This is a genomic window from Streptomyces lydicamycinicus, from assembly GCF_000829715.2.
GTDB lineage: Bacteria > Actinomycetota > Actinomycetes > Streptomycetales > Streptomycetaceae > Streptomyces > Streptomyces lydicamycinicus.
In genome coordinates, this window is the sequence record NZ_BBNO01000003.1 from 285,004 (window position 1) to 342,051 (window position 57,048).

The 57,048-nt window shown below is 71.6% G+C and carries 48 protein-coding genes and 3 pseudogenes (2 of these 51 cut by a window edge); 31 read left to right on the forward strand and 20 right to left on the reverse strand.

All coding sequences use genetic code 11. From position 1 onward, the window contains the following. Positions 1-1,662: the 3' portion of an enoyl-CoA hydratase-related protein gene (locus tag TU31_RS10205; protein ID WP_042152456.1), read on the forward strand. The gene continues 33 nt to the left of window position 1, outside the view; the window shows 1,662 of its 1,695 coding nt (coding positions 34-1,695); its start codon lies beyond the left edge, outside the window; its stop codon occupies positions 1,660-1,662. Between the two features lie 156 nt (positions 1,663-1,818). Here TU31_RS10205 and TU31_RS10210 read toward each other — a convergent pair whose 3' ends face one another. After that, positions 1,819-2,352, reverse strand: a complete 534-nt coding sequence (locus TU31_RS10210; protein ID WP_245698483.1) for a winged helix-turn-helix domain-containing protein — start codon at positions 2,350-2,352, stop codon at positions 1,819-1,821. Positions 2,353-3,170: 818 nt separating this feature from the next. Here TU31_RS10210 and TU31_RS10215 point away from each other — a divergent pair. The 3 genes from TU31_RS10215 to TU31_RS10225 all read left to right on the forward strand — a co-directional run bounded on the left by TU31_RS10215 (position 3,171) and on the right by TU31_RS10225 (position 6,816). Next, positions 3,171-4,127, forward strand: coding sequence for a hypothetical protein (locus TU31_RS10215; RefSeq protein WP_181018580.1), 957 nt, complete (start codon positions 3,171-3,173; stop codon positions 4,125-4,127). A gap of 212 nt (positions 4,128-4,339) precedes the next feature. Further along, on the forward strand, positions 4,340-5,791 hold the full coding sequence (locus TU31_RS10220) for an amino acid permease (protein WP_042152459.1): 1,452 nt from the start codon (positions 4,340-4,342) through the stop codon (positions 5,789-5,791). A 140-nt stretch (positions 5,792-5,931) separates the two neighbouring features. Then, positions 5,932-6,816 carry a GNAT family N-acetyltransferase gene (locus TU31_RS10225; protein WP_042152462.1) on the forward strand — a complete coding sequence of 295 codons (885 nt, stop codon included), beginning with the start codon at positions 5,932-5,934 and terminating at the stop codon, positions 6,814-6,816. An 80-nt stretch (positions 6,817-6,896) separates the two neighbouring features. On the opposite strand, the gene TU31_RS10230 is transcribed toward TU31_RS10225, so the two are convergent. The 3 genes from TU31_RS10230 to TU31_RS10240 all read right to left on the reverse strand — a co-directional run bounded on the left by TU31_RS10230 (position 6,897) and on the right by TU31_RS10240 (position 10,612). Further along, positions 6,897-7,403 carry a DinB family protein gene (locus TU31_RS10230; RefSeq protein WP_042152465.1) on the reverse strand — a complete coding sequence of 169 codons (507 nt, stop codon included), beginning with the start codon at positions 7,401-7,403 and terminating at the stop codon, positions 6,897-6,899. 484 nt (positions 7,404-7,887) lie between these two features. Next, positions 7,888-8,079 (reverse strand): hypothetical protein, encoded by a 192-nt coding sequence (locus TU31_RS10235; RefSeq protein ID WP_078885747.1) that lies wholly within the window; start codon positions 8,077-8,079, stop codon positions 7,888-7,890. A 124-nt stretch (positions 8,080-8,203) separates the two neighbouring features. Beyond that, positions 8,204-10,612 carry a SpoIIE family protein phosphatase gene (locus TU31_RS10240; protein ID WP_042152467.1) on the reverse strand — a complete coding sequence of 803 codons (2,409 nt, stop codon included), beginning with the start codon at positions 10,610-10,612 and terminating at the stop codon, positions 8,204-8,206. A gap of 151 nt (positions 10,613-10,763) precedes the next feature. Here TU31_RS10240 and TU31_RS10245 point away from each other — a divergent pair, with 151 nt between their 5' ends. After that, the gene (locus TU31_RS10245) at positions 10,764-11,543 is read left to right on the forward strand and encodes a VOC family protein (protein ID WP_042152469.1); all 780 of its coding nucleotides are present in this window, start codon (positions 10,764-10,766) and stop codon (positions 11,541-11,543) included. 60 nt (positions 11,544-11,603) lie between these two features. Here the strand turns inward: TU31_RS10245 and TU31_RS10250 are convergent, their stop codons facing one another. Together TU31_RS10250 and TU31_RS10255 are read right to left on the reverse strand one after the other, a co-directional pair. Continuing rightward, positions 11,604-14,393, reverse strand: a complete 2,790-nt coding sequence (locus TU31_RS10250; RefSeq protein WP_042152471.1) for an ABC transporter substrate-binding protein — start codon at positions 14,391-14,393, stop codon at positions 11,604-11,606. A gap of 158 nt (positions 14,394-14,551) precedes the next feature. Continuing rightward, entirely contained in the window at positions 14,552-16,120 is a 1,569-nt protein-coding gene (locus TU31_RS10255) for a S1 family peptidase (protein ID WP_063770787.1), read from the reverse strand. 476 nt (positions 16,121-16,596) lie between these two features. On the opposite strand from TU31_RS10255, the gene tdh reads away from it, so the two are divergent. The 4 genes from tdh to TU31_RS10275 all read left to right on the forward strand — a co-directional run bounded on the left by tdh (position 16,597) and on the right by TU31_RS10275 (position 21,340). After that, complete coding sequence (tdh, locus tag TU31_RS10260; RefSeq protein WP_042152475.1) at positions 16,597-17,625, forward strand: L-threonine 3-dehydrogenase; 1,029 nt, start codon at positions 16,597-16,599, stop codon at positions 17,623-17,625. A gap of 67 nt (positions 17,626-17,692) precedes the next feature. Beyond that, positions 17,693-18,892 carry a glycine C-acetyltransferase gene (locus tag TU31_RS10265; protein WP_042152477.1) on the forward strand — a complete coding sequence of 400 codons (1,200 nt, stop codon included), beginning with the start codon at positions 17,693-17,695 and terminating at the stop codon, positions 18,890-18,892. A 35-nt stretch (positions 18,893-18,927) separates the two neighbouring features. Beyond that, entirely contained in the window at positions 18,928-19,836 is a 909-nt protein-coding gene (locus TU31_RS10270; RefSeq protein WP_042152478.1) for a LysR family transcriptional regulator, read from the forward strand. Positions 19,837-19,981: 145 nt separating this feature from the next. Further along, entirely contained in the window at positions 19,982-21,340 is a 1,359-nt protein-coding gene (locus tag TU31_RS10275; RefSeq protein ID WP_042152481.1) for a chloride channel protein, read from the forward strand. A gap of 23 nt (positions 21,341-21,363) precedes the next feature. Here TU31_RS10275 and TU31_RS10280 read toward each other — a convergent pair whose 3' ends face one another. Beyond that, positions 21,364-22,032, reverse strand: coding sequence for a formylglycine-generating enzyme family protein (locus TU31_RS10280; RefSeq protein WP_042152483.1), 669 nt, complete (start codon positions 22,030-22,032; stop codon positions 21,364-21,366). Positions 22,033-22,075: 43 nt separating this feature from the next. Then, on the reverse strand, positions 22,076-23,107 hold the full coding sequence (locus TU31_RS10285; RefSeq protein WP_107070662.1) for a PHP domain-containing protein: 1,032 nt from the start codon (positions 23,105-23,107) through the stop codon (positions 22,076-22,078). Between the two features lie 766 nt (positions 23,108-23,873). On the opposite strand from TU31_RS10285, the gene TU31_RS10290 reads away from it, so the two are divergent. The 5 genes from TU31_RS10290 to TU31_RS10310 all read left to right on the forward strand — a co-directional run bounded on the left by TU31_RS10290 (position 23,874) and on the right by TU31_RS10310 (position 30,807). After that, positions 23,874-24,101: a hypothetical protein gene (locus TU31_RS10290; protein WP_042152485.1), complete on the forward strand. Its 228-nt coding sequence runs from the start codon at positions 23,874-23,876 to the stop codon at positions 24,099-24,101. 178 nt (positions 24,102-24,279) lie between these two features. Beyond that, a complete protein-coding gene (locus tag TU31_RS10295) occupies positions 24,280-25,086 on the forward strand; it encodes an HlyD family efflux transporter periplasmic adaptor subunit (protein WP_042152488.1) in 807 nt (268 codons plus the stop codon). Further along, positions 25,083-27,368, forward strand: a complete 2,286-nt coding sequence (locus TU31_RS10300; protein WP_042152492.1) for an NHLP family bacteriocin export ABC transporter peptidase/permease/ATPase subunit — start codon at positions 25,083-25,085, stop codon at positions 27,366-27,368. The genes TU31_RS10295 and TU31_RS10300 overlap by 4 nt, the downstream gene beginning before the upstream one ends. Position 27,369: 1 nt before the next feature. Beyond that, on the forward strand, positions 27,370-30,249 hold the full coding sequence (locus tag TU31_RS10305) for an NHLP bacteriocin export ABC transporter permease/ATPase subunit (RefSeq protein WP_042152495.1): 2,880 nt from the start codon (positions 27,370-27,372) through the stop codon (positions 30,247-30,249). Positions 30,250-30,348: 99 nt separating this feature from the next. Then, the gene (locus tag TU31_RS10310) at positions 30,349-30,807 is read left to right on the forward strand and encodes a cyclic nucleotide-binding domain-containing protein (protein ID WP_042152498.1); all 459 of its coding nucleotides are present in this window, start codon (positions 30,349-30,351) and stop codon (positions 30,805-30,807) included. 41 nt (positions 30,808-30,848) lie between these two features. On the opposite strand, the pseudogene TU31_RS39365 reads toward TU31_RS10310, so the two are convergent. Further along, positions 30,849-30,938, reverse strand: a pseudogene (locus TU31_RS39365) (dihydrofolate reductase family protein); the annotation flags it as partial. 257 nt (positions 30,939-31,195) lie between these two features. Between TU31_RS39365 and TU31_RS10315 the strand changes: the two are divergent. The 3 genes from TU31_RS10315 (at position 31,196) to TU31_RS10325 (ending at position 34,290) form a co-directional block, all read left to right on the forward strand. Beyond that, positions 31,196-31,813, forward strand: a complete 618-nt coding sequence (locus TU31_RS10315; RefSeq protein WP_158894343.1) for a hypothetical protein — start codon at positions 31,196-31,198, stop codon at positions 31,811-31,813. Beyond that, a complete protein-coding gene (locus TU31_RS10320; protein ID WP_042152501.1) occupies positions 31,806-33,095 on the forward strand; it encodes an MAB_1171c family putative transporter in 1,290 nt (429 codons plus the stop codon). The genes TU31_RS10315 and TU31_RS10320 overlap by 8 nt, the downstream gene beginning before the upstream one ends. A gap of 229 nt (positions 33,096-33,324) precedes the next feature. Next, the gene (locus TU31_RS10325) at positions 33,325-34,290 is read left to right on the forward strand and encodes a phytoene/squalene synthase family protein (protein ID WP_042152505.1); all 966 of its coding nucleotides are present in this window, start codon (positions 33,325-33,327) and stop codon (positions 34,288-34,290) included. 42 nt (positions 34,291-34,332) lie between these two features. Here TU31_RS10325 and TU31_RS35850 read toward each other — a convergent pair whose 3' ends face one another. Both TU31_RS35850 and TU31_RS10335 read right to left on the reverse strand, forming a co-directional pair. Further along, positions 34,333-35,064 (reverse strand): helix-turn-helix domain-containing protein, encoded by a 732-nt coding sequence (locus TU31_RS35850; RefSeq protein WP_158894346.1) that lies wholly within the window; start codon positions 35,062-35,064, stop codon positions 34,333-34,335. A 378-nt stretch (positions 35,065-35,442) separates the two neighbouring features. Then, complete coding sequence (locus TU31_RS10335; protein ID WP_042152508.1) at positions 35,443-36,687, reverse strand: MFS transporter; 1,245 nt, start codon at positions 36,685-36,687, stop codon at positions 35,443-35,445. 138 nt (positions 36,688-36,825) lie between these two features. Between TU31_RS10335 and TU31_RS10340 the strand changes: the two genes are divergently transcribed. Further along, positions 36,826-37,755, forward strand: coding sequence for a LysR family transcriptional regulator (locus TU31_RS10340; RefSeq protein ID WP_042152513.1), 930 nt, complete (start codon positions 36,826-36,828; stop codon positions 37,753-37,755). A 52-nt stretch (positions 37,756-37,807) separates the two neighbouring features. On the opposite strand, the pseudogene TU31_RS40765 reads toward TU31_RS10340, so the two are convergent. Then, a pseudogene (locus TU31_RS40765) lies at positions 37,808-37,978 on the reverse strand (maleylpyruvate isomerase family mycothiol-dependent enzyme); the annotation flags it as partial. Positions 37,979-37,981: 3 nt separating this feature from the next. Here TU31_RS40765 and TU31_RS37935 point away from each other — a divergent pair. Then, positions 37,982-38,140 (forward strand): annotated as a pseudogene (locus TU31_RS37935) (ABC transporter ATP-binding protein); the annotation flags it as partial. Between the two features lie 16 nt (positions 38,141-38,156). Here the strand turns inward: TU31_RS37935 and TU31_RS10350 are convergent. Continuing rightward, a complete protein-coding gene (locus tag TU31_RS10350; RefSeq protein ID WP_245698484.1) occupies positions 38,157-39,110 on the reverse strand; it encodes an L-tyrosine/L-tryptophan isonitrile synthase family protein in 954 nt (317 codons plus the stop codon). After that, on the reverse strand, positions 39,104-40,375 hold the full coding sequence (locus TU31_RS10355; protein ID WP_245698485.1) for a cytochrome P450 family protein: 1,272 nt from the start codon (positions 40,373-40,375) through the stop codon (positions 39,104-39,106). Before TU31_RS10355 ends, TU31_RS10350 begins: the two co-directional genes overlap by 7 nt. 256 nt (positions 40,376-40,631) lie before the next feature. On the opposite strand from TU31_RS10355, the gene TU31_RS10360 reads away from it, so the two are divergent. The 3 genes from TU31_RS10360 to TU31_RS10370 are packed head-to-tail and all read left to right on the forward strand — an operon-like array spanning position 40,632 to position 43,782. Beyond that, positions 40,632-40,913 (forward strand): hypothetical protein, encoded by a 282-nt coding sequence (locus TU31_RS10360; RefSeq protein ID WP_042152524.1) that lies wholly within the window; start codon positions 40,632-40,634, stop codon positions 40,911-40,913. Further along, positions 40,910-43,312, forward strand: a complete 2,403-nt coding sequence (locus TU31_RS10365) for a heavy metal translocating P-type ATPase (protein ID WP_078885679.1) — start codon at positions 40,910-40,912, stop codon at positions 43,310-43,312. Before TU31_RS10360 ends, TU31_RS10365 begins: the two co-directional genes overlap by 4 nt. Then, on the forward strand, positions 43,309-43,782 hold the full coding sequence (locus tag TU31_RS10370) for a copper chaperone PCu(A)C (protein ID WP_042152526.1): 474 nt from the start codon (positions 43,309-43,311) through the stop codon (positions 43,780-43,782). The genes TU31_RS10365 and TU31_RS10370 overlap by 4 nt, the downstream gene beginning before the upstream one ends. Before the next feature lie 80 nt (positions 43,783-43,862). On the opposite strand, the gene TU31_RS10375 is transcribed toward TU31_RS10370, so the two are convergent. Next, entirely contained in the window at positions 43,863-44,456 is a 594-nt protein-coding gene (locus TU31_RS10375) for a sigma-70 family RNA polymerase sigma factor (RefSeq protein ID WP_042152528.1), read from the reverse strand. A 49-nt stretch (positions 44,457-44,505) separates the two neighbouring features. Between TU31_RS10375 and TU31_RS10380 the strand changes: the two genes are divergently transcribed. Next, the gene (locus TU31_RS10380; protein WP_042152531.1) at positions 44,506-44,796 is read left to right on the forward strand and encodes a zf-HC2 domain-containing protein; all 291 of its coding nucleotides are present in this window, start codon (positions 44,506-44,508) and stop codon (positions 44,794-44,796) included. A 213-nt stretch (positions 44,797-45,009) separates the two neighbouring features. On the opposite strand, the gene TU31_RS10385 is transcribed toward TU31_RS10380, so the two are convergent. From TU31_RS10385 to TU31_RS10400, 4 genes are all read right to left on the reverse strand, one after another. Next, entirely contained in the window at positions 45,010-45,777 is a 768-nt protein-coding gene (locus tag TU31_RS10385; RefSeq protein WP_042152533.1) for a hypothetical protein, read from the reverse strand. Between the two features lie 188 nt (positions 45,778-45,965). Further along, on the reverse strand, positions 45,966-46,262 hold the full coding sequence (locus TU31_RS10390; protein ID WP_042152534.1) for a hypothetical protein: 297 nt from the start codon (positions 46,260-46,262) through the stop codon (positions 45,966-45,968). A gap of 216 nt (positions 46,263-46,478) precedes the next feature. After that, positions 46,479-46,694, reverse strand: a complete 216-nt coding sequence (locus TU31_RS10395) for a ferredoxin (RefSeq protein ID WP_042152537.1) — start codon at positions 46,692-46,694, stop codon at positions 46,479-46,481. Positions 46,695-46,698: 4 nt separating this feature from the next. Next, the gene (locus tag TU31_RS10400; RefSeq protein WP_042152540.1) at positions 46,699-47,889 is read right to left on the reverse strand and encodes a cytochrome P450; all 1,191 of its coding nucleotides are present in this window, start codon (positions 47,887-47,889) and stop codon (positions 46,699-46,701) included. Between the two features lie 113 nt (positions 47,890-48,002). Here TU31_RS10400 and TU31_RS10405 point away from each other — a divergent pair, with 113 nt between their 5' ends. The 8 genes from TU31_RS10405 to TU31_RS10440 all read left to right on the forward strand — a co-directional run bounded on the left by TU31_RS10405 (position 48,003) and on the right by TU31_RS10440 (position 56,405). Then, positions 48,003-48,632 (forward strand): TetR/AcrR family transcriptional regulator, encoded by a 630-nt coding sequence (locus tag TU31_RS10405; RefSeq protein ID WP_042152543.1) that lies wholly within the window; start codon positions 48,003-48,005, stop codon positions 48,630-48,632. A 146-nt stretch (positions 48,633-48,778) separates the two neighbouring features. Next, the gene (locus TU31_RS10410) at positions 48,779-49,186 is read left to right on the forward strand and encodes a hypothetical protein (protein ID WP_158894349.1); all 408 of its coding nucleotides are present in this window, start codon (positions 48,779-48,781) and stop codon (positions 49,184-49,186) included. 401 nt (positions 49,187-49,587) lie between these two features. Further along, positions 49,588-50,538: a 2,3-diaminopropionate biosynthesis protein SbnA gene (sbnA, locus tag TU31_RS10415; protein ID WP_042152549.1), complete on the forward strand. Its 951-nt coding sequence runs from the start codon at positions 49,588-49,590 to the stop codon at positions 50,536-50,538. A 16-nt stretch (positions 50,539-50,554) separates the two neighbouring features. After that, positions 50,555-51,556 (forward strand): 2,3-diaminopropionate biosynthesis protein SbnB, encoded by a 1,002-nt coding sequence (gene sbnB / locus TU31_RS10420; RefSeq protein ID WP_042152551.1) that lies wholly within the window; start codon positions 50,555-50,557, stop codon positions 51,554-51,556. Next, positions 51,553-53,403, forward strand: a complete 1,851-nt coding sequence (locus TU31_RS10425; protein ID WP_245698486.1) for an FAD/NAD(P)-binding protein — start codon at positions 51,553-51,555, stop codon at positions 53,401-53,403. The genes sbnB and TU31_RS10425 overlap by 4 nt, the downstream gene beginning before the upstream one ends. Then, the gene (locus TU31_RS10430; protein ID WP_042152556.1) at positions 53,400-54,602 is read left to right on the forward strand and encodes a trans-sulfuration enzyme family protein; all 1,203 of its coding nucleotides are present in this window, start codon (positions 53,400-53,402) and stop codon (positions 54,600-54,602) included. The genes TU31_RS10425 and TU31_RS10430 overlap by 4 nt, the downstream gene beginning before the upstream one ends. Beyond that, entirely contained in the window at positions 54,599-55,897 is a 1,299-nt protein-coding gene (locus TU31_RS10435; RefSeq protein ID WP_042152559.1) for a benzoate/H(+) symporter BenE family transporter, read from the forward strand. Before TU31_RS10430 ends, TU31_RS10435 begins: the two co-directional genes overlap by 4 nt. 214 nt (positions 55,898-56,111) lie before the next feature. After that, on the forward strand, positions 56,112-56,405 hold the full coding sequence (locus tag TU31_RS10440) for a hypothetical protein (protein ID WP_042152561.1): 294 nt from the start codon (positions 56,112-56,114) through the stop codon (positions 56,403-56,405). Positions 56,406-56,420: 15 nt separating this feature from the next. On the opposite strand, the gene TU31_RS10445 is transcribed toward TU31_RS10440, so the two are convergent. After that, positions 56,421-57,048 carry the 3' portion of a TetR/AcrR family transcriptional regulator gene (locus tag TU31_RS10445; protein WP_042152563.1) on the reverse strand. It continues 32 nt past the right edge of the window, so the window shows 628 of its 660 coding nt (coding positions 33-660); its start codon lies off the right edge, out of view; the stop codon is at positions 56,421-56,423.

Below are 57,048 nucleotides of genomic sequence, written 5' to 3' on the forward strand. Positions count from 1 at the left end.
AGTCTGACGCAGCGCGTGTACGCCGAACTCGGTGACCACGGACACCAGGTGAGCGTGGAGCTGGTGACACGGGACACACCGCTTCCCGAGGTCGTACGGCGCCATGCGCCGGATCTGATCGTGGCACCGATGCTCAAGACGGCCATCCCCCGGGAGGTGTGGTCCGCCCATACCTGTCTGATCGTGCACCCCGGGCCGGTAGGCGACCGGGGCCCCTCCTCCCTGGACTGGGCGGTGCATCTGGGCGCGGACCGGTGGGGCGTCACGGTGCTCCAGGCCAACGACGAGATGGACGGCGGCGACATCTGGGCCGCGGCGCACTGCCCCGTCCCCGACGTGGGCAAGAGCGACCTCTACCGCAACGAGATCGCCGATGCCGCGGTCGAGGCCGTCCTGACGGCCGTCGCCCGTGTGGCGTCCGGCACCCACCGCCCGCAACCACAGGCCGAGCTGTCCGACGCCGCGAAATACGGCCGTCCCCGGCCCCCGTTCCGCCAGGACCTGCGCCGGATCGACTGGCGCTCCGACTCCACCGACACCGTCGTACGCAAGCTGCGCGCCGCCGACTCCCAGCCCGGCGTACGGGACGAACTGCTCGGCGACATCTGGCATTTGCACGGCGGCCACCCGGAGCACACCCTGACCGGCCCGCCGGGCGAGCTGCTCGCCACCCGAGGTGGCGCGATCTGCCGGGCGACGGCCGACGGCGCGGTATGGATTCCGGAACTGCGGCCGCCCCGCACGCCGGGGGAGCCCGGCACCCTCAAACTGCCCGCCACCCTGGCGCTGGGCGACCGCCTCCCGCCGCTCCCCGAGGTCCCCGCCCCGCTCGACCCCGGTGACGGCCCCCGGATCTGGAGCGACATCCGCTACCGCGAGGACGGTCCGGCCGGCTTCCTGGAGTTCTCCTTCCCCGGCGGTGCGATGAGCACCGACCACTGCCGGCGGCTGCTCGCCGCCTACCGCCACGCCTGCGCCCGGCCGACCTCCGTGCTGGTCCTCGGTGGCCGCCGGGACTTCTTCTCCAACGGCATCCATCTGCACGTCATCGAGGCCGCCGTCGACCCCGCCGAGGAGTCCTGGGCCAATATCAACGCCATGGACGATCTGGTGCACGCCGTCCTGACCACCACCGACCGGCTGGTGGTCGCCGCGCTCGGCGGCAATGCCGCGGCCGGCGGGGCGATGCTGGCCCTCGCCGCCGACGAGGTGTGGTGCCGCGCGGCCGTGGTACTCAACCCCCACTACCGGCTGATGGGGCTCTACGGCTCCGAATACTGGACCTATACCCTCCCCCGCCGGGCGGGTTCCGAGGTGGCCGGGCAGCTCACCGCACGCGCCCTGCCGATCACCGCCGCCACCGGGGCGCGGCTCGGCCTGGTGGACCGGATCCTCGACTGCCCCGCGCAGGACTTCGCCGCACAGACCGCGGTGCTCGCCGCCCGGCTGGCCTCGGCGCCGTCGACGCAGGCCCGTATCGCCGCGAAGAAGGCCGACCGGGAACGCGACGAGGCCCACCGGCCCCTCGCCGCCTATCGCGAGCTCGAACTGGCGCAGATGCACCGCATCTTCTTCGACCCGGACCAGCCGTACCACGCCCTGCGCCGGGCCTTCGTCCGCAAGGAACCCGCGGCGGCGACCCCCGCGCACCTGAAGGCTTGAGTGCCGTAGCCGGCGTCGTGCGCCCGCCAGGGATGACGGGACAGCCCCTGGGCACCGCACCTGCGCGGACCTGAGGACGCACGGCAGCGGGCCGGTGACCGATCGGCGTATGCCGGTCACCGGCCCGCTGCGTGAGTGTCGATCGCGGTTACCGGCCTACGCGACGGGCTGGTACTTGTATCCGATCCCGAAGACCGTGCTGATGGAGTCGCGCAGGCCGGGGCCCAGACGCCGGCGCAGCCGGGCGATGTGGACATCGACGGTGCGGTTGCTGGACTGGCAGCTGGGCCAGACGGCGGCCATCAGCTGCTCCCGGGTGAAGGCGCGCCGGGGATGCAGCACGAGATGGGCCAGCAGGTCGAATTCCAGGCGTGGCAGGTCGAGTTGGCGGCCCCTGACGAAGACGGTCCGGGCCGCGGTGTCGATCCGGACCGGCTCCGGACGCGGCCGGCCGGCCGGTGGTTCATCGGCCGGTTCCGCGCGCGGGGGCGCCAGGATGATGTGGACCTCGTCCGACGGCAGCCGGTGCACCGATACGGGTTCCAGGTCGTGCAGGGTCAGTTGCCACTTGCCGTCAGGGAGCCGGTCGACCGCCAGGGGTGGCCCTTCGCCGGGCCCGGCTGTGGGCGGCCGGCCGAAGTCGGCGTCCGGTCGCAGCGCAAGCGGGGTCGTCGAGGAGTTCATTAACATGATCTGGGCCCATTCCTCTTGCAAAGCAGGCGTGTACGGACAGACATGGCGGTGCTCGACGTGCACGGGCGCTGAGGCGCTGCCGCAGTGCTCGCGGCGCGGTCCGGTGTGCGGCGGGTGGCGACCCAGGCACTTGTGGTGCAGGTCCGCCCAGCGGGGTCGATCGCTCCGTTCGCGCCGCAAGAACGCTCGCGCCCATGCCCGTACGCAGCCATGACGTGGTGTGAAGTCACGGCCTCCGGTCCAGACGAACGCTACATGTGATCGCGCGCTTCCGGAAAGTAGCATCCGCTAATTCGGTTGCTCTTGAGCCGAATTTGTGATGCGCGGCCCCAACGCGGGTGGCGGGCCCGCGGGTTGGGGCCGGGGGTGCTCTTCCGTTCAACAAGTGCACGGTCCCCGGGGGGTGCGGACGGGTCCGGCCGGGGGCTCGCCTTCCGGTGCTTCGCGGTCTCCGCTCCCCGCTTCGGCTCGCACGAGGCCGTGGCCATGGAAGCAGGGGATACGGAGGGGTAATCGACAGCGATGTGCACTTGTGGAGGACCTGTAAACCTGTGAATATGCCAAATAAATGGCCGGTGGTGAACGTGCCGGCAAAGTGGAGGGCTTCCGAGGGTCGGCCGAGAAGTTGTTTCTTTTTCAATCTCATCGAGACTAAAAGGTGCGGAACCAGATATTCCAGACGGCTTGTTTTCGCAATGAGTTGAGGGTGAGTAGGGTGTGGCCGCTGTCACTTGACCGGTGGCAGGGGTCCAGCTGAATTCGGCGCAGCTGGAATGCCGTGTGGGGGAAGACGCCTTCGTGACCGGGAGGGGACCATGGCGGCCGGCTCATTCGAGGGGCAGTACGTGTGGAGTCCAGCGGCCGATGACCGGGCGCTGGCGCGCGCGTGTATGGACGTTCGGGCCGGTCGGTACTTGAGCGCGCACGAGGTCCTCCGGGAAGCCCGGGAGGATTTCGAGGTGCGGGCCCACCGGTCGCTGGTGCTGGCGTCCGTGGCGGCCGATTCGGACCTGGCCGAGCGCTGGCTGGCCGAAGAGCCGGGGCCGGACGCGGCGCTGCTCTGGGCCCGGGTGGCGATGCTCCGGGCCCTGCGCATGGCCGACGCCGGTGACCGGCGGCAGGGCGCCCTGGCACGGATAGCGCAGTCGGCGTGCGAGCGGGCCGCCAAGCTGCTCCCCGAGGACCCCACCCCGTGGGTGGCCCAGCTGGCACTGACGCGCCTCGACCGCCCCCAGGACCCGGCCCCGCAGGGGCTGCTGACCGCGCCGGCCGGCCCGTGGTACCTCCTCGCGCACATCCTCCGGCTCGACCCGTGGCACCGCGAGGCGCACCACCGCTTTCTGTCGTTCTTCTTCACCCGCTACGGCGGTTCGTCCAGCGCGAGCTGGGACGTGGCCGCGTTCCTGAGCCAACGGGCCCCGGCCACCTCACCGCTGCGGCTGCTGCCGCTGGTGGCGCTGGTCGAGGACTACAACCCGTCCGCGCTGCTCGCGGACCATGCATGGGAGCAACCCCAGTGGATCAGCGCCGCGTTGAGCATCTACCACCACTGGTTCCCGCGGGTGGCGGGTTACCGCTTCACCCCGGTGCTGGATCTGGCGTATCTGGCACATGCGCTGTTCATGGCGAAACATGAATTCGAGGCGCGGGAAGTCTTCACCGCCATGGGGCCCTATGCCTCGCGTATGCCCTGGAGTGCATTCGGCGACCCCGAGGAGCAATTGACGAAAGCCAGGCGCTCGTGCGGACTCCCCGTTCCGCACGGCGGCTGATTCGCTGGTGCGCATGGTGTGGCGTGGATTTCTGGCCGCAAGAGGCGCTCCGTTCTGCACCACCCGTTCGAACAATTCAGCCCGATCCATTCACCTCCCCGCTTCCCCCCAGAAAGGTTTCGGTTGTGTCCGAGCGTACGTCTCCACCTCGCTCGCAAAACCCCCACACGACAGATCCCGTCACCCTTGACGACGATGCCACGCTGCACGCCATGGGCTATCCGCGGAAACTCACCCGCAGATTCCGCGCGTTCGACAACTTCGCCATTTCCTTCACCATCATCAACATCATTTCCGGCATCTTCTCCTCCTTCGGGTTCGGGATGAACGCCGGCGGCCCGCGGATCCTGATCTTCGGCTGGATCGGCGTATCGATCATGGTGCTGTTCGTCGGTGCCGCGATGGGCGAGATCGCCTCCGCCTACCCGACCAGCGGCGCGCTCTACTTCTCGGCCGGCAAGCTGGCCAAGCGCCATCAGGGCGCCTGGTCCTGGTACACGGGCTGGCTGAACTTCGTCGGCCAGGTCGGCGGCACCGCCGCCACCAACTTCGCCGCCGCCACCTTCATCCAGGCGTTCATCACCATGCAGTGGCCGTCCTACGAGGCGACACCGCAGCAGACGGTCGGCATCACCGCGGCCATCCTTCTCCTCCAGGCGCTGGCCAACACGTATACGGTGCGCCTGGTCGCGGTGGTGAACCGGATTTCCGTGTGGTGGCTGCTGATCGGCATGGTGGTGATCGTCGGTGCGCTGACCCTGATTCCCGACCACCACCAGTCGCCCTCGTTCGCGCTGCACTTCGTCAACAACACCGGCTTCACACAAGCGATTTACGGCGGAATGCTGGGTCTGCTCGTCACCAGCTGGACCTTCACGGGATTCGACGGCAGTTTCCACATGTCCGAGGAAACGGTGAAGGCAACGGTCAACGCGCCCAAGGGCATCATGCGGGCGATCAGCTACTCCGCGATCACCGGACTGATCCTCATGCTCGCACTGGTGTATGCGATCCGTGACTACGGACATGCGGTGAGTGCCGAGGCGCCGCCGGTGCAGATTCTCATCGACGCGCTCGGCCAAAGCACCGCCAAGTTCCTGCTGTTGATCGTTATCGGCGCCATGCTGTTCTGCGGCCTCGCCAACATGACCAGCAATACCCGGCAGATCTTCGCCTTCTCCCGGGACGGCGCGATGCCCGGCTCCCGTTGGTGGCATTCGGTCTCCGCGCGCACCCGTACCCCCGTCAAGGCCGTCTGGCTCGCCGCGGCCTGCCCGCTGGTGCTGGTGCTGCCCGGCTGGTGGTCGCACACCGCCTTCACCGCGGTGGTGAGCGTCAATGTCGTCGGGCTGTTCCTCGCCTATGCCGTGCCCATCTTCCTGCGGCTGCGGCTCAACGACTTCCAGGCCGGGCCGTGGAACCTCGGGCGCTACGGTAAGCCCGTCGCGGCGATCGCGGTGACCTGGATCCTGATCAGCAATGTGCTGTTCATGCTGCCGCAGGCGTACCCCATCACCCCTGCCTCGTTCAACTATGCGCCGATCGCGCTGGCAGTGGTGCTGATCATCGCCACCGTGTGGTGGTTCGCCACCGCCCGGCAGCGCTTCCAGGGGCCGGTCAGCTACGGCCGCCCCGACGAGGTCGCCGCCATGGACCTGATCTGACGCCGGCCGCAGCGGCACACGGGTCCGGGCCCGCCGGAGGAGTTGCTCCGGCGGGCCCGCCCCGCCCACCACCCGGCACTGGCACCACACGCTTCCCGTTCACGGCCCCCTGACCCCACCAGAAGGGACGAACACCCGGCATGCCCACTCTCGGCAACACTCCGGATCCACAGCCCGTCACCGGCGAATTCACCGTCAGCACCGCCTCGTTGGACGACTGGCACGAGGTGGCCCAATGGGCCGCCGACGAAGAGTGGAACCCCGGACGCGGCGACACCGCCTGCTTCCACCCCCTCGACCCCGACGGCTTCTTCGTCGGACGCCGCGCCGGACGGACCGTCGCCGCGGTCTCCGTCGTCAACTACTCGGACGCCTACGCGTTCCTGGGCTACTACCTCGTCCACCCCGACCACCGCGGACAGGGCCTGGGCCTCGCCACCTGGCGGGCCGCCTTCCCGCACGCGGGTGCCCGGACCGTGGGTCTCGACGCGGTCCCCGCCCAGCAGGACACGTACCGCCGCGCCGGGTTCGCCCCCGCCCACGAGACCATTCGTTACGCCGGACGCCCCCTCGGCCCCGGCACTCCCACACCGGACGTCGTCCCCGTCACCCGGGCGCATCTCGACGCCGTCGCCGACTACGACCGGCGCTGCTTCCCCGCCGACCGCCGTGCCTTCGTCACCCGCTGGCTGACGGCCCCCGGCCACACCGCCCGTGCCTTTCTGCGCGACGGCGCGATCGCGGGCTACGGCGTGCTCCGCCCGGCCCACACGGGCCACCGCATCGGCCCGCTCTTCGCCGACACCACCGCGGCCGCCGAAGCGCTCTTCGACGCCCTCGCGGCGTCCGTCGACCCGGCCGACGAGATCTCTGTCGACGTCCCCGGCCCCCGGCACGCCGCGCACACCCTGGTCACCTCCCGCGGGCTGACCCCGCGGTCGCACACCGTGCGGATGTACACCGGCCCGGTGCCCCCGGCGGAGCAGGAACGCACCTTCGGCGTCACCAGTCTCGAACTCGGCTGAGGGACGGCGTCCGGCCAACCCGGCGACGGCCGTCACCGGCTCCCGCCCGGCAAGGACCGGGCGGGAGCGGTGTGGTCGGCTCAGGCGCCGACCGTGCCGTCGATGGCCTCGCGGAGGAAGTCCGCATGGCCGTTGTGGCGGGCGTACTCATGGATCAGGTGCAGCATCACCAGACGCAGGGAGACATGCTCGCCCCAGCGCGGCTGGTAGCCCGTCACGTCGAGCGAGGCGGCCTCCCGCTCGATGCGGCGGGCGTGCGCCACCTCCGTCCGCCAGGCGTCGAACGCCTCCGCGCCATCGGCCTTGCTCGCGTCGTACGCCGCCTGGAAGTCGCCCTCGGCCGACCAGACGAGCGGGATGTCCTCGCCGTTGATCACCCGGCGGAACCAGGTGCGTTCCACCTCGGCCATGTGCCGCACCAGCCCGAGCAGGGAGAGCGTGGAGGGCGGGCTCGACTGACGCCTGAGGTCCTCGTCGGACAGGCCCTCGGTCTTCATGGCGAGCGTGGCCCGGTGGAAGTCGAGACAAGAGCGCAGAGTCTCCCGCTCGCCGGCGCGCATGGGCGGGGTGATGCGTTCGGTGGTCACGGAGGGTTCCTTTCCGCGGCGAGCTCCCGGGCAGGGCTCGGCCGGTGTGGGGGCGAGGCGCTGAGCGGCGTCATGGCCAAGGGAGCCGCCTTCGGGCACAAGGGCCGGTGGAGAGCCGGCGGCCCGTGGCGGGGAAGCTCCCCCTGAGCTCTCCGGGGCGTGCCGGGAAGGCGGCGATCGAGGTGATCTTCCCGGGCGCAGCGGGCCGCCGCAAGGGGTTTTCACCGCGGTCGCGGGTGGCTGACGGCGGTGCCCGCGGGGCCCGCCCGGCATCGCGGCCGCCGGCCCCCTGACAGCAGGTCTACGCGGACGACCGCACCGGGTACCGGTGTTTCAACTCGGCCCGCCGGGCGGCCTGTTACGGCGCGGACGACGACAGCCGTACAGCCGCGGACGGCCGGGTCCGCGGCGGGCGCGCGCCGGCACACCACGCGCGGAACAGGCCGTCCTCCGTGCGCCCCGCCCGCCGCTCAGCCGGTGGTGCTCAGGGCAGGTAGCGCTCGATGGCGCCGGGCCCCTCCTCAGCGATCAGACGCCTGGCCCATTCCAGGCTCTCGGGGGTGGGTTCGCGCCCGGACGCCTTCACCAGGTCCTCCGGGTCATAGGGCCGCTCGCTACCGGTGTACAGCTGAGTCGGCCGCCGCTCGGCCGCCTGCTCCCTGCCATTGCTCGTCACAGGGTCCTCCTCTGTCCGCGCCCGCCGGGTCGCCGGGACCTCGCTTGGTTCCATCATGGGACCCGCTCCGAACACCCGCACGGTGTGCGCCGGGCCGGCCCCGGCCACCGCGCCCCCCGGCCGGTCACCTGGCCGGCCGCGGAGCCCCGGAATAACGCGGCGGAAACGCCTGCTCCGTCCAGATCGTCTTGCCGTACGGCGTGTAACGGGTACCCCAGCGCGGCACCAGCTGAGCGACGATGAAGAGCCCCCGCCCGCCCTCGTCGTCGCTGGCGCTGTGCCGGAGGTGGGGCGAGGTATGGGCGGTGTCGGACACCTCGGTCAGCAGGGTCCGGTCGCGCAGCAGCCGCAGATGCAGCGGCCCCGAGGCATGCCGTACGGCATTGGTGAACAGCTCGCTGACCACGAGTTCGGTCGCGTACGACAGCTCCGCGAGGCCCCACTCCCGCAGCTGCTCGGTGGCCAGCTCACGGGCCTTGCCCACCGCGGCCGGCTCCGCGGGCAGCTCCCAGGCCGCCACCTGCCGGGCATCCAGCTCGCGGGTGCGCACCAGCAGCAGCGCCGAGTCATCGGTGGCCGGACCGTCCGGCAGCAGCTCGGCCAGGGCGTGGTCACACAGGTCGTCCAGCGGACGGCGGTGCTCGCCCAGCACCCCGCCGAGGATCCGCAGCCCCTCGTCCACATCCCGGTTACGGGCCTCGACCAGCCCGTTCGTGAACAGGGCCAGCAGACTGCCGACCGGCAGTTCCAGCTCCAGGGACTCGAACGGCAGGCCCCCCAGGCCCAGGGGCGGGCCCGCCGGCAGATCCGGAAAGGAGACACCGCCCTCCGGGTCGACAACGGCCGGCGGCAGATGCCCGGCCCGCGCCATGGTGCACCGCCGCGACACCGGGTCGTAGACCGCGTAGAGGCAGGTCACGCCGGTCGCCACATCGTCCGTGCCGAGATCCGTGCCGACCGTCGCCGCCTGCTCCTCGGCGGTCTGTTCCACCAGGTCGTCCAGCCGGCCCAGCAGCTCGTCGGGAGCCAGGTCCAGCCGGGCCAGCGCGCGTACGGTCGTCCGCAGCCGCCCCATGGTCGCCGCGGCCTGGAGGCCGTGGCCCACCACGTCCCCGACGACCAGGCCCACCCGGGTACCCGACAGACCGATGACGTCGAACCAGTCGCCGCCCACCCCGGCCCGGTCGTCGCTGGGCAGATAGCGGTAGGCCAGATCGACCGCGGACGGGGACGCCAGATGCTGGGGCAGCAGATCGCGCTGGAGGGTCAGCGCGGCGGTGTGTTCCCGCGTGAAGCGGCGGGCGTTGTCCAGGCACACCGCCGTCCGGGTGACCAGCTCGTCGGCGAGTTCGATCTCCCCCCTGTCGAAGGGCGTCATCGGGGCACTCCGGCGGAAGGTGACCAGCCCCATGGGGGTGCCGCCGGCCCGCAGTGGCACGACGATGGTGTTCTCCTCGCGCACCATCCCGCCCGAGGAGAGGCTGCGGTACTGGAGCGAGCCGGGCGGGTACTCGACGCGGTGTGGGCTGTACGGGGCGCCGTCCGGCCCCTCCTCGGCGGAGCGGGTGGCGACCCGCACCAGCGTGGGCAGCGCACCGCCGGCCGGGTCGGGCTCGTCGCCGTTGAGTACGGACTGCATCAGATCGACGGTGACCGCGGTCGCGAACTCCGGCACCGCCACCTCGCTGATCTCCCGGGCGGTGGCGGTCATATCGAGGGTGGTGCCGATCCGGGCACCGGCCTCCACCAGCAGGTTCAGCCGGCGCTGCGCCTGGTAGCGGCCGGTGATGTCGAAGGCGTCCTCGCACACCCCGAGCACCTGCCCGTGGGTGTCCTGGAGCCGGTAGTAGGAGCAGGACCAGACGTGATCGGGCCCCGGGTCGGAGGGCTGCTGGCCGACGAAGTGCAGATCGAGGATCGGTTCGCCGGTGTCGATGACATGGTGCATCACCGCGTCGAGCGTGCGCGGATACCCCTCGGTCACGAACGTGCCGTCCGGATACAGCTCATCGGCGCGGGCACCGAGGAACTCCCGCAGCGGCAGCCCGACCTCCCGGATATAGGCGCTGTTCGCCCAGGTCAGCCGGAGATCGGTGTCATAGATGCCCAGGCCCACCGGGGACCGGGTGGCCAGCCCGTGCAGCATCGCCTGGCGGGCCTCCCACATCCGGTGGGCCTCCAGTTCGGCCGCCACCAGGACCCGGGCCGGCTGGGGGCCGGGGCCTGCGGACACCTTGGCGAGCGGGCAGAAGGCGGCCGCCATCCGCACCAGTCGGCCGTTCCGGTGCCGCACGGTGAGCTCCCGGCCGCCGCTCAGCGCGTCGTCCGGTGCGTCTTTGGTCCTGACAGCGGGCGGAACCAGCCGCTCCAGGGGCTGCCCGACGATCTCCTCCGGCAGATAGCCGAGGAGCCGCTGGGCCGCCGGGCTCCAGCCGATGATCAGGTCCTGGGCGTCCAGCACCGCGGTGGCCGCCCTGGCGACGTCGAGGGGACCACGGAAGTCGGCGCTCTCCGCCGCGTTCCATGCGTTCATGGCATCAGCCCAGCCCGGTTCGGTATCTACAGCATCGAGCCTGATCAAGACCGGCACAACTGCGCTGCCGCAGGGGGACGCGCCCTTGGTGCGGCCCCGCTCCGTCGCTGGCAGAGTGGGAAGGGGCGCTGAGCAACAGGAGGCAGATGTCATGTCGGCCCATGGCCCCGTCCCCGCGGTACGCGGCGCTCCGTGCTGGGTCAGCCTGATGGCCCGCGACCTGGAGGCCGCGCAGGAGTTCTACTCCGCGGTCCTGGGATGGCGGTTCCGCCCGGCCAGCCTCGGTGAGGAGTTCTGCATCGCGCTGGCCGGCGGCCAGCCGGTCGCCAGCATCGGGGCCCTTGCCCAGAGTTTCCAGGTCGCGGTGGCCTGGACCTCTTATTTCGCGGTGGAGAACGCCGACGAGACCGCCGACCGGATCCGCGAGCGCGGGGCGACCGTCGCCGTCGGCCCGCTCAAGCTCGGCCCCGGACGCGCCGCCCTCGCCGCCGACCCCGACGGTGCCACCTTCGGCTTCTGGGAGGGCCAGACCCTGGCCTGGTCGGTCGGACAGGGCAATGCTCCCGCCAGCCTCGAACTGCGCACCCGTGACGCCTTCGCGGCCGCCATCTTCTACGCCGAGGTCCTCGGCTGGGCCTCCGGGGAGCCGGGCGGCTGCGATGTGACCTACGAACACGACCAGGTGATCGTCAGCGACGGTACGCATGCCGTCGCCAGCCTGCGCGGCGGCGGCGTCGAGTCCGCCCCCGATCCGCGGGTGCGCCCCCGCTGGCACGTCCACTTCCCGGTCCGCGAGATCGAGAAGGTGACGGCCACCGCGGTGGCCGCCGGCGGAACCGTCACCCCCATCACCCCGACCGCGGACGGCGAGGGCCGCCAGGCCGTCATCCGCGACCCCGACGGCGGGCTGTTCACGGTCACCTCGACCTGACGCCGATGGCCGGACTCCGGGCTGTCACCGGTCCTGCCCCCGCCGCCGCGTCGCCTCCCGTCAGCGGTCTTTCTCCGCCTCCAGCGGCGGACACCACGACGACTGTTTCTGCCCGCCGACCCGGCCGCAGAAGCCCGCCTGGGTGGGCTTGCCCGCACCGTCGATGTGCTGCACGGACAGCAGTTTGTCCAACGGGACCTGGCGGTCCACATCGCCGCCGAAGCTGATGATGCCGCTCTCCCCGTCGAGCGCCTCGTCCCCGTGGACACCGCTGATCGCATGCCAGACGGCGGGCGGTGTCAACGGCATCTGCGCGGCGTCCTCGCGCAGTTGCTTGACCGCGTTGATGTACAGCTTGACGGCGTCGAAACCGAGCGCCGCATGGCCGTCCAGCGAGGAGCTCGCGACCTGGGCGCACTCCTCGGGGAACAGCCTGCTCAGCTCCGCGTACAGCTCGCTGGTGTCATCGCAGCGCGCCGAGCCCAGCGTGAAGTCCAGGAAGTCGTACGGAATCCCGGGGTAGTGCTGCCGGCGGTCCGCGTCGGCGGCCAGCCGGGCCACATCGTCGCCACCGAGGAGGGTGGGCGGATCCGAGTTGCAGGACTCGTTGATGCCGCCGAGCAGCGACTCGAAGTCCTCCGAGCGCCCCGCGAAGAACACCACCCCCGGGTAGGAGCAGCTCCGCTGGCCGACCGTCCCGGGGCCGGGGGCGTCGGACGAGGGGTCAGCGCCCGGCGGCGGGGGCGGGGTGAAGGAGGTCTTCTCGACCGTGAAACCGCGGGCCCGGAAGCGCTGGGCGACATCGTCGCTGAGGGTCCTGCTGTAGGTGTCGCTGGGATCGGCGGAGCTGATGATCCGCACCTGCTGGGCCGGCTTCTTCCTGTCGTGGCCCACGACATGATCGGCGTAGGCCGCGGCGACATCCGCCTCCCTGGTGTTCTGCGGCGACACCTGGAAATACATGGGCGACTGCCGCACGAGCGAGTCCGCGGACAGCGTGGTGGCCACCATGGGCAGCCCCACCGCGGTCAGCTTCCGGATCGTCCGGTTGGTGGCCTCCCGGCTCTGGTCGAGTCCGGTGACCCCGACGAGCGAGGGATCCTGCTGCCGGAGCCCCTCCAGGATCTCCACCACCCGTGTGCCGAAGCGCATCCCCGATCCGGCGTTGGCCGGGAAGATCCGCAGAATCGGCTCCGCTGCGCCGGTGCTGCGCAGCTGCCGGGACTGGGCGCTCGCCGCGCCCTGGAGCGCCTCGCGCCCGTAGGCGAGCTGTCCGGTGGACTTCCCCGAGACGCTGAGCAGCGCCGACAGATGGACGAGGGTGACGAACGGGCGTTCCGGCGCCGCGCGATGCGCCTCCTCGGCACGGGCGTTCTGGGTGTGGATGGTGCGGAGGGTCTTGTTGAGCAGCGGGTCGGGGGAGTGGAAGGTGAAGCCGTTCCGTGCCACCCCGATGCACTCGCCGGTCTCCGCGGTGCGCAGGGTCTCGGCGTCGCCCTCGAAACGGTGCAGACCGCAGTGTGCCCGCCGGTAGTTGCTCTCCCGGCTCAGCACCAGCCCGCCCGCTCCCAGCAGTGCGACGAGGACACCGCACGCCGCCACCACCGACACCACCCGGCGGGCCCACAGCGGCGGTTCGGGAATCCGCAGCCGGGCGTCCTGGGCGACCTCCAGCCGCCGCGTCAGCTCATATCCCTGGTCGGACGGCGGCAGCAGCCGCGGAACGGTGACCGGCAGATACCAGGGCGCGCGGTTACGGGCCCGGCCCTGGTGCAGAAAGGTGTCCCGCCAGCCGCCGTAGAGCCGGTCGGCGAGCTCCCACAGCGAGCTGTGCCCCCAGTCCGCACGGATCCCGGTGCCTTCGGCGGGCGGCTCGGCGCCGCAGCTGATGACCAGCAGCGGATCGAAGGCGCCCGTCTCGTTGCGTACGTCGATGATGGTCTGCAACAGCGGATAGCCGCAGTTGTCGGCGTTCGCCCCGTCGAGCAGCGCCACACAGTACGCGGTGCGCCGGGCCGTACGGGGCCGCCAGATGCGGCGGCGGAACGCGACCCGCAGATCCTCCAGAAAGGCGTTCACCATCAACTTGCGTAATTGTTCCGGGTCTTCGACCTGGTGATGCGGTGCGGTCAGCCGCTCGGCGAACCCGATGAAGGTGCCCGGGTCGCGCGGTGCCAGATAGGGCTGATTGAGCAGCCAGCGGTACTCCCGGCCCAGCCCGCGGCGCACCCGGAACCAGGCGAGCGGGAAGACATGGACCGCGAACAGCCATACCCACCACGGCACGGTGCCGTCGACCGCGAGCTCGGTCTCCGGGGAGCGCAGCAGCCCGAAGAGCCGGCGGCGCCGGAACTCCCGCTCGCGCAGGCCCTGAAGCAGGGTGTGGTCGTTGCCCTCCACACCGCCCGAGTACGGCGCGGCGCCGGTTGCCCCGGCCTGCGTCAGCCAGTTGACCAGGCCGAACCTGCGGAAGCGGACTCGTCCGTCGCTGCCGTGGACGCTGCGGGCGAAGCCCTGCGCCAGCCGCTCCAGCGTGCGGCGCACCGCCTCGACGGATTCCGGGGGCGGGGGCGGTGCGCCGTCCTGGAGGTCGTGCAGACAGTGCGGTACCCGCCGGGGGTCGGCGTGGCTGAGGAAGTAGCTGATGCCCTTGGCGAGTTGGGTGTGGTCCGCCCCGCTCACGAGACAGAGCACCGGCAGGCCTTCACGTCCCTGGGCCACTCCGCGGTGCCGCACCGGCTCCGGACACTCCCGGCGCCGTGGCCTGCGCACCAGATCGGCTATCAGACGCAGGAGATGCCCGGCTCCGCGGAAGACGGGGATATTGGAATCGAGTTCGTTCGACGCCATGACGCCCCTGAGGAAGGGTCGGAGTAGGGCCGGTATTCTGACACCGCTCCGCGGGCGGTCGCTATGGTTCCGCCACACTCAGGGCCCGTAACGCTCACCGGCCCCGCCTCCTTCGTCGTGAAGGAGGCGGGGCCGGTCGCGTAGTGGGTTCCCGTCCGTCAGTTCAGGACGTCACCGCCGCCCGCGCCGGGGTCCTGGGCACCCGCGCCGGGGTCCTGGGCACCCGCTCCCGGGTCCTGCGCGCCGGTACCGGGGTCCTCGGCGCCCGCACCCGGGTCGCCCGCTCCCGCACCGGCGTTGCCGGCTCCGGCGTTTCCGGCCCCCGCGTTGCCGGCACCGGCGTTTCCCGCGCCGCCGCTCGCGGCGTTGCCGCCACCCGCGGCATTGCCACCGCCCGCGCCGTTGCCGTCGGCCGCGCCGTTGTCGCCGCCGCCCGCACCGGCGTCACCGCCCCCGGCGCCGATCTCCGCACCCGTGGCCTTGAGGGCGTCGGTGACCGGCTGGAAGAAGGTCTCACCGCCCGCGGTGCAGTCGCCGCTGCCGCCGGAGGTCAGCCCGACCGCCGAGTCGTCGGAGAACATCGCGCCGCCGCTGTCACCGGGCTCCGCGCAGACGTCCGTCTGTATGAGGCCGTTGACGATGTCGCCGTTGCCGTAGTTCACCGTCGCGTCCAGGCCGGTGACGGTGCCGTCGTGCAGCCCGGTGGTGCTGCCCGAGCGCTGCACCTTCATGCCGACGGCAGCCTCCGCGGCCTTGGTGATCTCCTGAGTGCTGCCGTTGCCCAGGTCGACCGCGCTCTGCGGCTTCGCGGCGGTGTCGTCGTAGGTGACCAGCGCGAAGTCGGTCTTCGGGAACTTGGAGTCGGCCACCGTGCCCAGCGGCTGGCTGCCGCCCTGGTCCGCCGTCCAGGTCTTGGAGTCGTTGCCGCAGTGACCGGCCGTCAGGAAGGCCGGGGCGCCCTTGACCGTGACGTTGAAGCCCAGCGAGCAGCGTGCGTTGCCGCCGAAGATGGCACTGCCGCCGATCGGTCCCGCGGCCTGCCCACCGTCTCCGGCACCGCCGCCGCCGTCTCCCGCGCCACCGGCCGCGTCTCCGGCACCACCCGCGGCGTCTCCCGCGCCACCTGCGGCATCTCCGGCACCACCCGCGGCGTCTCCGGCGCCACCCGCGCCGCTGCCCGCCGCGCCGCCCGCCGCACTTCCCGCGTCCCCGCCGTCGTACCGCTTGAACTCACCCTGCGACCGCTTGACGGTCACCATGCCCTCGCCCATGCCCTTCGTGGCCTTGCTGAGGGTGGCCATCTTTGCGCCGGTGACGGTTCTGTCGGCGGTCACCACGATCTTGTTGGTCTTCGGGTCGATCGCCCAGGCGGTGCCGGGCACCGCCGCGGTCTCGCGCAGCGTCTTCGCACCGGACTTCAGCGCGGTCATGCTGTTGTGCACGACCTTGGCGACGGCACCCTTGGCCGTGACGCTCGCGGCGTCGTCCTCCGACAGGACGTTCATGACCAGGTGGCCGTTCGAGCTGTCCAGGTACCAGCCCGCGCTCTGGTCCCCGAGGTCCGCCTTCAGGGACGTCGCCAGCTGCGTGGCCGAGTGGGCGCTGAGCGTCTTGGGGGCCGCCGGCTGGTCCGTGCTCGCGTTGGCGTTGGGGAGCAGGATCGCTGCGGCCGCGACGGCGGCCACACCAGCGGTGGCGATGGCGCCGGTCCGCAGGCGCTTGTTCACATGTCGGTGGCTCAATTCACTGACCTCCAGGGACGCACAGGAACGGGGCACACGGGAGGCCGCGGTGCGTCGCGCCGGCACCCCGTGTGTGGTGCTCACCCAGTCCTACGTAGCCCCGGGCACCCCGGTCTCACGGCCACTCAAGCTGTGATGAATTCCGACGCTTGCGGTGGCGAACGTTTACACTCCCGGGCCCGCCGGTAGTCCCGGGACGGCCCGGGAGCCCGTCGGCACCCGCCCCGGCCTGCGCGTCCGGTGGCTCGGCCGGGCGCGGTGTGCGGCGCGGTATGACCGGCCTCACGTCCCGGGGGAGAGGGGCCGGAAGCCCGGTACCGGTGGGGCGTAAAGGGCAGCTGTGGCCGCGCTTAAGAAAACCTCGATGGACCGCGCGGCCGAGGTACGGAAGATTTCCTTGACGAAGATCGGGTGGCCGGGGCGGGCCCCCGGCAGGTCACGTACGTACGGGAGCCGCTGCGGTGAAGGCACTGGTCAAGGAGAAGACGGAGCCGGGTCTCTGGCTCATGGACGTGCCGGAGCCGGCCATCGGCCCGGGTGATGTGCTGATCAAGGTGCTGCGCACCGGCATCTGCGGCACGGATCTGCACATCCGGGCCTGGGACGGCTGGGCCCAGAAGACCCTGACCACCCCGCTGACCATCGGCCATGAATTCGTCGGCGAGGTCGTGGAGACCGGTCGCGACGTGGCCGACATCAAGGCCGGCGACCTGGTCAGCGGCGAGGGCCACCTGGTCTGCGGCAAGTGCCGCAACTGTCTGGCCGGCCGCCGGCACCTGTGCCGCGCCACGGTCGGCCTCGGCGTCGGCCGGGACGGTGCCTTCGCCGAGTACGTGGCGCTGCCCGCCTCCAACGTCTGGGTGCACCGGGTCCCCGTGGACCTCGATATCGCCGCGGTCTTCGACCCGTTCGGCAACGCCGTGCACACCGCACTGTCGTTCCCGCTGGTCGGCGAGGACGTGCTGATCACCGGTGCGGGGCCGATCGGCATCATGGCCGCGGCCGTCGCCCGGCACGCCGGCGCCCGCAATGTCATGATCACGGACGTCAGCGAGGCCCGCCTCGCACTGGCCCGCAAGGTCGGCGTCAGCCTCGCCCTCAATGTCGCCGAGGCGACGATCGCCGACGGTCAGCGCGAACTGGGCCTGCGCGAGGGCTTCGACATCGGACTGGAGATGTCCGGCCGGCCCGAGGCGATGTGCGACATGATCGCCAACATGACGCACGGTGGCCGGATCGCGGTGCTCGGTCTGCCGTCCCAGCAGTTCCCCGTCGACTGGTCCCGGATCGTCACCTCCATGATCACGATCAAGGGCATCTACGGCCGGGAGATGTTCGAGACCTGGTACGCGATGTCCGTGCTGCTCGAAGGCGGCCTCGACCTCTCCCCCGTGATCACCGGGCGCTACTCCTACCAGGACTTCGACGCCGCCTTCGACGACGCCGCCAGCGGCCGCAGCGGCAAGATCATCCTCGACTGGACTGCCTGAATTTTCGGCTCGGTTCGCCCCCGGGGCAGGACAGCCTCACTCGTCTCACGCATCTCAAGGAGCCCCCATGCTCGATTCCGTTCGCAACGAACTGCGCGGCACCCTCGACGAGATCCGCGCCGCCGGTCTGCACAAGCCCGAGCGCGTCATCGGCACCCCGCAGTCCGCGACGGTCGCGGTCACCGCCGGCGGCAACCCCGGTGAGGTCCTCAACTTCTGCGCCAACAACTACCTCGGTCTCGCCGACCACCCCGAGGTCGTCGCGGCCGCCCACGAAGCGCTCGACCGCTGGGGCTACGGCCTGGCCTCGGTCCGCTTCATCTGCGGCACCCAGGAGGTCCACAAGGAGCTGGAGCAGCGGATCTCCGGCTTCCTGGGCCAGGAGGACACCATCCTCTACTCCTCGTGCTTCGACGCCAACGGCGGAGTCTTCGAGACCCTGCTCGGGCCGGACGACGCGGTGATCTCCGACGCCCTCAACCACGCGTCCATCATCGACGGCATCCGCCTGTGCAAGGCCCGCCGCTACCGCTACGCCAACCGCGACCTGGCCGATCTGGAACGCCAGTTGAAGGAGGCGACCGCGGGCGGCACCGGCCGCACCCTGATCGTCACCGACGGCGTCTTCTCCATGGACGGCTATGTGGCGCCGCTGCGTGAGATCTGCGACCTGGCCGACCGCTACGGCGCCATGGTGATGGTCGACGACTCGCACGCGGTCGGCTTCGTCGGCCCCGGCGGCCGCGGCACCCCCGAGCTGCACGGGGTCATGGACCGCGTCGACATCATCACCGGCACCCTCGGCAAGGCGCTCGGCGGCGCCTCCGGCGGCTATGTCGCGGCCCGGGCCGAGATCGTCGCCCTGCTGCGCCAGCGCTCGCGCCCGTACCTCTTCTCCAACTCGCTCGCCCCGGTGATCGCGGCCGCCTCGCTGAAGGTGCTCGACCTGCTGGAGTCGGCCGGTGACCTGCGCGAGCGGCTGCACGCCAACACCGCGCTGTTCCGCTCGCGGATGACCGAGGAGGGCTTTGACATCCTCCCCGGCGACCACGCCATCGCCCCCGTCATGATCGGTGACGCGGCCGAGGCGGCCCGGATGGCGGAGCTGCTCCTGGAGCGCGGCGTCTACGTCATCGGCTTCTCCTACCCCGTGGTCCCGCAGGGCCAGGCGCGGATCCGCGTCCAGCTCTCCGCCGCCCACTCCACCGAGGACGTCAACCGCGCGGTCGACGCCTTCATCGGTGCGAGGGCCGCCCTCGGGGGCTGACACCGCCCGCGGGCCGCTCCTGCGAGACTGGAAGCATGATCGAAGCACGACGGCTGCACATCCTCCGTGCGGTGGCCGACCACCGCACGGTCACCGCCGCGGCCGCCGCGCTCTATCTCACGCCCTCGGCGGTCTCCCAGCAGCTGGCCGCCCTGGAACAGGAGACCGGCCACCGTCTGGTGGAGCGCAGCGCCCGCGGCGTCCGGCTGACCGCCGCGGGCGACATCCTGCTCACCCACGCCAACGCCGTCCTGGCACAGCTGGAGCGCGCCGAGTCGGAGCTCGCCGCCTACGGCTCGGGCGAGGCGGGCACGGTGACCGTCGCGGCCTTCGCCACCGGCATCGGCCTGGTCGTCGCGCCCGCGCTCACCGCACTCGCCCGCACCGCCCCCGGCATCCGGGTCCATGTCCAGGACGCCGAGGGCGACGCCAGCCTGCTGATGGTCCTCGACCGGCAGGTCGATGTGGCGGTGGCCGTCGAATACCGGGGCGCACCGGGCGCCGACGACCCACGGCTGACCCGGGTCCCGCTCTACGCCGAGCCGTTCGACGCGGTCCTGCCGCCCGGCCACCGCCTCGCCGACACGGACCGGCTGGCGGTGGCCGATCTCGCCGGCGACCCCTGGATCGGCCCCTACCCCGGCAACCCCTGCCATGACGTGGTGGTCCTGGCCTGCGAATACGCCGGTTTCCAGCCGCGCCTGGAGCACACCTCCGACGACTTCCGCGCCGTCGTCGCGCTTGCCTCGGCCGCGGCGGGTGTGGCCCTCGTCCCCCGCTCGGCGCTGCGCGACATGGACCTCACGGGGGTGGTGGTCCGCCCCGTCGACGATGTGGCCCCCACCCGCCGGGTCTTCGCCGCGGTACGCCGGGGAGCCGAGGAGCACCCGCTGTTCCGCCCGGTGCTCGCCGCCCTCCGGGAGGCGGCGGCCTCGCAGGGGTGAGGCAACTGCCGCGACGGAGGGCCGGATCCGCCGTGCCCCGCCCGGCCGCGCCCGAGGTGCCGGCCCGGACCGGCCATGGCAGGCTCATCACCGCGGCGGCCCGGGCGGGCGCCGGGGCAGCCCCGGTTCCGAGGAGGCGAGGCGCATGTCGGTCGGCCCGGCCGGCCCGGTGGGCGGAGCACCGACCACCGCGCCGCAGGACCCCTATGCCCTGGTGCGCACGCGCGGATATCTCAAGCTTCTGCTGGTGGCGGGCGCGATCGGCGTTCCGGTCTGCGCCGTCGCATTCGGCTTTCTCGCACTGGTCCACGAGCTGGAACCGCTGATCTACCAGGACCTGCCTCGGGCGCTCGGCTTCGCCGGCCCGCCCCTCTGGTGGCCGGTCCCGATGCTGCTGGTCGCCGGTCTCCTGGTCGGGCTGACCGTCCGTTACCTCCCCGGCGGCGGGGGCCATGAGCCGGCTGACGGGCTGGCGCTCAGTGGTGCGCCCCCGCTCTCCGCGCTCCCCGGTGTGTTCCTGGCGGCCCTGGCCTCCCTCAGCTTCGGCGTGGTGCTCGGCCCCGAGGCACCGCTCATCGCCCTCGGCGGCGGTCTGGCCGCGGGCGCCGTACGGCTGCTGAACCGGAACATGCCGGCCCAGGCCGCCGCCGCGGTGGGCGCGGCCGGCAGCTTCGCGGCGATCAGCGCCCTGCTCGGTTCCCCGCTGCTGGGCGCGTTCCTGCTGATGGAGGTGTCGGGGCTGGGCGGCCCGATGCTGGGGATCGTGCTGCTGCCCGGTCTGCTGGCGTCCGGCCTGGGCGCACTGATCTTCACCGGGCTGGGGGACTGGACCGGGCTCGGCACCTACTCGCTCGCGCTGCACGACATCCCCAGGGCCGCCGGGCCGACGATTCCGGAGTTCGGCTGGGCCCTGGTCATCGGGCTGGCTGCAGGCTTCGCCGCGACCGGCGTACGGCGCTTGGCGCGGTTCCTCAAGGGACATGTCGTCCGGCACCGGGTACCGGCCACGATCGTGATGGGCCTCGTGGTGGGCGCGCTGGCGACGGCGTTCGCCGCGGCCACCGGCAAGCCCGCCTCCGAGATGCTCTATTCGGGCCAGTCGGCGCTGGGGTCGCTGTTCCGGGACAGCGCCGGCTACACGGTGGGCGCGCTGCTGCTCCTCATCCTGTGCAAGGGCCTGGCGTACTGCGCGTCGCTCAGCGCCTTCCGGGGCGGCCCGATCTTCCCCGCGCTGTTCCTCGGTGCGGCGGGCGGTGTCGTGCTGTCCCACCTGCCCGGACTGTCGCTCACCGCGGCCTTCGCGATGGGGGTGGGCGCGATGTGTGTGGCCATGCTCCGGCTGCCGATGACCTCGGTGCTGCTGGCAACGCTGCTGCTGGGCAAGAGCGGTCTGACGGTGATGCCGCTGGTGATCGTCGCCGTGGTCGTCGCGTACGTGGTGGCGCTGCGCCTCACTCCGGCCACCGTGCCGGACCTGCCGTCCGCCGCACCCCACCCCGCCTGACGGCGAGGCCGGAGCCCCGCCCGTCAGAGGGAACGCGCGATACGGAAGCCCACGTCATCGATCCGGAAGGTCGGGTGGCTGCGGCGCCGTACCGAGGCCCGGCAGCTCCAGCGCTCGTCGAACCATCCGCCGCCGCGCAGCACCCGGTAGCTGCCGTAGACCTCGGCGTCGTAGACGTCCCAGCACCACTCCCACACATTGCCCAGCATGTCGGACAGGCCCCATGCGTTGGGCTGCCGGCCGCCGACCTCGTGGATCCGTTCGTGCGAGTTGCCGCGGTGCCAGGCGATGTCGTCGAGCCGCCCGTACCGTGCCGCCGTCGTGCCGGCCCGGCAGGCGTGCTCCCACTCGGCCTCGGTCGGCAGCCGGTACCCCTCGGCGGAGCTGTCCCATTCGATCCGCTCGGCGTCGGGGTCCAGGCGATACGCGGGTGCCAACCCCTCCTGCGCGGACAGGGCGTTGCAGAACCGGACCGCGTCCCACCACGAGACGCCCTCGACGGGGAGCCGGTCGCCCTGCGCGCTGCTCGGGCGCTCGCCGGTGACCTGCGCATACCGTTCCTGAGTGACCGGGCACGGCGCGAGCCGGTAGGGCGCCAGCTCGACCGGCCAACTGCGCCGCGTCCGCCGGTCCGACAGCGTCACCCGCCCCGGCGGGACGGCGACCATCTCGTACTCCGTGCGCGTGTCCATGAGGAGGCGAGCGTACCGCCCCGCGCGGCGACGGGGAGCGCGTTCAGCGGTGCGGGGTCCGGCCCGTCCGGGTCCAGGTGGCCAACTGGCGCTCCGTCCAGGTGTTGATGACCCGCTCCGGCGGGACGCCGCACTCCTCGGCACGGGCACAGCCGTAGATCTGCCAGTCCAGTTGGCCCGGTGCGTGGGCGTCGCTGTCGATGGAGAACAGGGTCCCGGTCTCCAGCGCCAGGCGGAGCAGCCGGCGCGGGGGATCGAAGCGGTCGGGACGGCAGTTGATCTCCACCGCGGTGTGGTGCTCGGCGCAGGCCGCGAACACCGCTTCGGCGTCGAACTGCGATTCCGGGCGCGGTCTGCCGGTGATCTGCCGCCCGGTGCAGTGACCGAGCACGTCCACCAGCGGATTGCGGACCGCGGCCAGCAGCCGCCGGGTCATCGGCCCCTTGTCCATCCGCAGTTTGGAGTGCACCGAGGCGACCACCACATCGAGCTGCTCCAGCAGCTCCGGCTCCTGGTCGAGTGAGCCGTCGTCGAGGATGTCGCACTCGATCCCGGTCAGCAGCCGGAACGGTGCCAGCCGCTCGTTCACCTCCGCCACCAGCGACAACTGCTGCCGCAGCCGCTCGGCGGTCAGTCCGCGGGCGACGGTGAGCCTGGGGGAGTGGTCGGTCAGCACACACCAGGAGTGGCCGAGGTCGCGGGCGGCCCGCGCCATCGTCTCGACCGGGCTGCCGCCGTCCGACCAGTCCGAGTGCAGATGGCAGTCGCCGCGCAGCGCCTGACGGAGCCGCTGCCCCTGGGCCCCCTCGACCAGCGGGCCGCCCGCCTCCTCCTCAAGGTGCGTCAGATACTCCGGCCGCGCGCCCGCGAGCGCCTCCTCGATCACCCGGGTGGTCTTGGGGCCCAGCCCTTTGAGCCGCGCCAGCGAGCCGCTCCGGGCACGGGTGCGCAGCTCGTCGGCGGACAGCGCACCGATCACCGTCGCGGCCGTACGGAACGCCTGGACGCGGTAGGTCACCGCCCCCTGCCGCTCCAGCAGAAAGGCGATCCGCTCCAGCGCCTCCACGGGCTCCACGTACGGCTCCTTCCCGGGGCGCGGCCCCGCAGCGTCGTTTCTCACGGTGCCCCACCCGGTGGGCGGCTGCCACCGGGCTGCCGGTGCGGGGTGCCAATCGCCCATTACCGACGGGTCCGAAGGCGCTCCGTTATGCGGTTATGTCCGTTGTCCGGTTACTCGATCCGTTCCTGATCCTTTCCGTGGAAATGGCATATGGATAGCGCCGATAAGTCCATTCCATACGTTCAGCACCGCCGATAAGGACTGTGAACTCCGGGCGAATCGGGCGCACTTAATGCCCTTGCAACATTCGGCGCGGCTGCGTCGGAAGGGCGCGCCGGAGGCGTCTGCCCGTATCGCGCCGAGGTGCCGTAAAAATTGGCGGCCTTCAAAGAATCTGCACACCGAATGTGCAGTCGGCACACGCTCGGCCGCCCCGTATTCCCACGCTGACCTGCGGCTCAGCGGTTTGGTGACGGAATGTCCAGTTCGCCGAACGGGTGCTTGCCGAGGTCTCGGAAAAGAAACCGGAGGAGATGTGAAGAAGCTGCCACCAAGTCATGGACGGGCGTGCACGTCAGGTATTTCGACGGGGCGATATCGCCCGGATCAGCGGCTACCCGATTAGCAGCACAACGCGCCTGCATGCTTTGATCCTTCGCACTGCGGGAGTCACCCCCCGGTTCCCGATTTCGGGAACCCGACTGCCGCTGCCGCGACCGGGCCGACCCACCGGACGGTTCGGGCGCGGGTTTTTCGAGATATTCATCCGAAGGGAATCATCATGAACTCCACCCCCCAGGTTCAGACGCAGGAAATCTCCGACAGCGACCTGGACAACGTGTCCGGTGGCCTCGTCGGCGGCGTGGTCGGCACCGCCACCAGCACCGTTGACTCCATCGCCCCGGTCTCGGGCGCCGTGGGCACCGCCACCGGCCTGGTCGACGGTGTCGCCGGCACCGACACCGCGGGCGTCGTCGGCACCGCCTCGGGCCTGGTCGCCGGTCTCTGAGCCCTTCTGTGCCGCTGAGCGGCACAGCCGGCTTTGAACGGTGACAACGGCAGGTCGGCGCCCCCTCCTTGCCGATATGCCGGGCCGGCTGCCCCGGTCCGCCCGGACTCCATCCGGGCACCGGGGCACCGGCCACCACCCGTCCGAACCAGAACGTTGCAGTTGAGGGAAGAGTGTCGTGCAGTTCCGCCAACAGGCCCTTTCCAAACTGCAATCGCCCGAGGAAATCGATCTTCCGGTGCGGTTCGCCCGCCCCCAGGGCTGGCTCGTGCTGACCGTCACGGTCCTCTTCGTGATCGCCGCCTCCGCATGGGCGGTGACCGGCACCGTGTCGTCCACCCTGAACGCACCCGGCATCCTCACCCACGGCCAGGGCAGCTACGTCCTCCAGAGCCCCGTCTCGGGCCAGGTCACCGCCGTACTCGAGGAAGAGGGCAAGCGAGTGGCCGCCCACACGCCCGTCCTGAGGGTCCGTACCGCCCAGGGCACCACCGTCGTCCGTACGCTCGCCGCCGGCCGGCTGACCACGATGGTCGCCACCATCGGCTCCGTCGTCACGACCGGGGCGGATGTGGCCTCCGTGGAACGCATCGCCCAGGCCGACGACCCCCTGACGGCGACGCTGTACGTACCGGCCGAGAGCGGCGCCACGGTGCCCGTCGGCGCATCCGTCGACCTCACCGTCCAGTCCGTGCCGACCCAGCAGTACGGCGTCCTGCGCGGACGGGTCAAAGCGGTCGGCAGGACCGCGCAGTCCCGCCAGCGGATCAGCACTTTCCTGGGCAGCAGCCAGCTCGGCGAGGAGTTCTCGCAGCACGGCCAGCCCGTCGCGGTCCTGGTACAACTCGACGCCGCCCCGCACACCAAATCCGGCTACGCCTGGTCGACCTCTGACGGCCCGCCGTACGCCGTCGACTCCATGACGCCGGCCAGTGGCGCCGTCCACCTGGCCGCGCAGCACCCGATCGATTGGCTGCTGCCGTGACCGCCCCACACGACTCCGCCGCCCCGCAGCAGCAGTTGCCACCGCCGGTCCGCGGCCGCCGCCGCTCGGAACCCGCGCCCGGCGCCCGCCGCACCCGCCGGGCCGCGCCCGCCCCGAAGCCCAAGAAGACGAAGACCGTCCGCACCCCCACCGTCCTCCAGATGGAGGCCGTGGAGTGCGGCGCCGCCTCGCTGGCCATGGTGCTGGCCCACTACGGACGGCATGTGCCGCTCGAAGAGCTGCGGATCGCCTGCGGTGTCTCCCGCGACGGCTCGCGCGCCAGCAATCTGCTCAAGGCCGCCCGCAGCTACGGACTCCAGGCCAAGGGCATGCAGATGGAACCGGCCGCGCTCGCCGAGGTGCAGGCGCCCGCCATCCTGTTCTGGGAGTTCAACCACTACGTCGTCTACGACGGTACGGGCCGTCGCATGGGCCGCCGCGGCGTGCACATCAATGACCCTGACAAGGGCCGGCGCTTCGTGGCGACGGAGGACTTCGACACCAGCTTCACCGGCGTCGCCCTGGTCCTCGAACCCGGCGAATCCTTCCGCAAGGGCGGCCGTAAGCCCGGCGTCCTCGGCGCCGTGCCCGCCCGGATGCGCGGCACGACCGGCACCCTGCTGGCCGCGCTGCTCGCCAGCCTGCTGCTGGTCGCGGTCGGCGCGGCGGTGCCCGCGCTCAGCCGGACGTATATCGACATGTTCCTGATCGGCAACCAGACCTCGCTGCTGGGGCCGCTCTTCGCTTCGATGGCCGCCATGGTCGCGCTGACCGCCGTACTGACCGGTCTGCAACAGGCCAACCTGCTGCGCGGCCGCATCATCTCCTCCACCCTCACCAGCGCCCGCTTCCTGCGCCATCTGCTCAGACTCCCGGTCACCTTCTTCGCCCAGCGCAGCCCGGCCGACCTGGTCCAGCGGCTGCAGTCCAACGACGCGGTGGCCGAGACGCTGGCCCGTGACCTCGCCGCCGCGGGCGTGGACGGCATCGTCGTCGTCCTCTACGCCTTCCTGCTGTGGACCTACGACCCCCAACTGACCGTCATCGGCGTGGGAATCGCGCTGCTCAATGTCGTCGCCATGCGGATCGTGATCCGGCTGCGGGCCACCCACACCCAGAAGCTGCGCGCCGATACCGCGCGGCTGACCAACACCTCCTACACCGGCCTCCAGCTCATCGAGACGATGAAGGCCACCGGCGGGGAGAACGGCTACTTCCGCCGCTGGGCCGGCCAGCACGCCACCACCCTGGAGGAACAGCAGCGGCTGGGCGTGCCGAGCGCCGCGCTGGCCGTGGTCGCCCCCACCCTCGCCACGCTCAACAGCGCGATGATCCTGTGGATCGGCGGACTGCGGGCGGTCGAGGGCCATATCTCCATCGGTCTGCTCGTCGCCTTCCAGGCCCTGGTCACCCGATTCACCGCGCCCATCACCCGGCTCAACGGAGTGGCGGGCCGGATCCAGGACTTCGCCGCCGACGTGGCCCGCCTCAAGGACGTCGAGAGCTTCCCCGTCGACACCCTCTACTCGCGCCCCGAGCCGGAGGCCGACACCCGCCGGCTCAAGGGCCATGTGACGCTGGAGGACATCACCTTCGGATACAGCCCGCTGGACAAACCGCTGCTGACCGGCTTCTCCCTGGCCGTCGGCCCGGGCCGGCAGGTCGCTCTCGTCGGCGGCTCCGGCAGCGGCAAGTCCACCGTCTCCCGGCTGATCTCCGGCCTCTACAGCCCCTGGGAAGGCACCATCCGCATCGACGGACAGCGGCTGGAGGACCTCTCCCGCAGTGCGCTGGCCGCCTCCGTCTCCTTCGTCGACCAGGACATCTTCCTTTTCGAGGGCACGGTCCGCGACAACGTGGCGCTGTGGGACCCGTCCATCCCGGACGACGCGGTGATCACCGCCCTCCAGGACGCCGCGCTCTACGACGAGGTGATCGCCCCCCGGCCCGACGGCATCCACAGCCGGGTCGAGCAGGACGGCCGTAACTTCTCCGGCGGGCAGCGGCAGCGGCTGGAGATCGCCCGCGCCCTGGTCCGGCGCCCCAGCATCCTGGTCCTCGACGAGGTCACCAGCGCACTGGACGCCCGGACCGAACAGATCATCATGGACAACCTGCGGCGGCGCGGCTGCGCCTGCGTCGTCATCGCCCACCGGCTGAGCACGGTCCGCGACAGCGACGAGATCGTCGTCCTCGACCACGGGGTGGTCGTCGAACGCGGCCGCCACGAGGACCTGGTCGCCGCCGGGGGCCCGTACGCCGAGCTGGTCAAGGAGCACTGACGTGTCCGTACCCCCGTCCGCGGTCGTGGGACCGGGCGACACCGATGCCGTCACCTATGCGCTGGGCGGCCTCGGTACACCGGTCGACTGCACCGGGCTGCGCAGCGTTCCCCTGGAGGGCCCGCATGTGCTGTGGCTCGTCACGGGCGGCTCGCTGGATCTCTTCGCGGTCGACGCCGCCCAGGAGGGGCACTGGCACTTCCTCGGCCGCCTCGAAGCGGGCACCCTGCTGCTCGGCCCGGTCGCGGGCCCGCAGCACACCCTGCTCGGCCGGCCCTCCCAGGACTGCCTGCTGCGCCGTATCCCGCTGCGCGAGCTGCCCCGCTACGAGTACGGGGAGTACGGCGACACCGGGGCGTTTCCGCAATACGGCGCGCAGGGCTACGGCAACGACCCCGCGTACGGCGGCCAGGGCGAGGCGCCCTCCGCGCTGGAGCACGCCTTCGCGCTGGGCACCGCCCGCAGCCTGGGCGTGCTGTTCGAGGCACCGCTCGACGGCCGCCCCGGCGACGAGGCGGTGGCCGACGACGACATCCTGTGGATGCCGGTCCCGCCCGGCAGTGTGCAGTACGGCGCCTCCTACGGCGCGGACGCGGCCGGCGATCTGCTGGTGGACCCCGAGCTGTGGCAGCAGATGGTCAATCAGCAGTACCGGCTGCTGTCCGCCGTCGACCGCTGGATCGAGCAGCTGGAGCGCGCCCACGAGGACCGTACGGCGGCCGGAATCAAGGCGGGTGAAACCGTTCGCGAGCGCGCCGACCAGGCGCTGGTGGCATCCATCGGCCGGGCCGGGCGGGGCGGTACGACGACGGACCGGACCAGCGACGACACCACCTTCGCGGTCTGCCGCACGGTCGCGGAGGCGGCCGGTATCACGCTCACCGAGCCACCGAAGGGCGGCGCCGTCAACGACCGGATCACCCCGGTCGAACGGATCGCGGTCAGCTCGCGGATCCGGACCCGCGCGGTCCGGCTCCAGGGAAGCTGGTGGCGGACCAACACCGGCCCCCTGGTGGGCCATCGCGCCAAGTCCGGTGCGCCGGTGGCGCTGCTGTGGCGCCGCGGCCGGTACGAGGCGGTCAACCCGGTCTCCGGGCTGCGGATGCGCCTCGGCAAGGACAACGCCGACGAGCTCGAACCGCGCGCCGTCATGTTCTACCGCCCGCTGCCGGAGCGGCCCATGAGCCTGTGGCGGCTGATGCTCTTCAGCCTGCGCGGGACCCGGATGGACGTCCGTAATCTGGCCCTCAGCGGACTGGTGACCGTCGGCCTCGGCGCCCTCGTCCCCATCGCGACCGGCAAGGTGCTCGGGGAGTACGTACCGAGCGCCGACAAGAGCCTGATCGTGCAGGTCTCCCTGGCCGTCATGATCACCAGCGTGGTCTCCGCCGCCTTCATGCTGCTTCAGAACCTCACCGTCCTGCGGATGGAGGGCCGCATCGAGAGCACCCTCCAGCCGGCCGTGTGGGACCGGCTGCTGCGGCTGCCGACGAAGTTCTTCACCGAACGCTCCACCGGCGAGCTGGCCAGCGCCGCGATGGGCATCAGCGCCATCCGCCGGGTGCTGTCCGGCCTCGGCCCGGTGGCCGTGCAGTCCAGCACGATCGGCGCGATGAACCTGGTGCTGCTGCTCGTCTACAGCGTGCCGCTGGCGCTGGCGGCGATCGCCATGCTGCTCGTCATCGGTGCGGTGTTCCTCGCCATGGGCCTGTGGGAGCTGCGCTGGCAGCGACGGCTGGTCAAGCTCGGCAACAAGCTCAACAACCAGGCGTTCCAGACCCTGCGCGGGCTGCCCAAACTGCGGGTCGCCGCGGCCGAGAGCTTCGCGTACGCGGCCTGGGCCCGGGAGTTCGCCCGCTCCCGGGAACTCCAGCAGAAGGCCGGCCGGATCAAGAATCTGACCACCGTCCTCAACGCGGTCTATCTGCCGGTCTGCTCGCTCACCCTCTTCATCCTGCTGGCCGGCCCGGCCCGCGGCACCATGTCGGCCGCCTCCTTCCTCACCTTCAACACCTCGGTGACCATGCTGCTGACCGCGGTCACCCAGATCACCGGCGCGTTCGTCTCGGCCGCCGCCGCGCTGCCGATGTTCGAGCAGATCAAGCCGGTGCTGGACGAGAAGCCGGAAGTGCGCGGGGCCAGCGCCCAGCCCGGCACCCTGTCCGGCGGCATCGAGGCCAAGAAGCTCTCGTTCCGCTACACCGACGACGGCCCGCTCGTCCTCGACGATGTCTCGCTGCGGGTCGAGCCGGGTGAGTTCGTGGCCGTCGTCGGCCCGAGCGGCTGCGGCAAGTCGACCCTGCTGCGGCTCCTCATCGGCTTCGACAAGCCGTCCTCGGGCAGTGTGCTCTACGACGGCCAGGACCTGGCCGCCCTGGACCAGGCGGCGGTGCGCCGGCAGTGCGGGGTGGTGCTGCAGAACGCCCAGCCGCTCACCGGATCGATCCTGGACTGCATATGCGGCGCCGAGGCCTTCACCCAGGAAGAGGCCTGGGCGGCCGCCGAGATGGCGGGCCTGGCCGAGGACATCAAGCGGATGCCGATGGGCCTGCACACCATGATCTCCGGCGGTGGCGCGATCTCCGGCGGCCAGCGGCAGCGCCTGATGATCGCCCAGGCACTGGTCCGCCGCCCGCGGATCCTGTTCTTCGACGAGGCCACCAGCGCCCTGGACAACGAGACCCAGCGCGTGGTCAGTGACAGCACCCGCAAGCTCAGCGCCAGCCGGCTGGTGATCGCCCACCGGCTGTCCACGGTCATGGACGCCGACCGTGTGATCGTGATGGCGGAGGGCCGGATCGTTGAGCAGGGGCCCCCGGCCGAACTGCTCGCCGACACCGGTGGCCGGCTGCACGATCTGGTGCGGCGTCAGCTGACCTGACAGGGACCGGGCTGCGGCCCGCCGGTGCCCGGCGGGCCGAGCCATTCCCCCGATCCCCGCAAAGCTCCGCATATCGTGCAGGCAGCGAGCGGAGGACGCATGACCATGATCGAAAATATGCTCGACGAGTTGCCGCCCGACCGGCGCCGACAGCTGACCGATATCGCCGTCGAGGTGTCGCTGCCGCGCGCCACCCGGCTCTTCGAGGAGGGCCGGCGGGCGGACCGGTTCTGGATCATCCGCAGTGGACAGGTGGTGCTCGACCAGCGCGTCCCCGGGCGCCGGGCGGCGGTGGTGGAAACCCTCGGCCGTGGCGAACTCCTCGGCTGGTCCTGGCTGTTCCCGCCCTACCTGTGGCACCTGGGAGCGGAGACCGTCGGCCCGGTGGAGGCCGTGGAGTTCGACGCCAGGGCGATCCGTGAGCTGTGCGAATCCGACCCCGTCCTCGGCCGGGCGATGTACCGCTATGTGGCCAAGACGGTGGCCGACCGGCTGCACGGCACCCGCACCCGGCTGCTCGATCTGTATGGGCCCCAGGGCAGCGGCCTCGACCCCTGAGGGCTGTCCCGCATTCCCTGGCGGGCGCACGACGACGGCTGCTGCCGGATGGTGGTGGCCCCGCCGCCGAGCCGGACGTCCGTGCCCTGCGCGGCCTCCCGCGCCTGTTCGGGAACGGTGGCCGGGTCGCCGCCGAGCTCAGCGCTGTGTCCGTGGCGGTCACCGCACCGGGGCGGGCCGCTCCCGGCCCCCTCCGCGCAAGGCCGCCCAGGAGCACCGGGTAACTTTTGGCTTGCGCAGGGCTTCCGCCGCCCTCGTCCCGGGAGGAGGGTTCCGTGCGGCCCTGGCGCACCGACAATCCCCGACCCACCGGGCTCGCAGTCGTCCCGGATCGCGTACCGTTCCTTCCTCACCCCGAGCGCAGCAACAGCTGTAGGAGTATCCGTTCATGTGGTGGCCCCGTCGTCATGGTCCAGCGCGGCAGGCGAAAACGCCGCAGCCCACCCGCCACCGGCCGCCCAGCTCCCCGTGGACCTCGCTCCGGGAGCAGTTGGCGGTCTTCTTCGCGACCTGGTCCGTCACCCGGCTCGTCCATCGCGACCTCGGGCTGTCCGGTGTACGGGACATGCAGGGACTGGTCGACGCGGTGGCCGTGCGACGCAACAAGCCGATCACGATCACGGAAGTGCCGCTCCCGCAGCAGGTGTCCGGGTTCTGCGCCCGGGGCAACGACCGTGACTTCATCGTGGTGGATTCCACCGCGAACGAGCTGACCCGCCTGCACGTCAGCCTGCACGAGCTGTTCCACCTGTGGGAGGAGCACCCGGCCGAGGACGGCTCCGCCGGCCAGCTCATGACCGAGGAGACCGTGCGGCAGCTCCTTCCCGGACTCAAGACGGGCCCGGTGCTGAAGGTCCTCAACCGCTCGCACTACGACAGCGCCCATGAGCGGCGGGCAGAGGCCTTCGCCACCGTGATGCTCCAGCGCCATCTGGAACTGCGGCGCGATCAGCGCACCAACGGGTTCCTCTCCTCGGCGCTCTCCCACCGGAGGTCCGGTGTCTGAGAGCGCCTCGAACGTCGTCTACCTGGTCATCGCGGTCATCGACTTCGTGATCGCCGGGTGGAAGTGCCTGGCACTGCTGCGCGATCCCACACCGACGCTGTCCTTGATCACGGTGAACTTCGTGGCGTCCGGCCTGGTGTTCGCGATGGCCGCACCCGCGGGGTACCGGATGCTGGGGGAACTCACCGGCGTCCCCAGCTTCGCCACCCTCCCCGTCTACATCGGCATCCTGACCTGCTTCTCCCTCCTCCACCTGCTCACGATGCTGTGGGATCCCCGGCTGCGGCAGAGCCCGGCGGTGCTGCGCCGCCGGGTCACGGTGTGGTCCGCGGCGTATCTCGCGGCACCGGCCGTCATGGTCGTCGCGTTCTGCTCCGCCGATCTGTCCGGGCCGACGGACCCTCTCAAGTTCAACACCAACTTCGCGGGTGATCCGCTGATCCAGGTATTCCTGGCGGTCTTCCTCACCACCTTGGCCTGCGGAACCCTGAACACCTACCGGCGGTGCCGCAAGCTGAACCCGGCGGACCCCCGGTTCCGGCACGCGCTGCGCTCCTTCGGCACCGCCATGCTGTTCGTCTTCGGCTATGTGGTCTGCTCCGTCCCGGCCATCACGCTGGCCGCCCTCGGCAACCACGCCCTGGACACGGTCGGGGTGCTCGGCTCCACCTTCGGCTCGATCGGCGCCCTGATCACCAGCTACGGCCTCTCCGGAGCCGCGGTGGGTGCATGGCTGCGCGAACGCCGGGACATCAAGGCCCTCCAGCCGTTGTGGGACCTCGTCGTCGAAGGGGTCGACGAGGACCTCGCCTTCAGCGTGGACAGCGCACGGAGTCATCGCCTGGCATGGAACGTGGGATTCAACCTGCACCGCCGGGTGATCGAGATCCTCGACGGGATGCGCGCGCTGCGTCCCTGGGTGTCGCCCCTGCCCGCGGCCGCCGTCTACGCCGCGCAGGAACAAGAGGCGTCCCGGGGCACCGCCGACGGCCGGCCGCTCTCGGAGCAGGACTTGCAGGCGGCGGCCACCGCCGCTGCCCTGCGGGACGCGGCGCAGCGCCTCCAGGCCGCCCGGCTGGAGGCGGCGGCACAGGGGCATGCCGGCCATCCGCAGCCGCCTGAGGGACCGCAGGTGGCGCTGCCCGGCGAGGACACCCCGGCCTCCGACGAACGCCAACGGCTGCTGCGCGTCGCCCAGGCGCTCACCGCCCCGCTGGTCACCACGGCGCTCCAGGTCGTGCGCGTACAGCGGTCCGCCGCCGAGGTGCCCGAAGGGCAGTAGTCCGCCACGGCCGACGTGGCCCCGCTCCCGGCCGGCCCGGCAGTCCCGACCATTCCTCCCGCCCAGGGCGCCCCGGCCCGGAAGTGGCAACTCACCTCGCGGCCGGGCGACTTGGGGGAGCGCCCACGGCCCGGTGCACCCCGTGTGCGGTGCCGGCGCCGGGACGGATCGGTCCCCTCGGCCGCGATCACCTAAGGTGAAACCGCACTCGAGGAAAGGGGCGCTGACGATGGCCACGTGGCCGAAGACGCTCGACCAGGCAGGGATCACCGATCCCGCACTGCGTCGTGACTACAGCGAACAGCGTCAGCTGGTGGCGCACTACGCCCGCGCGGAATACACGGCCGTGCGGCTGCTGCTTCCCGCGCCGCTGGTGCCCGACGTCATCGCCGCGACCGCGTTCATGCACCACAGCGACAACCTCATCGACCAGGGACCGGCCGAGGAGCGCATCGCGGCGCTCGCCGACTGGGAGAGCCGGGTGCACGCCGCCCTCAAGAGCGGCGAAGCCGACCAGCCCGTGCTGCGGACGCTCCTCGACACCCTCGCCAGGCAGCCTCAACTCCGGCAGTACGTCGAAGACTTCCTCGCCGGGGCGCCGCTGGAGGTGCAGACGGCGGGATTCGCCACGGAGCGCGACCTCCAGCACTACATCGACGGCTATTCGCTGCCCGCCTTCCTGCTCATCGCCTGCCTGCTGGGCGACGGAGCGCCCACGGCCCCGTACGTCGCCGCGTGCCGGACCTTCATCGAGGCGAGCCAGCGGCTGGACTTCCTGAACGACCTCGCCGAAGACCTGGCCGGCGGACGCCTCGGCATCCCCGAAGAGCTCCTCACCCGCCACGGCCTGACCCGCACCGGCCTGACCGGCGAGGACGGCGCCGCCGCTGACGGGCTGCGCCCGCTGCTCGGTGACCAGGTCCGGCAGATCCGCGCGGGTCTGTCGGCGTCGTACGGGCTCGTGGATCTGGTACCCGCCCGCAACCGGCCGTTCGTCCGGGCCCTCGTCAGCATCCAGGGCCTCACGCTGCGCGCGGCGGCACGGAAGGGGACCACGCTGCTCGACGGGTCCGCCCGGCCGCAGGTGGCGGCGGCCCTGCGGGTTCTCGCCCGGGAATACGCGGCCGCGCGTCGTGGCCGTGACACGAGGCCAGCCGCCAGCGTGAGCGGGCCAACGGCGGGCAAGGCGGTCTGATCCCGGAGACGGACCGGGCGGACCGGCGACGTCCGGTTCCGTTCAGCCGTTGTGCCGGCCCGGGGACGGACGCTCCTCGTGCTCGGGCCGGGCCAGGCCCAACAGCCCCTGGATCAGGGGAAAGACCCGCCTTCTGCTCTTGGAGGGCAGCGAGCGCATACGGTCCGTGAGCTCCCGTACCTCGGGATCCTCGCCCTCGGGCCGGCTCAGAACCTCGGACAGTGCGTCCCGGAGTTCCCGGTCGATCCTGCTGTCGCCGCTGGTGCCGCTGCGCATCGCCAGCCGGTTGATGCCCTTGCCCCTGAGCAGCGCGAGATGGGTCAGCTGTTCATGCGTCGACTGGAGTGCCCGGTACAGCGCCTGACGCTCGGTGGCGGTGAAGAAGCCCGGCTCGACCTCGAAGAACTTCTCCAGTTTCCGGGTGACATCCAGCCCGGGGCTCTTCCGCTTGCCGTTCAGGAGGTAGCCGACCTGGCCGTGGGAGATACCGGCTCCCGCACCGATCTCATCGAGGGTGTACGTCTTCCCGTCGGGCTTGCGGCGGGTCTCCCGCAGGAAGACGAGGCGGTCCTGGAAGGAGTCCTGCACCGTCTCGGATTCCTCGCCGGTGTCATCGAGCAACGCTTGCACGCGGGGGACCGGGAGGCCGGTCCGGTGCGAGAGGTGGTCGATGTCGATGACGTCGCGCCCGAGGTCCAAGTCCCGGAGAAGCTCGTCGATCGCTGCGACGACGGCTCGAAGACCATCCGCCGGGTGCATGTCTGAGGCATCCATGGCGATGGGCGGTCTCCTGGTCGGTGGACAGACGGGACGGCGGCACGCTCGCAGCCGCTCCGAGGTTAGCGGTAGCCAGCACCGTACGCCATGGACGGCACAACAATTGTGTCAAGGGGCATCTTTCGATGGTCCGTGAAGTCGTCACCAGCGCTCTTGAGTTAAACGATTGTTGACAACGTGGGTTTGGTTGAAGGATCCTCACCAAGGCGATGCCGCTGAACGACCGGCGGGCACGTTGCGCAGGGGGCCGCTCACATTTCCCGCACCTCGCAACTGCCGCCCTTCCCGGCGTGTGGTGCCGGGCTCCACAGGGGAGAGCCCGGCACCACACCGCCTGTTGACCGCAGCCGACGCCCCGGAGGGCGACCGGGCCGGTCAGAGGTGACTCCCGGCCACTTCCCGTTCGTGCTGCGGCGCGTGCTCGTGCCGGGGGAGCAGGAGCGGGGTCACCAGCATGAGGAGACCGGCGACCGCGATCGCGCTGCGGGGACCGATGAGGGCGGCCAGCAGGCCCCACATCCCGGTCAGGGCCGCGGTGGTGGCCTTGCTGGTGACCGACCACGCGGACAGGGTGCGGGTCACCCGGTCCGGTTCCGTCCGGTCGAGCCGGTAGGTGGCGAACACCGGGTTGAACACGCCCATGCAGGCGATCAACCCCAGCTCGACGACCATGACGAGCACCAGCCCGGCGGTGCCCGGGCGGACGAAGATCAGCCCGAGCGACCAGCACGCCCGCAGCGTCCCGGCCGTGAACAGGACCTTGTGCTGTCCGAACCGCGCGACGAGCCGGCGGGCCAGCCGTGCGCCGATCAGCCCGCCGACACAGGGCACCGCGAAGGCGAGACCGTACTGCCAGGGGGCGAACCCGAGCCGGCCGAGCAGAAGGACGGCCAGCAGCGGCGACGTGGCCATGATCAGGCCGTTGACCAGGACCGTGTTGAAGAACAGCGGGCGCAGCGCCGGGTGGGCCAGGAGGTAGCGCCACCCTTCGAGCAGATCCCCGGCGTGGAGCCGTGGGGCACCGGTGCGTACGGGCCGGGGCTCCTTGCCGCCGATCGCACGGATTCCCACGGCCGAGAGCAGATAGCTGACCGCATCGGCCAGCACGGTCAGCACCGGACCGAACAGCCCGATCGCGGCCCCGCCGAGCGGGGGGCCGAGCACGGTGGCGGTCCAGTTCGTGGACTCGAACCGGGAGTTCGCGACGAGCAGGTCCGCCGGCCGCACCAGCGCCTTCAGACAGGCGCCGCCGGCCGCGTTGAAGGTGATGTCCGCGGCCGTGACGACGACCGACACGACCAGGAGCTGGACGAAGCTGAGCAGACCGAGGGCGAACGCGACGGGCACGGTCAGCAGCGCCGCGCACCGTGCCAGATCCATCGCGATCATCACCGGCCGCTTGCGGCGGAACTCCACCCACGGGCCGAGCGGCACCGCCACCACCGCCCCCACCGCCGGCCCCGCGGCGGCCAGCAGCGACACCGCCGCCGGCCCGGTGTGCAGCACCAGAACCGCGAGCAACGGAAACGCGTCGAACGCGAGCCGGGTCCCGAACGTACTGACCCCGTACGCCGCCCACAGCCACCCGAACTGCCGCCCCAGCGACCGTCTGCCCCCCACGCCCACCACTTCCCTCGATCTCCGCCCGAACAACCCCACGTTGACCGAATCCATCAAAGCCAGCAGCAAGCCACCCGATCAAACAACCAACCCACCCGGCAGGCCACAACCACACGTTGTGTGAATACACTGCCGGGCGTGGATCTCACCGCCGTGCGCACCGTCGTCGCCGTCGCCGACGCGGGACAATTCCAGGTCGCCGCCACCACCCTCTCGATCACCCAGCAGGCCGTCTCCAAGCGCATCGCCGCGCTGGAGAAGGACCTCGGTGTGCGGCTGTTCACCCGTACCGCGCGCGGCGCCCGGCTCACCATCGACGGGCAGGCGTTCCTGCCGCACGCCCGCGAGCTGCTCCGTGCCGCGGAGCGGGCAGCGGCTTCGGTCCGGCCCGGCAGCCGCGCGCTGCGCATCGATGTGATCGGCCGGCGGCTCTGCCCGGCGGGTCTGCTGCGCGACTTCCACCGCGCGCACCCCGACACCGAACTCGACGTGGTGACACTCTTCGACGCCGACGCGGCCTTCGCCGCGGTCCGCTCGGGCACGATCGACGCGTCCTTCCGCGCGGTCACCCTGCCCGCGCGCCGACTCCCCGACGGCGTCGAGGCCGCCTGGGTCTTCGACGAGCCCATCCAACTGCTCACCGGCCCGGCCCATCCGTTCGCCACCGCCCGTACGGTCACCCCCGCGCAGCTCGCCGGACACCGGATCTGGATGCCCGGCATCGTCACCGGCACGGAATGGGCTGCCTACTACGAGGACCTCGCCACCGAGTTCGGTCTCACCATCGAGGTGACCGGCCCCGACTTCGGCACCGAACCACTCCTCGACACGATCGCCGACTCCGCCGCACTGGCCACCTTCGTCGGCGAGAACACCCGCCTCGTCTGGCCCGCCGACCAGGACTTGCGACGCGTGCCCGTACACGACCCGACACCGGTCTACCCCCACTCCCTGATCTGGCGCACCGACAACCCCCACCCCGCCCTCACCACCCTGCGCACCTACCTCGGCTCCACACGGCCGGCCGACCGCGCGGACGGGGCATGGACGCCGCGATGGGCGCGGTGAGGGACGCCGGGGGTGGCGACGGTGTCACGCCGCCACCGGATGCGCGCCGGTGTCAGTAGACGATGGAGACGATCCGGCAGGCGGCTTCGGCCAGTTGGCGGTCGCCGGTGACGCGGGCCCCGGCGAAGGCGGCGGCCGGTGGGATCCCGCGGGTACACAGCCGCCATGCGTTCTCCGCATCCAGGTGGACACGGGCGGCGGGCCGACCGGTGGCCGGTTCGGCACCGGACGGGTAGTGGCGTCCGGAACGCCCCGGAAGGTGCTGACGCCGCAGCTGCCGGCCGAGGTGTTCGGGGTGCGCGCCGCGGTGACCGGCCATCCGCTCACCGGGGACCCGCTGATCGCCTTCGACCACCGGGAGCCGCTGCCCGCCGACGGCGGGTGACGCCCACCCCGCCCCCTCACCCGGCCATGAAGTGGCTCGGCCGCCCCTCGCGATACACCAGCCGTCCGAGCCGCTCGGCCTCCGTCCGGTGCAGCAACTCCCGCCGCCCGTCGGGATGTTCCAGCACACACGAGTGCCAGGGCGTCAGCCACACGTCCGGCGCTTCGAGCAGCCGGATGCCGAACTTGGCCGAGTCCCGCGGCTGCGGATGGATGGAGAGCCGGAACGCCTCCGGATGGTGGGCGGCGATCAGCTCGCCCCAGGCGCGGCTGCGCTGCATCACCCCGTACGCGCGCCGCCGGCAGTTGCGCTGAAGTGCCGAACGGGTGCCCGCGAAGGCGACGGAGTCCTCGAAGAGGAACCGGGTGATGCCCTGGTACAGCCGCCGGGTCGGCTCGTCGGTACGGGTCAGGGACCGCAGGGTCTCCAGGTCCGGGGCGTAGCGCTGGTGGACCAGGGACCGTTTGGCGTCGTGGGACAGCCGCTGACCGTAGACATCCCGCAGATCGAAGACATCGAGCCGGGTCAGGCCCTCGTCGTGGATCAGTGTGCGCAGCGCGTCGGCATAGGCGTCGATGTCGCGGTCGGGCACCTGGATGAGATCGCTGAAGACATGTCCGTCCGAGCAGATGACCACCCGCGCCCCGGGCGGGTGGTGGGCCGCGATCCGGGCGCAGAGCGCGTCCAGGAAGCGCAGGGCCAGCCGTTCGCCCTCATCGGGGAGGTGGCCTAACACCTTGGCCGGGTTGGGGGACTTGCAGGGGAAGCCCGGCAGGGTGAAGATGATCGGCTCGCCCGCAGCCACCGGGCCGGCGAGCCGCCGCAGGTGGGCCGGGAAGGCGTCGGGGACCTCCCCGTGGGCGGTGTCCAGCGTGCGCCGGTAGGGCAGGAGCGCGGCGAGCACCTCGGCACAGCGCTCCCGGATGTCGGAGGGCGCCACCGGACGCGGAGGCGCCGGTCTGGTCAGCACGCGGCATCGGGCCCGTTCGCACCGGAGCCCGCGTACGGGCAGCCGCCGTAGGCCACCGGCAGTCGGCCGACGCCGCGCGCCAGTACTGCCGGGGTCCATTCGAGCTCGTCCTCCGGGACGGCGAGCCGCAGGTCCGGCAGCCGTCTCAGCAAGGTGCCCAGGGCGACCTGGAGTTCGATACGGGCGAGCGCCGCGCCGGGGCAGAAGTGGATCCCGTGGCCGAAGGCGAGATGCGGATTGGGGGTGCGGTCGAAGTGCAGGGCGTCCGCATCGGGGAACTGCCGGTCGTCGCGGTTGGCCGCACTCAGCGACACGATGACGGAGTCGCCCGCCGGGATGCGGGTGCCGTACAGCTCGGTGTCCTCGGCGAAGAACCGCCAGGTGGTCAGCTCGAAGGCGCTGTCATGGCGCAGGAGTTCCTCGACGGCGGGCGGCAGCAGTTCGGGCCGGCCGGCCAGCGTGGCGAGCTGCGTGGGGTGGCGCAGCAGGGTGACCAGCGCCGTGGTGAGCTGGTGGGTGACCGGTTCCTGTCCCGCGACCAGTAGTTGGAAGACCATCGAATCGAGCTCTTCCTGGCCGATCCGGTCCGCGTCGCGGGCCGCCACGAGCCGGGAGAGCAGGTCCTCGCCGCGCTCGGCGCGCTTGTGGCGGACCAGATCGGCGATGTACTGCTGAAGCCCGCGCAGCCGCGCCTCGTACGCCGGCCGGCCCGGGTCCTCGGGCCCCACGGGCTGGACGACCTTGCCCCAGTCCCGGTCGAAGCGGTCTGCGAACTCCGGCGGCAACCCGATGACTTCGGCGAGCACCTGGAAGGGGAAGCGGGCGGCGAAGACCTCGACCAGGTCGGCTTTGCCGCCGCTGTCCGGGAGCCCGTCCAGCAGGGCATCGGCCATCGCCTGGAAGCGCGGACGCAGCGCCTCGACCCGCTGCGGTGCGAAGGCATCGGTGATCAGCCGGCGCAGCGCGGTGTGCCGCGGCGGATCCTGGTGGAGCAGATGCACCTGGAGCTGGGAGTGCTGGGGCTCGGGCATGATCGAGGCGCGGGCCCGCCAGGCCGCGTTGCCCCGCGAGTGGTGCTTGCCCAGCCGGGGGTCGGTGAGGGCCCGGTGCGCGGCCTCGTAGCCGGTGACGAGCCAGGCGCACACCCCGCTGGGGAAGCGCACCCGGTGGACCGGGCCGCGCTCCCGCAGCTCCGCGTACAGGGGATAGGGGTCGCGTTTGTACTCCGGCCCGTACAGCTCGACAGGTTCGGACGATGGGGACACGATGGCTCCTCAACGGTGGGGGTCCGGCGCGCGGTTGGCGCGGCGTTGGAGTGGTCGGGCAACGGGCGCGCCGAGTTCCCGCCGGGGGAGGTGATTTCGGCCGGGGCGGGAGAAGGGGGGCACGGCGGCACCGTCCAAACCCAGTTAGTCGGGCGCGGCGGCCGGTGAGTTCCGGCGGCGGAACGGGACAAACCTCACGTGCGCACAACCCCCGGATCGGCCGCTGGACGCCGCCGTCAGCTGCCACGATGACGCGATGTCCAGCTCTTCGGCCGACCGCAGTCGGCCCCCTCTTCGCCAGGCCGTCACACGGCTGCTGCCCGCCCGGTCGGTCATCGGTTTCCTCGCGCTGCTGGTGGTGCTCGGCATGCTGTCGTACGCGGCCGGGACCGCCGTCGGGCCGGTGGCCCCTGGGCTGCACCCGGCCGGCGGCACCCGTACGGGAGAGTCCACGCCCACCGATCACGGGGACATGGGCGGGATGCACGGCATGGGTGCCCCGGCCCCCCGCCCGGTGCCGGTGGGAGCACCGCGATGACGCCGGATCCGCGGCCCGTCACCCCGTCGCCGGACCTCGCCCCCGCCCCGGTCAACAGCACCACCCTCACCATCGGCGGGATGACCTGTGCCGCCTGTGTGGGCCGGGTCGAGAAGAAACTCGGGCGTCTGGACGGGGTCGCCGCCTCGGTGAATCTCGCCACCGGCCGGGCCATGGTCAGCCACCCCGCGGCGGTCTCCGTCACCGACCTCATCAGCACCGTCGAGGCGGCCGGGTTCACCGCACGGCTCCGTGAACCTGCCCCCGAGCCGGCCCCGGAGGACGGGCAGCCGCCCACCGGCCGTCAGGACGGCCAGGACCCGAGCGACGCACCGGAAACCGCAGGCCCCCAGGACCCTGCGGACGACGGTGCCCGCGCCGAGTGGCACCGGCTGCTGGTGGTCGCCCTGCTCTCGCTCCCCGTCCTGGTCCTGTCGATGGTGCCGGCCTGGCAGTTCCGCAACTGGCAGTGGCTGTGCTTCGTGCTCGCCGCGCCCGTCGCGGTCTGGGGCGCCGCCACCTTCCACACCCGTGCGCTCCGCGGGCTGCGGCACGGCGCGGCGACCATGGACACCCTGGTCTCCCTCGGCGTCGCCGCCTCCTTCCTCTGGTCCGCCTATGCGCTGTTCCTCGGCGGGGCCGGTGCGCCGGGGATGACGATGCCGTTCAGCCTGCTGCCCACCGCGGGCGACGGCACCGCCCACGTCTACCTCGAAGCCGCCGTCGGCGTACCGCTGTTCGTGCTGGCCGGACGGCGGATGGAGGCCAGGGCCCGGCGCGGCACCGGCGCCGCGCTCCGCGCGCTGGCCGAACTGGCCGCCAAGGACGTCGCCGTACGGACGCCGGAGGGCGAGCGGCGCATCCCGGTGAGCCGGCTGCTGGTCGGCGACCACTTCCTGGTCCGGCCCGGCGAACGGGTCGCCACCGACGGCACCGTAGTGGAGGGCAGCTCCGCCCTGGACCTGTCCCTGATCAGCGGCGAGAGCCGCCCCGTCGAGGTCGGTCCGGGCGCGGCGGCCGTCGGCGGCGCGGTCAACTCCGGTGGCCTGCTTGAGGTACGGGCCGACGCGGTGGGCGCCGACACCCAACTCGCCCGTATCACCCGGCTCGTCGAGGACGCCCAGACCGGCAAGACCAAGGTCCAGCGGCTGGCCGACGCGGTGGCGGCCGTCTTCGTGCCCGCCGTCCTGACCGTCGCGGTCAGCGTGCTGGGCTTCTGGCTCGGCGCCGGAGCCGAGCCGCAGGCGGCGATCACCGCCGCGGTGGCCGTCCTCGTCGTCGCCTGCCCCTGCGCGCTCGGTCTGGCCACCCCGACCGCGCTGCTGGCCGCCACCGGACGGGGCGCCCAGCTGGGCATCCTCGTCCGGGGGCCGGAGGCGCTGGAGCGGCTGCGCCGCATCGACACCGTCGTCCTCGACAAGACCGGCACCCTCACCACCGGCCGGATGAGCGTCACCGCCCTCACCCCGCGTACCGGCGGCCTCGACGCCGCGGCGGCACTGCGGCTGGCCGCCACCGTCGAGCAGGGCTCCGAGCATCCGCTGGCCCGCGCCGTCACCGCCTACGCGGACGAGCAGCGGCCGGACCAACCGCTGCCGCCCGTCGCGGACTTCAGCGCCACGCCGGGGCACGGCGTCCGCGGCACCGCGGACGGCCGCCGGGTGGAGGTCACCCGGCCCGGTGACGTCACCGGTCTGCCGGCGCCACTGCCCGACGCGGTGCACACCGCGGAGACGGCCGGGCACACCGCCGTCCTGGTCACCGTCGACGGCACCCCGGAGGCCGTGCTCGCCATCGGTGACGCCCTCCGCCCCGACAGCTATCGCGCCGTCGACCGGCTGCGCCGCCTGGGACTGCGGCCGGTGCTGGCCACCGGCGACCGGGCCGCGACCGCCCGTGCGGTGGCCGGCCATCTCGCCATCACCGAAATCCATGCCGAGGTCCGCCCCGAGGACAAGGCCGCCCTCGTCACCACCCTCAAGGAACAGGGCGGCCGGGTCGCCGTCGTCGGCGACGGGGTCAATGACGCGGCGGCCCTCGCGCTCGCCGACCTCGGGATCGCCATGGGCAGCGGCACCGACGCCGCGATCGGCGCGGCCGATGTGACGCTGGTACGCGAGGACCTCCAGGCCATCGCCGACGCCGTGCACCTGGCCCGGCGCACCCTGGGCACCATCCGCGGCAACCTCGTCTGGGCCTTCGGCTACAACCTCGTCACCCTGCCGCTCGCCGCCGTCGGCCTGCTCAGTCCGATGCCGGCCGCGGCCGCCATGTCCGCCAGCTCACTGCTCGTCGTGGGCAACAGCCTCCGGCTGCGCGCCTGGCGGCCGGGCGGAACCGGCACGTCCGCCCGCCGCCCCCACCGTCCCCGGGCACAAGCACGTTGGGAGACCCGATGAAACGGCTGCCCCTCTCGGCCGTCGCCGTACCGCTGTTCACCTGCCTGGTGACGCTCAACGTCCTCGCCCTCTGGACCGCCACCGGCAACGCGGGGACCCCCGCGAAGCTGAGCGTCCCCGAGGGGCGGGTGCTGATCGCCGGCGGCTCCGAGGCCACCGCCGCGTTCTTCACCATCCGCAACACCGGCGGCGCGGACGACGTCCTGACCGGCGTCACCGGCCCGACCGGCCATCGCGCGATGCTCAGCCGTACCGTCGACATCGGGAACAACGCCCGGAAGATGGCGATGGTGCGCACCGTCACCGTCCCGGCCGGCGCCGCCCTGAGGATGACGCCGACCGGCCTGGACGTCATGGTCAGCCCGCCGCCCCGGCTCGCGCCCGGCGACCGGCTCACCTTCACCCTGCACTTCCGCCACAGCCCACCGCAGACCGTACGGGCCCGCGCGGTACGCCCCGGTGACGGGTGAAGCGGCCGGAGCCACGGCGGGACTCAGGGACCGGGCCCGCGCCCGTCCCTGAACCCCGCCGTCCGCGGGCGAGCGGCCCCTCAGGCCACGGCGTCCGCGTAGACCCGCGGCGCCTCGGCCGCTTCCGGCCGCTCCGCATCCGCCAGCAGCGCGACCAGCGTCTCCCGGGCGCGCGCGACCCGGGACCGCACGGTGCCGATGGGACAGCCCATCACCCCGGACGCCGCCGCGTACGGCAGCCCCAGCAGCTGGGTGAGGACGAACGCCTCCCGCCGCTCCGGCGCCAGCGCCGCCAGCAGTTCGGCCAGCGCGACGCCTTCGTCGAACCCGGGCACGCCATGCGGCTGCACCCGTTCCGCGGCCGTCTGCCAGTCGTCCGTCGCGGCCAGCCGGGGCCGTACCGCATGGGACCGGATACGGTCCGCCACGACCCGCCGGGCGATCGTCAGCAGCCAGGTCCGCGCCGAGGACCGGCCCTCGAATCGCGGCAGACTGCGCAGCGCCCGCACATAGGTGTCCTGCATCAGGTCGTCGGCCGCCTGCGGATCACCGCTCAGATGCGTCACATAGCGCCGCACATCGTGCTGAGTGGCCCGCACGAACTGCTCCACGGCCCGCTCGTCACCGGTACGGGCGGCCAGCGCCCAGCCCGTCACCGCCTCGTCATCCCGCATCCCGCGACCGCCCCTCGCCGCCCGGCCCGCCTTCGGGGAGGATGGACACATGCTCTGCTCGCGCATCCGTACGGCGCTCTCCGCCCGCCTCGACGGCGAGGAACTGCCCCCCGGACTCACCGCCCGCCGGCTCGACGACCATCTCGCCGGCTGCCCGGACTGCCGGCGGTGGCACGCGCAGGCACAGGCTCTGACGGCCGGCCTCGACCGCGTCAGCGCGCACCCCGAAGACGACCGGGCGGCCGCCGATGCGCTGCTCGCCCGGCTGCGGTCGGCTTCCGTACTGCCGGGCCCGGTCTCTCCCGGCACGGCGGACACCGGCGGCAAACGGGCCGGTTGACCCGGCGCCCCGCGGGCGCCCGCCCCCGCCGGCCGGTGCACAGACGGATGCGGGCAGCGGTGCCACCGGCATCCGGACAGGATTCATCATCTGGAGTCCTTCGCATGATCCGGCCACCGCGCTCCGGCGGGGACCGGTGAAGTCGGAGCCGGGACCCCCGGGCGCGTGCATCGGCGCCCGTCCGTCCGCCGGCTCGGGAATTCGTCCGCGCTGTCAGACGACAGCCGGTTCCCGCGGTGGACCCCGCAACGACCTCGTATGCGCCAGCAGCAATTGCCGTACCGCGTGCCGCGGCTCCTGCCGGGCGGTGCGTACGGCGGGCCGTGCCTCGGGCAGCACGATCCGCAGGACCAGCACCAGGGGCGCGAACAGCCAGGCCGACACGGTCCGTACGAGCTGGAACGTGGCCCGTTCGCCGCCCCACAGCCATCCGGCGCCGATCAGGGCGACCAGCAGGTGGGCCGCGAGCATGCCGGTCGCGCTGCCGTGCATCCCCGGCATCTGCTGCGCGGGGTCGGCCATGCCGGTCATGTGGCCGCCTGCCATGTGCTCCATGCCCGGCATCTGGCCCCCGTGCCCCGTCGAGGGCATGGCCGCCATCTGGTGACGCATCATCCGCAGCTGCTCGGCGTGGTCAGGTCCCAAGGACGCCATTCCTTGGGCGCCGCACAGCCAGCTGTCCGCCCACTGGCGCACGAGCGAGCGCTCTCCGCCTGCGGAACCGGTGACCGCCTGGCCGAACGAGAAGGCGGTGTGCAGGACGGCCTGGGTGCCGACGGTCAGCAACCCCACGAGCAGCGGGCCACGTTCCCGGCCCGCACAGCACCAGGCACCGGCCGCGGTGCCCACCCAGGCGGAGAACAGCATCCAGCCGGGTATCACGGCATCCGACATCACCGCGTGGCCCAGCGCAGCGAGCAGTACGCAGACCGCCGCGAACACCGCGGCCCGCAGCCCCCTGAGAACCTGTCCCGCATCCATGACAGGGCCATCGTCGCACCCCGGCTTCACCGCGGCACGGGAGGGGCCCCGACCTGCCGTTTCCAGGGGCGCCGGGGGGCGTTGGCCGGGCCGCGGGCGGAGCGGCCGTCCGCCGGTCGCCCCGTACACAGCGGCGTCGCCCGCCCCGATGGCTTCGGGACGGGCGACGCGATGGCGCTGACGTGCGGTCAGGACATGTTCTCTTCGGCGTCGAGGTACGCCTGGATCCTCTTGTCCAGCGCGTCGGCCTGCGCACGGGCGCGCTGGGCGGCCTCGTGCTCGCCTTCGTGGTCCAGACGGTTGGCCTTGGCCTTCAGGTCGGCGGACTGCTGGCGCAGCTCGTCGATGTTGACGCTGATGCCGCCCCCGGCCGCCACGCTCTGCCGGCCGACGGCCGTGGTGGCGGCCTGCGCGGGCAGCGCCGCGAACAGCACGCCTCCGGCCACGGCCGCGGTCACGGCGAGTACGGAAATGCGTCGACGCATAAGATCCCCCTGGTTGAAAAATGGGTCGTTACCAGTCGGTAAGCCTACATGAAATGATCTTGTGCGCCGACCACGGAGGGTGAGAATCCTGGGCGTCCATGCGGGCCGGGCGGACGCGGTGCCCAACTGGACTGGGATCACGGGGAGTTCGGCCTGACCAGCGGCGATCACGCAAACGGGGCGTGGCCGGCGCCACGCCCCGTCGGATCCGTTGTCCTACGGCCGGGGTCCGACGACCTCCGCACCGTCCCGGACAGTGATGGCGGCGGCCGGGCAGACATCGGCGGCGTCCAGGGCGCGCTCGTCCTCCTCGATCCGGCCCTTCAGCGGACGGGCATACGCGCCGTCCACGACGAAGAGGTCCGCGGCGATGGCGGCGCAGGAGCCCGAAGCGATGCACTGCTGCGGGTCGATCTCCACATGCCAGGTCATTCGTTCACCACCCCACCGGCATGACCCGCGGCCCGCGCACCAGCATCTCGCTCTTCCACACCACGTCACCGGCCAGTCGCAGGTCCGGGAAGCGGGTGATCAGGGCGCCGATCGCCTCTTGGAGTTCCAGGCGGGCCAGTGGCGCGCCGAGGCAGTGGTGGACGCCATGGCCGAATCCGAGGTGCTGAATCCCGGTCCGGGAGATGTCCAGCTTCCCGGGTGCGTCGAAGCGCAGCGCGTCCCGGTTGGCGGCGCCCACCGCCACCAGGACCGGGGTTCCGGCCCGCACCAGCGTCCCGCCGACCTCGACATCCTCCGTCGCGTAACGGGCCTGGCTCGCGCCACTGCCCAGCGGCACAAAACGCAGCAACTCCTCCACCGCGCCGCCGATCAGCTCCGGACGCTCCCGCAGCAGGGCGAGCTGGCCCGGGTGTTCCAGCAGTGCGATCACGAAGTTGGGGATCTGGGTGGCGGTGGTCTCGTGCCCGGCGACCAGAATGCCGACGCAGAGGTCCACGAGTTCGACTTCGGACAGCCGGTCGTTGACATCCCTGGCGTCGATCAGCGCCGTCATCAGGTCGTCCCGCGGGGCGCGCCGGTGTTCCTCGATCAACTTCCGCATATAGGCGCGGAGTTCTTCCATATTGGCGTCGAATTCCGCCGCGGTCAGGGAACTTGTCGACAAGGCGGCATCGCTCCACACCCGGAACCGCGGCCGGTCCTCGGCCGGGACCCCGAGCATCCGGCAGATCACGGCCACGGGAATGGGCAGGGCGTAACGGTCCACCAGGTCGGCCGGCGGCCCGGCCGCTTCCAGCTCGTCGAGCAGCTCGTTCGCCAGCTGCTTGACCTGCGGCCGGAGCTTCTCCACCTGGCGGACGGTGAAGGCCTTGGCCACCAGCGTCCGCAGCCGGGTGTGATCGGGCGGGTCCATCCCCAGGATGCCGCTGTCCTGGCGTCCTTCGGACTGCCGGGGCTCGTCGTGCCGGGCGCCCTCGGCGCGGCTGAAGCGCTGATCACCGAGGACGAAACGGGCCTCGGCGTACCGGGTCACGAGCCAGGCCGGCTCGCCATAGGCCATCCGGACCTTCAGCAGTCCCGGCCGGCTGCGGGCGTGTTCGTACTCTTCGGAAAGCTCAAGGCTCTCGGGAACATTGAAGGGGTAGGAGAGGGGTGCTGTGTCGGCTGTGGTCAAGGCGACCTCCCTTGTGTAAGCACCTGCTTACATCACGGTAAGCCGCCCCCCGGAGGCGGTCAACGACGCATTGTGGCCGTCTTCGTGACGGTCCGACGAAGAGGAGCGTGGCGATGGCGAAGACCCCGCAGGGCGGCACGGCGAACGCATCCCGCCGGGACGCGCAGGGCACCCGGCTGCGGTTGCTCGATGCCGCATCGGAACTGTTCGCCGAGCGCGGCTACGAACGCGCGACGGTGCGCGACATCGCGTCCCGGGCCGGGGCCAACCAGGCCCTGTTGTTCCGCTACTTCGGATCGAAGAAGGCCCTGTTCGGAGAGGTGATGGCACGTGGCGGGCAGGAGCAGCTGCGCAGCACTCCCCCCGAGCGGCTGTTCGAGGTCGCGCTGCGCGGAATGCTGGCCGGCGGCGGCAAGGCGGGCACCGACCGCTCGCTGGAGGTGTGCCTGCGCTCCATCGGCGGCAGCGACGAGATCGCGGAGGCGCTGCGCGGGCTGGGGGAGGAGTACGCGGAGGTCCTCGCCACGCTCTCCGAGGGTGAGACCGGGAGTCTGCGGGCGGATCTGGCGCTGTCCTGGCTGCTGGGAATTGGCTTGATGCGTGTGGTCGTCGCCAAGGAGCCGCTGGCGAGCGCCGACCCCGACACGGTCTGCGCACTCGTCGCGGGTGCCCTGGGGAACCTGCTGGAGAACCTGCCGAAGAACGGGCCGGCCGACGGGGAAAGCGCCGGGAATCCGGAGTGAACGGCCGGGGCACGGCGCGGTGCGTTGCCGTGCGTGCTGCGTTCCAGTGACTCTGCGGCGGGTCGCAAGTCGGTGGTCTAATGCCCGCTTATCGTCGACTTTGCAGGAAATATTCATTTTCTGCTGAGTCGAGTGAAGGTGGAAACATGCTCCGTTCGATCCCGCGCGGCCTTGCAGTGGCCGGCCTGACCGCGGCTGCCCTCGTGGTGCCGACGGCAGGCGCCGCCACCGCCGCGACCACGCCCCCCGGCAGCTCCCAGGACGCCAAGTGCGCCTCGCACCGCTGCGAGAAGGGTCACCTGGGCAACCAGCAGCACAACCGCCACCACGGCCGCGTCGGACAGCGTGGCCACGACGGCTACGACGGCTTCGGCCGCGACCGCCGTGACGGCTACGGCCGCGACGGCGGCTACGACCGCTTCGACCGCGACGGCTACGGCCGGGACCGCGACCGCTACGACCGCGACCGCTATGACCGCGACCGTTACGACCGCGACGGCTACGGTCTCGGCAGGAACGGCCTGCTCAACCTGGGTCTGCTCGGCCTCCTCTGATACTCCTTCAGGCATCGCGCGGTGGGCCCGGGGTCCTGACCCCGGGCCCTCTGCCTGTCCGGGCACGGCCGAAGTTCACCCTGCGGCGTCACCGGGGGTAACGGCTGGTCAGGGGCGTTGCCCCGGGGCGGGATCAAGCCACATTTCACGATTCAACGTTTTTGGTTTCCATATAATCATTGTCATCGGCCTTGCGTGATGGCAGGATTGTTCTGTCGCATCGCGAATGGGGGATTTGTGACAACGGGGGACGGGGGAAGAGTCCCTTCTGCGTAGCGCGCACCTGACCCGTGCGCCGGCCAACAAGCCCGTGGGCTCCTCGCTTCGGCGAGCGCAATGTTTTGCGCTGCCCATTTTCAACGGTTTGGATTCTGGTGATAGCGGAAGAAGTTTATGATCTCGTGCTGGATGATCTCTTCATTCGGCTTGACCAATTAGTTCCCGGCAGTTCAGTCTTCCTTAAGCTGGAAGGTCTCAATCCTGCCGGTTCGGTAAAACTCAAAACGGCTGTCGCGCTGGTCGCGGCGGCCGAGGATTCCGGGCGCTGCTTCCCGCGGACCCGGCTGATCGAATCGACGTCGGGAAACCTCGGCGTCGCCCTGGCGATGGTGTGTGCGGCGAAGGGCTACCGGCTGACCTGTGTCACGGACCCCAACGCCACCGTCCAGTCGCGGCGTCTGATGGAGGTCCTCGGCGCCGAAGTGGTGGTCATCGACGTCAGGGACGTCCACGGCGGCTATCTCCAGTCGCGCATCGACTACATCGGCGAGCGGCTGCGCCGCGACCCCGACCTGTTCTGGCTGAACCAGTACGCCAACCCGGCCGGGCCGCAGGCCCACCGGGACCGTACGGGCCGTGCGCTCCTCCAGGAGATCGGCCATATCGACTACGCCTTCATCGGGGCCGGAACGACGGGTACCCTGATGGGCTGCGCGGAGTACCTGCGCCGCCACAGCCCCGCCACCCGGATCATCGCGGTGGACGCCGAGGGCTCCGTGACCTTCGGCGGGCCCGCCGCCCGCCGCCACATTCCCGGCCTGGGGACGAGCCGGCGGCCGGAAATTCTGGACACCGGGAATATCGACGAGGTCGTGCTCATTTCCGAGTCGGCTGCCGTGGAGATGTGCCGGACGCTGGCCGAAGAACGCGGGCTGCTGCTGGGGGGCTCGTCCGGCACGGTGCTGTGTGCCGTGCAGGATGCCGCGAAGGAAATCCCGGACGGAAGTGTCGTGGTGGCCATTTCACCCGACTTCGGGGACCGCTATCTGGAGACCATCTACAACGACGACTGGGTGGCGGAACGCTGGCCCGAGACCGTCGGCAACAAGAAAATATCTCAGGCGCCGGCCTGAGTGGGGGGAATTCCTGATGTTCAACTTTGAGATCGTGGCCGGGGAAACGGTCCGTCAAGTTCTGCACGACAAACGTGCAGACGTGCTCGGCATTGTCAGCAGCGCCTACCGGGCGCATGAGGCCGGGGACTCCGTCAACCCGGACAGCTACTTCCTCCGCTTTCCGGAGAAGCCGGATTCCCGGATCATCGCGCTGCCGGCCTTCCTGGGCGCCGATGTCCAGCTCGCCGGCATCAAGTGGATCGCGAGCTTCCCGGGCAACACCCGCCGCGGCAACCCACGCGCCTCGGCCGTCCTGCTCCTGAACGACTACGAGACCGGCTACCCGATCGCCTGCCTCGAAGCCGCCAACATCAGCGCGGCGCGCACCGCCGCCTCCGCGGCCGTCGCGGCGACCGCGCTCCGCCCGGACGGCTTCGCGGGGACCCGTATCGCCGTCGTGGGCGGCGGCGTCATCGCCCGCAACATCTGCGACTACCTGAACGTCGCGGGCTGCGCCCCGGACGCCTATCTCGTCCACGACCTCGACGAGGCCTCCGGACAGGCGCTGGCCGACCATGTGCGCACCACCCAGAACCGTCCGGCCACCTTCACCGCCGACCTCGACGAAGCGCTGCGCGCCGACACCGTCGTGTTCGCCACGACCGCGCTCGAACCCTACGTCAGCACACCGTTCAAGCCCGGCCAGCTCGTGCTCAACATCTCCCTGCGCGACCTCGCCCCCGAGGTGATTCTGGGCGCGGACAACATCTTCGACGACGTCGAGCACTGTCTGAAGGCCCAGACCTCACCCCACCTGGCCGAGCAGCTGTCCGGCTCCCGCGAGTTCGTGACCGGCACCCTCGCCGGAGTGCTCAACGGGGAGGTGACGCCCTCCGCGGACCGCCCGGTGATCTTCTCGCCGTTCGGGCTGGGCGTGCTGGACCTCGCCGTGGGGGCGTTCGTCCTCGGCGAGGCCCGCAAGGACGGCAGCACCATCGAGGTGCCCAACTTCTTCGGGGAGACGCGCCGGTGGTGAAGCACAGACCCGTCTCCGTCGCGATCGTGGGCGCCGGATCGCGAGGGCTGGGCGTCTTCGAGCGGCTGGTCGCGCACTGTCTGGCGCAGCCGGCCACGCTCACCGTCCACCTCATCGACCCGCAGCCCTTGGGTGCCGGTTTCCATCTGTCCGGCCAGCCCGACCATCTGCTGCTCAACACCGTCTGCGCACAGCTCTCGGCCTTCGCCGATGACCGGATGGTCGACGGCCCGGTACCGGTCTCCGGCCCCTCGCTGCACGCCTGGTGCCGGGACCGGGACCTGCGGCTGGCGGACGACGGCTACACCGTGCGCGCGGGAGAAGGGCGGGAGATCCAGCCCAACGACTTCCTGCCGCGCAGGCTGCTGAGCGAATACCTCACCTGGGCGGCGGCGGAGATCACCGCCGCCGCACCCGAGCACCTCACGCTGCGGGAGCACCGTACGACGGCCGTCGACATCCGGCCCGGCGCCTCCGGCACCGAGACGGTCGTTCTCGCCGACGGCACCCGGATCGACGCCGACGCCGTGTTCGTCACCGTCGGGCACCACTCGCTCTACGTCCCCGCGGAGCCCGCTCCCGACCCCCGGCTGGTCACCCGCCCCTATCCGCTGCCCGAGGCGCTGGACGGCATCGGACCGGGCGAACGGGTCGCCGTCCTCGGCATGGGGCTGACGGCCATGGACGTCATCGCCACGCTGACCCTCGGCCGCGGTGGCACGCATACGACGAGTGCGCACGGGATGCGCTATCTGCCCAGTGGGCGGGAGCCGTTGATCGTGCTCACCAACCGCTCCGGGATGCCCTCGCGCAGCCGCCCGCGCCTCCACCCGGGACGGATGCGCTTCGTTCCGCTGGCACTGACCACGGAGCGCCTCGCCGCACTCCGGGCCCGGCGGGCCGACCGGCGGATCGACTTCACCGCCGAGGTGCTGCCGCTCATCGAGGCAGAGATGGAACTCGCCTACTACCGCGTCCTGTTGGGCCGGGAGATGGGCGACGCCACGGACGCGGGGCTGGAGATGGCCCGGCGCTGCGCCCAGGCCGGTCACGAGACCCTGCGCGACGAGCTGCACGCCCGGTTCGGCGGCACCCCGGTGCCCGGGCTCCTGTCCGCGAACCTCGCCGACCGGCAGTGGACGGGGTACGCCGCCTACCGCGACTGGTTCACCGCGGAGGTCGCCGCCGACCTGGCCGAGGCCCACGACGGCCTCGGGGTGAGCCCGCTCAAGGAAGCCCTGGAGGTGCTCCGCGACCACCGCGATGTGCTGCGTGCGGTCATCGACCCGCCGGGAGTCGACGACGCGTCGCTGGCCGCCTTCTTCGGGGAGTTCGCCTCGACGGTGAACCGCCAGGTCATCGGCCCGCAGCTGGACCGGTCGGCGGAGCTGCTCTCGCTGATCGACGCGGGGATCGTCCGGCTCGGCCCCGGCCCGCAGCCGAAGATCGTCGCCCCGGCCGGCCAGGGGCCCTGGCGCCTGGAATCCACCTGCCTGGCCGAGCCGTTGCGGATGGAGGTCGACCACGTGGTGCAGGCGCATGTGGCCGAGCCGAGCGCCGACCGGGCGCCCGGGACGCTGCTCGGCACGCTCGTCGCCGCCGGCCGCGTCCGTACCCTCGCGCACCGCGGGACGACGGTGCACGGGCTGGACGTCACCCGGGAAGGCCAGGGGATCGACCGCACCGGCACCCCGCAGCCGCGTCTGTTCTTCCTCGGGCCGCACACCGAGGGATCCAGCTACTACAACCACTATGTGCCCTCACCCGGCGCGCCCTCCCGTGCGCTGCTGGACGCGGAACGTGCCCTGAGCACCGCTCTGCCGGAACTGATGACGAGGAAGCGATGAACAACAGCGAGACCTTCACCCCCTGGACGCAGGAGTACCGGCCCGAGACGCGCGCCGCGCAGGGCGACGGCTGGCGCTGCCCGACCACCGGCGCGGTGCCGCCCCCGATCGGGCTGGGCGCGACCTTCGCGCGCGACAGCGAGTACCGGGCGCCGGCCGGACTGGCGTATCTGCGCGATCAGGGCACACCCGGGTACGAGCAGGTCGAGCAGGTGGTGGCGGGCCTGGAGGGCGGCTCGGACGCGCTGGTCTTCTCGTCCGGCATGGCCGCCGCCACCGCCATCTTCCAGGTGCTGCCGGCCGGTGCCCGGGTCGTGGTCCCGGAGACCATGTACTTCGGTCTCACCAAGTGGCTGCGGGAGTTCGGCACGCAGCGCGGCCTGGAGGTCGTCCAGGCGCCCATGAACGACCTGGACGCGGTGACGGCCGCGGTGACCGCCGCCCCGACCGCGCTGGTGTGGGCGGAGTCCCCGGCGAACCCCACCTGGACGGTGACCGACATCGCCGCGTGCGCCGAGATCGCACACCGGGCCGGTGCCCTGTTCGGCGTCGACAACACCGTCCCCACGCCGGTGCACTCCCAGCCGTTCGCGCTCGGCGCGGACCTGATCATGCATTCGGGGACCAAGTACCTCAACGGCCACACCGACGTCGTCGCCGGACTTCTCGTCAAGGCGCCGGGGAGCAGCGAGGCCCGGGACGAGATCTGGGAGCGACTGCGGCTGCACCGCCGGCTGACCGGCCCGATACTCGGCCCCATGGAGACCTACCTCCTGATGCGGGGCATACGGACGCTCTTCCCCCGTATGCGGCAGATCTCGGAGACCGCGATGGCGGTGGCCGAGCACTTCGCCGAGCACCCGCGCATCCGGCGGGTGGCCTACCCGGGGCTCGCCACCGACCCGGGACACGCCGTCGCCGCCCGGCAGATGACGGGAGGCTTCAGCGGCATGCTCTCGCTGCATGTCGACGGCGAGTGGCAGCAGTCCCTGCGGACCGCGAACCACTGCGAACTCTTCATCCGTGCCACCTCGTTGGGCGGTGTGGAGAGCCTGATCGAACACCGCTACACCTTCGAAGGGCCGGGTAGTACCTCGCCGAAGGACATGCTGCGGCTGTCCATAGGTCTGGAGAGCCCCGCAGACCTTGTCGCCGACCTCGAACAGGCCCTGGAAAAGGCCGTGAAGGAAGACCGTTGAGTTCCAAGACACCCACGCCCCACCCCGATGCCGCACCGCCGGGGTCCGCCCCGCCGGAGCGCGCGGAGCCGGCGGAAGCGGCGGACGGGTCCCCGGCATCGGGGGCCCGGCCCGGCCTGTTCCGTGACGCCTCGCTGTCCGCGGTCCTGGCGGGCTTCGTCGCCGTCGTCGTGTCCTACTCGGGCCCGCTCGTCATCGTGCTCGCGGCGGCCTCCGCCGGACATCTGAACACCGCTCAGACCAGCTCGTGGGTCTGGGCCATCTCCATCGGCAGCGGGCTCACCTGTATCGGGCTGAGCCTGCGCACCAAGATGCCGGTGATCACCGCCTGGTCGACACCGGGCGCGGCCCTGCTGGTGACCAGCCTCGGGGCGTACTCCTACGCGGAGGCCATCGGTGCGTTCATCGTCACCGGTCTGGTGATCACCCTGGTCGGCCTGACCGGAGTGTTCGGCTGGCTGATGCGGCAGGTGCCCACCGCCGTGGTCTCCGCGATGCTCGCCGGCATCCTCTTCTCGTTCGGCACCGGGGTGTTCACCTCCCTCAAGACCGCGCCGCTCATCGCCGGTTCGGTGCTGCTGGCCTACCTCTTGGCGAAGCGGTGGCTGCCCCGGTACGCCGTCCTGGTCGCTCTGGCGGCGGGCGTCGCGGCCAGCGCGGTCAGCTCCCGGCTGGACATCCATCTGGACCGGATCGAGCTGGCCAAGCCGGTGCTGACGACCCCGGAGTTCTCGGTCGCCTCCCTCATCGGCATCGCGGTGCCGATGATCCTGGCGACGCTCGCCTCCCAGAACGCACCGGGCATGGCCGTGCTCACCGCCTCCGGCTACCAGCCCAAGGACCGTCTCCTGATCGGTTCCACGGGCCTGGTGTCCACGGCACTGGCCCCCTTCGGCTCCCATGCCATCAACCTCGCGGCTATCACCGCCGCCATCTGCACCGGCCCCGAGTCGCACCGCGACCCGAAGCGGCGCTATGTGGCGGGAGTCTCCTGCGGAGCGTTCTACCTCCTCATCGGAGCCTTCGGTTCCACGCTGGTGGTGCTCTTCGCGGGCCTGCCCAAGGAACTGGTGGCGGCGGTCGCCGGAGTGGCCCTGCTCGGTGCGCTGGCCGGCGGGCTGACCGGGGCGGTGAAGGAGGAGAAGGACCGCGAGGCGGCCCTGATCACCTTCCTCGCCACCGCCTCCGGCCTCACCCTCTTCGGCATCGGCTCCGCCTTCTGGGGCCTCCTCTTCGGCGTCATCGCCCACCTCGTCCTGACCCGCTTCCGTAAGCCCGCGGAAGCCGCCAAGTAAGCCGGGCCGGCCCCGCGCCGGCCGCGGCCACGACGAGACCGGGGCCCACACGGGCCGCCGGGCACCTTTGTGTGTCCGGCGGCCGGTGCGGAATGGACGGTCTTCCCTCGCCACCCCGGCAGCCTTCGGATATGGCTCCGCCCGTGAGCCCTGAGCCCGTCACCTGCGGAAATCCTGAGCCACTGCCGGCCTCATCCCCTACAGTGCCGACGACATGACGGCTCTTGCATCCTTCGACTTCGTGCGTCACATCGATGGGCTTCGCTACCACTTCGAGCACGACGGTGAGCGCCACGGTCGCCCCGCCTACCGGCGAACGGATGGGCAGGTGTGGTGCGTCTGGTCACCGGCCGATGGCTGGCACTGCGAGATCGACGGCGGTCTCGTCACCGCCCACCCCCTGACCGGCCAGGGCGACGAACCCGAACCCCCTGCCACCGTCTGGCGTAGCTTCAAGAACGAACGCTCCTACCTCTACGATCTCCGTCCACTCCGACCTCAGGCGTGATCCGCCGGACAGAACCTAGCTCGGGCTGATCGCGGCTTCGATATGGGCGAGTTGGGCGGCGAGGATCTCCTCGAAGGCGGCGTGGCGGTCCGCCCCGAGGGGACGGACGTCGCGGGCGAAGTGGGCCAGGGCCGGGAAGCGTTCGGGGTCGGCGCCCAGTACCGCCACCCGGAACAGCTCCATGCCCTGTTCGTGCTCTTCCGGGTTGACCGTGGCGGCCCCGGCCTCGGAAGCGATCAAGGCGGCGATGAGGACCGCGATCCGGTGGTAGCGCACCGGGATCTCCTCGTCGGGCAGCCCTGACGCGCGCAGTGCCTGTAGCACCTCTTCCATGACCAGCCGGGAACCGGTGCCGCTGGACGCGTAACGTCCCCAGACTGCGGCGAGCTGGGGCTGCTGCCCGAAGGCCTCTCTCACGCGCAGGGCCAGGGCGGTGATGCGCTGCTTCCAGTCGCCCTCGCCGCGGTGGCCGTCCATGGCGGCCAGGAGAATCCGGTCGGCGACCGCGCGCAGCAGTTCGGTCTTGCTGCGGAAGTGCCGGTAAAGGCTGGAGGAATCGGTCCCGAGGGCCGCGGCGAGCTTACGCACGCTGAACGAATCCGCGTCGCTCGTGCGCAGCAGCTCCGCCGCGGCATCCAGGATC

Bases quoted from the DNA above. Each gene is read 5' to 3' on its own strand.
- TU31_RS10210 (WP_245698483.1), bottom strand. From the start codon at position 2,352: ATGTTAATGAACTCCTCGACGACCCCGCTTGCGCTGCGACCGGACGCC.
- TU31_RS10215 (WP_181018580.1), top strand. From the start codon at position 3,171: ATGGCGGCCGGCTCATTCGAGGGGCAGTACGTGTGGAGTCCAGCGGCC.
- TU31_RS10220 (WP_042152459.1), top strand. From the start codon at position 4,340: ATGGGCTATCCGCGGAAACTCACCCGCAGATTCCGCGCGTTCGACAAC.
- TU31_RS10225 (WP_042152462.1), top strand. From the start codon at position 5,932: ATGCCCACTCTCGGCAACACTCCGGATCCACAGCCCGTCACCGGCGAA.
- TU31_RS10240 (WP_042152467.1), bottom strand. From the start codon at position 10,612: ATGAACGCATGGAACGCGGCGGAGAGCGCCGACTTCCGTGGTCCCCTC.
- TU31_RS10245 (WP_042152469.1), top strand. From the start codon at position 10,764: ATGTCGGCCCATGGCCCCGTCCCCGCGGTACGCGGCGCTCCGTGCTGG.
- TU31_RS10250 (WP_042152471.1), bottom strand. From the start codon at position 14,393: ATGGCGTCGAACGAACTCGATTCCAATATCCCCGTCTTCCGCGGAGCC.
- TU31_RS10265 (WP_042152477.1), top strand. From the start codon at position 17,693: ATGCTCGATTCCGTTCGCAACGAACTGCGCGGCACCCTCGACGAGATC.
- TU31_RS10270 (WP_042152478.1), top strand. From the start codon at position 18,928: ATGATCGAAGCACGACGGCTGCACATCCTCCGTGCGGTGGCCGACCAC.
- TU31_RS10275 (WP_042152481.1), top strand. From the start codon at position 19,982: ATGTCGGTCGGCCCGGCCGGCCCGGTGGGCGGAGCACCGACCACCGCG.
- TU31_RS10280 (WP_042152483.1), bottom strand. From the start codon at position 22,032: ATGGACACGCGCACGGAGTACGAGATGGTCGCCGTCCCGCCGGGGCGG.
- TU31_RS10290 (WP_042152485.1), top strand. From the start codon at position 23,874: ATGAACTCCACCCCCCAGGTTCAGACGCAGGAAATCTCCGACAGCGAC.
- TU31_RS10310 (WP_042152498.1), top strand. From the start codon at position 30,349: ATGACCATGATCGAAAATATGCTCGACGAGTTGCCGCCCGACCGGCGC.
- TU31_RS10315 (WP_158894343.1), top strand. From the start codon at position 31,196: ATGTGGTGGCCCCGTCGTCATGGTCCAGCGCGGCAGGCGAAAACGCCG.
- TU31_RS10325 (WP_042152505.1), top strand. From the start codon at position 33,325: ATGGCCACGTGGCCGAAGACGCTCGACCAGGCAGGGATCACCGATCCC.
- TU31_RS35850 (WP_158894346.1), bottom strand. From the start codon at position 35,064: ATGGATGCCTCAGACATGCACCCGGCGGATGGTCTTCGAGCCGTCGTC.
- TU31_RS10360 (WP_042152524.1), top strand. From the start codon at position 40,632: ATGTCCAGCTCTTCGGCCGACCGCAGTCGGCCCCCTCTTCGCCAGGCC.
- TU31_RS10365 (WP_078885679.1), top strand. From the start codon at position 40,910: ATGACGCCGGATCCGCGGCCCGTCACCCCGTCGCCGGACCTCGCCCCC.
- TU31_RS10370 (WP_042152526.1), top strand. From the start codon at position 43,309: ATGAAACGGCTGCCCCTCTCGGCCGTCGCCGTACCGCTGTTCACCTGC.
- TU31_RS10375 (WP_042152528.1), bottom strand. From the start codon at position 44,456: ATGCGGGATGACGAGGCGGTGACGGGCTGGGCGCTGGCCGCCCGTACC.
- TU31_RS10380 (WP_042152531.1), top strand. From the start codon at position 44,506: ATGCTCTGCTCGCGCATCCGTACGGCGCTCTCCGCCCGCCTCGACGGC.
- TU31_RS10385 (WP_042152533.1), bottom strand. From the start codon at position 45,777: ATGGATGCGGGACAGGTTCTCAGGGGGCTGCGGGCCGCGGTGTTCGCG.
- TU31_RS10390 (WP_042152534.1), bottom strand. From the start codon at position 46,262: ATGCGTCGACGCATTTCCGTACTCGCCGTGACCGCGGCCGTGGCCGGA.
- TU31_RS10395 (WP_042152537.1), bottom strand. From the start codon at position 46,694: ATGACCTGGCATGTGGAGATCGACCCGCAGCAGTGCATCGCTTCGGGC.
- TU31_RS10405 (WP_042152543.1), top strand. From the start codon at position 48,003: ATGGCGAAGACCCCGCAGGGCGGCACGGCGAACGCATCCCGCCGGGAC.
- TU31_RS10410 (WP_158894349.1), top strand. From the start codon at position 48,779: ATGCTCCGTTCGATCCCGCGCGGCCTTGCAGTGGCCGGCCTGACCGCG.
- sbnB (WP_042152551.1), top strand. From the start codon at position 50,555: ATGTTCAACTTTGAGATCGTGGCCGGGGAAACGGTCCGTCAAGTTCTG.
- TU31_RS10430 (WP_042152556.1), top strand. From the start codon at position 53,400: ATGAACAACAGCGAGACCTTCACCCCCTGGACGCAGGAGTACCGGCCC.
- TU31_RS10440 (WP_042152561.1), top strand. From the start codon at position 56,112: ATGACGGCTCTTGCATCCTTCGACTTCGTGCGTCACATCGATGGGCTT.